Raw genomic sequence first — 43,672 nt, 5'->3', positions numbered from 1 at the left:
CTTTTGAAGGATCACGCGGTGACCACCCTCTATCCGGCTACGACACGCTCAGACATTTGCTGGCGTCCGGTCGTACACCATCCTGCTGGACTCAACCCGCGCCGTGCCACCGGTCCGTGGAACGTCGAAGCGCTGCACACGAAATTCCAAGTGACTCGGGTCGATACCGTCTTCCCCGCGCACTTGTCCCCAGTTGCACGACAGGCTGAGGTCGCCGCCTTCGGGGAGGTGGGCGGCGCTCTGATCTGTGAGTTGTTCGAAATTGTTTGTGCGCGTTTGCGCGAGGACACCGGGATCGAGGCGGCATTGCGTGGGTGCGGGTGTTGTGGTCGCGATGTTCCGCTCGGCGAGTGCACGTGCCGATAGCGAACCGAGAGCACGACAACGACGAAGATGAACAGCAGAACAACCACAATGGCGGCGAGACGGCGCGGAAAGCGTTGTCGTCGAGGATGCTTCGTCGTCGATGCTGTCGCCGAGTCTGCCGCCGTGTCTCCTCGGCTGCTCATGACGGTCGGGGAAGCAGCACGCCGTCGACGTTCTGTGGCACACCCTGCGGATTCCCGTCGGGCCCCGGCATGTCCCCCACGTGTCCGTTCACGAATTGGTCGACCGTGATCCAGCTGGTGCTTCTCCAGGGTTGTAGACCTCCAGCCGGTGGCCGTCGTGTCCGACGATGAGCATCTGATGCCCCTGCTTGCCGCTGGTGGTCTCGAACGGGACGGGCAGGCCCTGATGTGTACTGGATCTGCTCTTGGGGACGTATTTCGCGGGGCAGAACGGTCTATGCCTCCCCAGGCACCGACCCGCGAGATTCGAACGCCGCTACGAATCGCGGGTGTGCCCTGATCCGTACTGATTCGAGATCGGCAATGGGCCGGAACAGCACGAACGTCGTGGAGCGGCGGTAGAGCAGGTATGCGGCGATCAACCCGAACAGCCCCCATCCTGGGAAGACGGCCAGCACAAGCGGTACGGGAAGGTGGTCGGAGGTCGTTGTTTGGGTCGCTGCGAGGATGACGAGAATTGCGGCGAGGCCCAGAAGAACGATCGCATGTCCGGTGTATTGGCAAAACCTGCTCGTGCGTTTGCATTTCGCGCAGATCGGCCACGTCCCCTCGAGGACGGTGGACGGTGGGTTGACCTCGAGCCATCTGAATGTGGCGACGCGGTAGAAGCCTCGCAGCAGGAATCGGACTTCGTACGAAGGGGTTCGCTGTATCCATTGTTGTTCCGTCGAACGCCGGACAGTCTTCGGGCGGAAGTCGAAGTCCTTGTTGCGCTGTTCGATCGCCGTCTTGCCGTGGCGGGTGCATACGTCGGGTAGCTCGTCGGCCAGTTGCAGGACGAAGGTTTCCTGCGGATCGAAATCCGGGTCTTCGGCGAAGTCTTTTCGGAGGCGAATCCACACTGCCACATCGGTTTGCGCGCCCGAGCGGGGGTTCACTCCAGCCATCCTCGGTTGCGTCGCTGTTGGAAGTAGAGATCGTCCTCGTCCGGTTCATCGGGGGTATACAGCTGCTCGCGATTCGGTTTTCTCGTCTGTGGGATCACCGGGCTGCCAGAATCTTTCGCGGGCGTCGAGGGAGTCGGCGGCACATTGCCCGGAGGCGGAGCGGGCGCGGACTCGTGCTGCTCCCCTCGCAGACGTTCGAGTTCTTGTTCGCCTGCCTGGGCCAGAGCCTGACGCTGGTCTTCCGGCATCGTCAGGGCGCGGTTCAGCTGGCCGGCGGGTACGGAGTCCATGATTCCCGCGAACGCGTCGGACGTACCGAAGTCCCGCATGCTGCGGCGGCCGTTCAGTACATCGTCGAGTTGCTTTCGCAGATCGGGGTCGGTTACGGCGGACTTGATCGTTTCCAGGGAACGGCGCAGTTGGCGGGACACCGCGATGTCGCCGTGTGCCACGTCGAAGCTGACTTCGGAGCGATCTTCCATTCGATCAAACCCCCGGGTGGACGTAGGTCGAATTCGGCAGTGCGGGAAGGTTTTCCGGAGTCGTCTGGCTCGATAGTGCGTTCAGCAACCCGATCATCCCGTATATCGCCTTGTACGCGGTGGTGATGAGTTTGATGAGTTCGCCCACCTTCGCCACGATTTGGACCAGGTAGGCGGCGGACACCGCGGCTTGGGCGGCTGCGGCGGGAGCGCCGACCAGACTGGAAGCGAGCACCGCCTCCGCCGCTTGCGACGCGAGCCAGAGCAGGGCCAAATCGGAGATGTCCTGTAGAAAGTCCCCGACTCGGCGGCCCAGTTCCCGCATGCCGGTGCTGATATTCGTCAGCTGCCGTTCGATCTCTTCGAGCGGGCGAACTTGGAACTCGACGCAGGCAGCGAGATGTGTGAAATAGGTCTGAGAGCTGTCGGCGGCGTGACCGTGCCAGGTGGCGCCGGCGGTCTGTTGCCACTGAGTGTTGATCGACTCCGCGTACGCCGAATTGAAGCGGCTCAGGTTGCCCGCGGCTCCGGCGGCCTTCGCGACCGCCTCCCAGTCGCCGTTGACCTTCTCTCCTGCCCAGCCGTAAACGTCGAAGCCGACGAGGGTTTTGATCGTGGTCGAGATGTAGTAGGCGGGGGAGACGAAATTTCCCCCGGCGATGAACGACACCAGGCCCGGCATCGGGTCCTCGGCCTGAGGGTCGACGAGCTTCTCTTCGGGACGGGTCATCGCGCATTCCCCGGATATGTCTCGTCGAGCTGCCGAGCGTGCTCGTAGTCGGTCGTTCGGTAGAGCTGAGCGGCTTTGGCGAGTTCGGTCGCCGAGCCGTCGGTCAGCGTCTGGAGGTGCTTGTAGTTGTCCTCGAGATTTTGCCGGATATGCTCGACGATCCCCTTGACCTCGACGAATATGCCGGTGTGGGCATCCGAGAGGTTGAACCACTTCGTCGCGTGGCTGCCTGCTGCGCCGGCTTGGCCCGCGAGATCACGCATCGCGCCGCTGAACTTGTCCACATCGTCGGGTACGACTTGGAAGTCGGTCATCGCGCTCCTTGCGTGCGGGGTTGAACACTTCTGATCTGTTGGACGGACGATGCCCGCGGTCGGTTCCGGTCGACTTCCACCGGCGCGCTCTCCGCCTAGGGCGGCAGACCTGAACGCCGACGGTCTCGACGAGTCTTCCGCGGTTCGCGAACGTTCGCATCGATCGTCTGCCGCCGAGTGGATTCGGCTGGCTCCGAATGCTCTCCCAGATCTTGCCGCGATGGCCGACGGCGGTGGGTGTCATGAACCCAGGACCGTGTCCTCCTCGCGCGCGTCGTAACTCTCGCGGGCGGATTCGATGGCCGGCATATGGTCGGCTGCCCACGCCAGCAGTACGTCGACCGGGTGGCGCAGGGTTTTGCCGAGGGGAGTGATTCGGTACTCGATCGCGACCGGGCGGGTGGTGACGACTACGCGTTCGATCACGCCGTTGCGCTCGAGTCTGCGCAAGGTCGCGGTGAGCGACTTCTGGGTGACCGCGGGAATGGCGCGGCGTAGTTCGTTGAAGCGGCACGGGCGTTCGCAGAGTTCGTTGAGGACGCTGAGCGACCACTTGTCGAGCACTTGATCGAGTAGGTCACGGTGCGCTGTCTCGATGCGGATTTCACCGTCGGTATCCATGCTGAAACCTGGTTTCGTTGAAGTGTCCTTCGTCAACTAAGTATCTTAGCGATACTTCGAAAACGAAAGGTCCAGAGCATGACTGTCAAGCACTTCACGCCCGAGGGAATGTTGCAGCCGACCCCCTACCATCACGTGGCTGTAGGCACCGGATCGCGGCAGGTGCACGTCAGCGGGCAGGTCGCACATTTCGCGGACGGCACTCCGGTTGTGCCGGGCGATCTCGCCGGCCAGGTCGCCCAGGCGCTGCGCAACACTGCTCGCGGATTGGCCGGTGCGGGTGCGTCTTTCGCGGATGTGCTGCGCCTGACGTTCTACGTCACCAGGTGGAGCCCGGAGCAGATCGACGACTTCATGGCCGGCGTGGAGGCGGTCGCCGCGGAGATCGGACTGCCGATTCCGATGCCGCCGGCGTCGCTGATCGGTGTCGACTACCTTTTCGAGCCGGATGTGCGGGTGGAGGTCGAGGCGACCGCGGTGCTCGACTGATCGGCAGGGATATCCGCAGGCAATTTCGTGATTTCTCAATGCATATCGCCGAGATGAGCGGTTACCCGCCCGCACGATCCGGTTTCACTGCCCTCGCCACGGTGCACGCGGGACTGGGTATCTGCTCCCGCCCCAACTGCCCTGGGTCGGGAGCACCGGCCTGTCGAAGCTGCCGTGAATGATTCGGCTGTCGGCATGCCCCACGGCGGCACCCGCACGGACAGCCTCGTGGGACTTCAGCATCATCGACCGCCCTTTGTTCTGGGGCGTCATCGCCAGCTACCAACGGTGATAACGGTTTCCTGAGGCCCGCCTGGCTCGCCCCGGTGACGCGCTCTCCGACGAGCAGCGACGTGCCGGACGCTGTGCAGCGAGACATACGCGGTCGTACCCCACTTCCGCCGCCACTCGCCGCGTTGCGGGGGTCCCAGCGCCGATCGGGCGATGGCTCGTTGTGGGCCAGGTCGGCGGCGGTGTCCGCAAATGGCCGCACAAGGTATTCGATGACTGCGGAGGTGGCGCTCGCGCACTCGCCGTGGATTCGAGCGGTGGTGGTCGAACTCGTTTACCCAATGCTGTGCCGCCTTCGTGTGTGGGTCGTTGCGCGCGCCGGTAAGTCGACCGGTCGCTCGGTTCGAGGCTTCAGCTGGAATGCCTGCCTGCGGTGACGCTCGATATCACCCCACAGTCCGATGCCATGCCATACCTGGGGGTGAGTTGAAACGAGAAGTCAGCCAATAGCTTCGGTGTATCGACACGTCACCCCGCCCTACCGCGCGATGCACCGGATCCCGGTCGACATCGGCCGGGATTCAGAGCGGGCGAGGTGTCGTCCGCGTCTCAGCTCCCAGGAAGAACCATGACGACACCGGCTTTGGTCCCACTGCCCTCCCCGAGATCATCGCGGCGTACCGACGGTGATTACGCCCGCCTGTTACGTCGAATCTCCGACGCGGGTTTGATGAATCGGCGTCCCGTCTACTACGCCATCCGGCTCGGCCTCGTCGGGATTGCGTTCGTAGCCGGCTGGGTGGCCCTCGTGCTCGTCGGCGACTCGTGGTGGACGCTTCTGGTCGCGGCGTTCATGGCCGTGACCTTCGCTCAGGTCGCGCTCGTCATGCATGACGTCGCCCACCGTCAGGTGTTTCGGCTTCGGCGACCGACCGAGATCATGGGTCGGGCCGTCGGTAATGCCGGGATCGGACTGGCGTACGGGTGGTGGCAGCACAAGCACACGCGGCATCACGCCAATCCGAATCACGAGGAGCTGGATCCTGATGTCGCGCCGGACATTCTGGTGTGGTCGCAGCGGCAGGCGCGGGCCAGCCGTGGGTTGCCTCGGCTGATCGGGCGGGCGCAGGCGTTCCTGTTCTTCCCGCTGCTGATGTTGGAGGGGCTGAATTTGCATGTGGCCGGGGTGCGTGCGCTCCGAAGCCGGGCGGTCAAGCACCGTGTAGTGGAGGGCGTGCTGCTGTTCGGGCATTTCGTAGGCTATCTGGGAGCGCTGTTCGCAATTCTGCCTGCCGACAAGGCTTTTGCGTTTTTCGTCGTGCACCAAGCGTTGTTCGGGCTCTACATGGGGTGCATCTTCGCGCCGAATCACAAGGGTATGCCGACCTTCACGGGAGACGACCGGCCCGACTACTTGCGCCGGCAGGTGTTGACCTCGCGCAATGTGCGCGGCGGCGTGCTGACCGATATCGCTCTCGGTGGGCTGAACTATCAGATCGAGCACCACTTGTTCCCCAGCATGCCGACTCCGAATCTGCGGCATGCCCAAGTGATCGTCCGCGATTATTGTGCCGAGATCGGCGTGCCGTATCACGAGACCGGGCTGGTCGCCTCGTACCGCGAGGCGCTGAGGCACCTGCATGACGTCGGTGTGCCGTTGCGCAGCGGAGGTTCGCACCAGGCGCAGGATGTGCCAATCGAGGAGCCGGCAGCGGGACGCTAGGCCGGCTCGATTCGAACGCCCCGCCCATCTCTCTTCGCGCCCGACCCTCGCGTGACCGCGTTACGCACCCACAGCATCGCGCCTGGCGGCACTGCATCAGGCGCCCGCAGCATCGCCCGCGCAGCTGGTGGCACCGCGCCACGCGCCCGTCACCGCCAGACGCGGCGCCACCGCGTCACGCCCCGCGTCACCGCGCCAGACCGTGCGGCACCGCGCCAGACCGTGCGGCACCGCGCTACACCCGCGGCACCGCGCTTCACCCCGTCACACCCCGCGGCACCGCGCTACGTCAGCGAGGCCGTGCCGCGCACGAAGAAGTGGTCGTGCCCTTAATCCACAGCATCGAGCATCGATCGGCGTGCGGGGATGTGTACTGATCGTGCAAACCTCGCCAGAATTTGCAGTTTTCTCACATTCTCGTCGAGGTTTGCACGAAAACTTCGGCCCAGACGCCGAGCCGACATCGCGCGAGGCGAGTTGCAGCCCAACTTCGTGAAGTCGCCACCATTCGTGCTACTCAGCGGGCGCACAATGGGCCGTGCGAGGATCGGAGCACCCAACCACGGGAGATGCGATGACCACACTGGAACAGGCGGTGGAGCTCGGTCGCGCCGAGAAGGGGCTCGCCGTCGTCTCCACTCTCAGATCCGACGAGACCATCCAATCCACGCTGGTCAATGTCGGGCTGCTGGCTCATCCTTCGACGGGTGAGCCGGTTCTGGGTTTCGTTACCTACGGCAAGGTCAAGCTCGCGAATCTTCGCGCTCGCCCGCAGGTGAGCGCCACGTTCCGGCAGGGCTGGGCATGGGCGACAGTGGAGGGGCGCGCTCAGATCGTGGGTCCCGACGATCCGCAGCCGTGGATCGACGCCGAGGGATTGCGACGGCTTCTGCGTGATGTGTTCACGGCCGCCGGCGGTGAGCACGACGACTGGGACGAGTACGACCGCGTGATGGCGGCGGAGCGCCGTGCGGCGGTCCTGGTGGAACCGACTCGGGTGTACAGCAACGGCGGCTAGTTTCGACGAAAGGGATTGGGCCATGCGGATATTGAGAACGCCCGACGAACGCTTCACGGGGCTGCCCGACTTTCCGTTCGAACCGCATTACGTCGAGGTGCCCGCGGGTGACGGGACCACGCTGCGGATGCACTACCTGGACGAGGGCCCGCCCGACGGTGAGGTCGTGCTGCTGCTGCACGGCGAACCGTCGTGGTCGTACCTGTATCGGCGGATGATCCCCGTGCTGGTGGCGGCCGGGCTGCGCGCGATCGCGATCGACCTCGTCGGCTTCGGCCGCAGCGACAAGCCGGCGGACCGTGCGGACTACACCTATCAAGCACACGTCGACTGGACCTGGGCGGCGATCGAAGCCATCGGCCTCGACCGAATCACGCTCGTATGCCAGGACTGGGGTGGATTGATCGGGCTACGTCTGGTCGGTGAGCATCCCGATCGGTTCGCTCGCGTGGTTGCCGCGAATACATTCCTGCCGACCGGTGATCGCCATCCCGGCGACGCGTTCCTCGCCTGGCAGCGCTTCAGCCAGGACACACCCGACTTCCGAGCGGGGAAGATCGTCAACGGCGCGTGCCTGACCGATCTCTCTCCCGAGGTGATCGCCGCCTACGACGCCCCCTTCCCCGACGACACCTACAAGCAGGGCGCGCGCCAGTTCCCGCTCCTGGTTCCGACCAGTCCGGAGGATCCTGCCGCCCCCGCGAACCGGGCCGCGTGGGCGGTCCTGGAGACGTTCGAGCGGCCGTTCCTGTGTGCCTTCTCGGACTCGGATCCGATCACGCGCGGTGGGGACAAGGTGCTGTCGTCGAAAATCCCTGGCGCCGCGGCGCATTCACCGGTGACCATCACCTCGGCCGGGCATTTCCTCCAGGAGGACAAGGGCGAAGAACTCGCTGCAGTGGTAGTCGACTTCGTCCGCGCGACGCCATTGGATCAGTCGCTCGCTTGAGGCGGCCGGATCGGCGGCGTCCCCGACTCGACCGCTTACCGCTGTCCGCGTGCAACCGAGGGCCGTGGTCGGGCGCTGCCTAAGCGATCCGCAGCGCGGGCTGGGCCAATTCCAGATCCGGGTCGTAGAGCGGATCGATCAACCGGGCCGCGTCCCACCAAATCGGACGGTGTCCGAGCCGGCGTCGCGGTCGTGCGGACCGTGAACGGTCGAGACCGAAAAGGCAAGTTTCCTTGACATCCGATGTCAAACATCCTTAACATTTGTTTCGTGGTCGGCGATCAGCAGGAGCATTCGGTACGCAAGCGACGGCGCGAGTGCCGGATGACCCAGGCGCAATTGGCGACGACCGTCGGCGTCAGCCGGCAGACCGTGATCTCGATCGAACAAGGCGACTACGCGCCGAGTGTTTATCTCGCGCTGCGGATCGCCCGTGCGCTGGGAACGACGGTGGAAGACATTTTCTGGACCGAGGATCTGGAGGGGACATGGCCAAAACCACTGCATTCGAAGACATCTTCCTAGCGCCCGACGAACCGGCGTGGGGTGACGAGCGTGCCCGCGAAGAGTTCTACCGAGGCTCGACCATCGCGCTGTGCGCCACGATCTACGGCTGCTACGCCATCGCCATCGTCGCCGCAGCGTTGGATGCCAAGTGGGTATCGCTGCTGATCTTCGTGCTGCCCAGCCTCACATCGCTTCTGCTTCTGCGCTATTGCGCGCGGCGCGGCATCGATATGCAGACCGTGCTGAAGGGCTTCCCGCCGCGGCGCAAACGGATCGCGTATGCCACGACGTATCCGCTGATCGCCGCGTGGGTGATCGTCTTCCTGTGGCGCACCCTGCCATCGGATTCGTTGCCGCAGAGTCTGTTAGGTGCGGTGGTCGGCGGTGCGGTCGGAGCGGCTGTCGCCGGAACGATCGCAAAGCTCGTTCGGCGCCGCTCCGCAGCGCAGCAACTTCCCGAGGACGACAGCTTCGACTAGCGATACGTGTGAAAGGTGCGGCTTTCAGCGCGGAAGATGATGTGACGCAGCGCGATAACGTCCCGGGGGAGTGCTGTACTCGCGTTTGAATGCCTTGGCGAAGGCGAATTCGGAGGTGTAGCCGACTCGCTGGGCCACAGTGTGCAACGGGGTGTCGTCGGAGCGGAGCAAGCGGCCGGCGAGAGTCATGCGCCACCAGGTGAGATACGCGAGGGGGGAACGGCCGACCGTGGCGGTGAAGCGGCGGGAGAAGGCGGCGCGTGACAGCCCGCCGAGGGCGCCTAGTTCCTCTACGGTCCAGGGCTTTTCGGGGCTGGTATGGATGGCGCGCAGGGCGCTGGCGACGGGGCGATCGGCCAATGCGGCGGCCCAGCCGTTACGCGGGGTCCCGTCGTCCTCGGTGTCCAACCACCAGGCGCGCAGGATATAGAGCAGCAGGGTGTCGAGCAGGGACGTGATGATCGCGTCCGAACCGGGCTGGGACTCCTCGAGTTCGGTGCCGAGTAGTTCGACCGCCGCGCGCAGGGAGCGGTGCGCGCCGACTCGTGGGCGCAGATGGACGACGTCGGGGAGGTCGGTCAGCAGGGGGTGAGCGCGTCGACGGTCGAGTTGGTATGCGCCGCAGAGCAATAACGTACGGGGCGCCTCGGGTTCGTGGTGTTCGGTCGCGGGTGGTGGCCACGATCCGTCGGGCAGCGGGTTCACCACGCGCAACGGTACGGACGGATCGCTGGCCAAGGCGTGGCCGCGGCCGTGCGGCAGGAAGACGATATCGCCGGGGCCGAGCGGAGTGGGTTCGCGATTCTCGACGATCAACCATGCCGAACCCTGCAACACGACATGGAATCCCGTGCCGTCGGAGGCGGGGAAGCGCATCCCCCACGGAGCCGACTTGTGCTGGCGCGAGGAGTGCGGACGGCCGGTTCGCATCGTCGCGACGGCATCGCTGAGTACGTCCAAGCCCATATCCGCATGGTAGCCGCGAACGGGGCAGCGAGACGAACGGACATTTGCGCAAGACTTTCACGCATAGATCATCTTCCCGGCGGTACATACCGTCGATGGCATGACAACCGACGCGATTACCGCACGCACCGTCGTCTTCCACGAACTCGGTGACCCCGAGGTATTGACCATCGAGAATCTCGACCTGCCCGCCCCTGGACCGAGGGAGGTACTCATCCGCATCGAAGCGCTCGGACTCAACCGGGCGGAGGCCTTGTTCCGGGCCGGCACCTACTACTACCTGCCGACGCTTCCGGGATCCCGGCTCGGCTACGAATCCTCCGGGGTGATCGAGGCGGTGGGCGCCGACGTCACCGAATTCGCTGTGGGGGACAAGGTTTCGACTGGCCCGAACATCGAGATGAGCTCGGCGGGGGTCTACGCCGAGCGGGTCGTGCTGCCGGTGGAGTCCGTGGTCCCGCGCCCGGAAGGCCTCGACGCGGTCACCGGCGCGGCCACCTGGCTGACCTACTCCACCGCATACGGTGGACTGATCGAAACCGGTGGGCTGCGTCCCGGTGACCATGTACTGATCACCGCGGCGTCGAGCGGTGTCGGTATCGCCGCGCTGCAAACCGCTGCCCGCATCGGCGCCATCCCCATCGCGGTTACCCGCACCGGCGAGAAGAGCCGGTACCTCCTCGACAACGGGGCGGCGCACGTCATCGCCTCGGGCGATACCGACGTCGTGGCCGAGACCCGCCGCATTACCGACGGCGTCGGCGCGCAGGTGATCTTCGACGCCGTCGGCGGGCCGGGCCTGGCCGAATTGAGCACTGCCGCAGCGCATAACGGCACCGTCGTCGTCTACGGCTGGCTCGACCAGCGCCCGATGGCGATGCCCATGAACTGGCCGCTGCGAATTCTCGGGTACGCGAACATGGAGCTGTCGGTCACCGCCGACGGTCGCCGCCGGATCAACCACTGGATCGCCTCCGGCATCCGCGATGGTGTTTTCCGGCCGCACGTGGGCGCGGTCTTCGACGGTCTCGACAGCATCCGCGACGCCCACCGTCTGATGGAATCCAGCACCCACACCGGCAAGATCGTCGTCAAACTCTGAATGTGGGCCATGACGCGCACGATGGAGCCGTCGCTGGTCGCCGGTGTGGGTGACGTCCGGCTCGCCGCCATCGTCGTGGATGGTCGAGCAGTTCCTGGCGCCGGTTCAGGGCATCCGGAGTGCCGCGCTCGGGGTTTTCCGGCGAAAGCAAGGCGTCGTCGAGCGATGAATCGCGGGAGGATCGGCGGCGTGGCTCGAAGAGCTCCGGACGTAGCTCTGCCCATGCTGCGTCGCGAAACCAACCGCTGTAGCGGTGGATTGGTGAAAGGTGCCGATTGCCGCTGCGGAGTAGCCTCGACGCGGGGTGGCCAGGTGAAAGGCGATATGTATGTCCAGTGGGAACATGTTCAGCGTCTACGGGCGAATGAAGGCCCTGCCCGGGCGGCGTGACGAACTGATCGCTGTGCTCCTCGCCGGATTTCGCGCCGGCGGAGACGACAGCGGCCTGCTCCACTACAGCATCAACATCGCATTCGACGACCCGGACACGATCTGGCTGACGCAGCTGTGGCGAGACAAGGAAGCACACGACGTCACCACCCGTTCCGAGCCGGTGGCGGCGGTTTCTCGCCAGGTTCCGCCGCTCCTGGCCCAGCAGCCCGAAGGCGGTTACGGCCACACCGTCCATGTCGGCGGTCGAATCACCGAAGGATGAGCGGGTCCGTTGCTCGACTGGCCGTCCCGGACCGGCGAGCGGCGGAATAGCCCAGACGACGAAGGCCGGAACAGCACCATAGTCATCGCCCCGCCGATCGAGAAGCGCGGCGATGACAAGACGGAACGGCACCCACGGCGGCTACCTCACGACCGCCATACGGGTGGCGGGGCCGATGGAGCTGACGGAGCCGGGGCGCCCATAGCCTGAACCCGCTTACGCACGGATCGACGTGGTTATCGTGTACCCCTTCGGATCTCGCCACGGCCGGCCCGGGTTGGCTGCGAACCAGCCGCGCAATTCGGATTCCACCTCGGCACGGATCTCGGAGTATTCGGGCGCGGCCGGTGTGACGCCCGAGAACGCGAACAGCGATTCCGCGAACCGAATCGCGGGTTCGGGTTCCTGGATGACCAGTGCGTTGTCGGACGATCGGACTTCGGCGTTGCCGAAGACATCCCGCATCATGGCGGGCACGGTGTCGGAGTTGACGGTGTGGTTCATCATGTCCGGCGGCTCTCGGAACCCGTAGCGGCCGGCGACGGCCGTGACGAGGTCGCGGGTACGTGCGCACGCTCTGGCATGGTTGACGACGACACATACCGTGCCGCCGGGACCGACTACTCGTCGGAACTCCCGGAGAGCGGCGACCGGGTCGTCGAGGTGGTAGAGCATATGCCTGGCCGTCAGGCAATCCCACGCTCCGTCGGGAGCCGGTATCTGCTGTGCTGTCGCGCGGACACCGGCCCCGCCCGGCACCCGGGCCGCCGCAGCCGCGGCCGACGGTGAGGCATCGAGACCGCACAATCGCCCGGCATGGCCGCGCTCGGCCAGGAGGGTAATGAATTCTCCTGTACCGCAACCGATATCGATCAGATTCTCGGATCCCGCGAGTCGCAATGCATCGAACACCGAGGCGTTCACGTCGTCACCGACCTCGGAATAGAGCCGGTGCGTCCGGATGCGGATCCGAAGAGCATCCAGGTTCGCATACTCGGAGGTGAGCGACGGAGTTGTCATCGGTGCCCTTCCGATCGGTGCTTCGACCTGGAAACCACTCTGCCGCAGACGCAGGCGGGGCGCTCGACGTTCGGTGAACAGGAATCCGACAGCGCCGCACCTGTTGCCGATGCCGCGCCCTCGCAGGGTGACCGCGCTCCGGGGGACAGGCCGTGGTGATGAGTGGGCTGAGTTCTGGCGTGACGCACTCCAGGTTGACCTGCCGGCACGTCGACGCTCATCCTCCGTCGCCGATCCGATCCCGAATGCCCCACCACGCCGACCCGACTGAGGAATAATCGTCGAAGTCGTTGCGTGACAAAACATGTGAATGACGGGGGTGGCTGGTGAACGACTATCTGTCTCTGCTTCCATCGACCTTGCAGTGGATTTCCAGGCAACTCGACTCGGTGTCGCCGATACCGTGGCCGCTGTGGATCGGCGGGTTGTTTCCGGTCTACGTGGCTGTCGTGTCTGTGCTGCTCTGGTTTCTGCGTGGTTCGGTGTGGCCGGTTCAATGCGCTTATCCGCGCACGAGCAAGGGGCGACCGTGCCGCAATTGGGTGCCCGGCGAGTGGATGCGCTGTCGCCACCACAATCGCCGTGTCACATATCGGTACGGGCACGAGGTGGTGAAACTGCAACGCTGGCAGACGCTCACCAGGGGCAACAAGATCGTGGACAGGTCGGAGATCGGCGTGGGAGCGCTGAGGCTGCGCCCGGCCAATGCCACCTTGCTGTACGAGAGGGGTTACGCCAGACCGCCTTTAGCTGTGGTGCGGTTGCTGCCGGACAAGGTCGAGGCGGTGCTGCGGCGGGTGAAGGAGGCACGCTTGAGAAATCCGGCGCCGCCCGCGGACGATGCGGACTCCGACCGCACACCCTACGAACCGATCGCGACGGAACGGCGGACCGATATCGCGAAAGGGTTGAACCAGGTTGTCCGAGCGACCCAGTTCGCGACGATCGCCTTCTGCGTCGCCATCGTTTTCACGATCATCGCGATATTGCTCCGCGACACCGCTCAGACCGTCCTCCAGTATGTGGCGACCTTGGGATTCGTATTGGCTTGGGCGGCAACGAGTGCGGGAGTCTACGGGCGCAGCGAAACCTGGCTCAAAGGCGCATGCCTGAAATCACTGAAATGGTGGGCGGGCATTTTCGTGCCGGTGGGTCTGCTCAATCTCGCCTTCACGGTCATGAACAAATCTCCCGCATAACGCCGGATGCTCTCGGTCCGGCCGATCGTGACGAGGTCGGTGAGGGCCTCGGGAACCCGGCGCAACCGCGATCGTTCGCCGACCGAACCTGTCAAGCGCGGTCGTGGAGGGTGATGTGGTAGCCGTCGGGGTCGGCGAAGGTGAAGGTTCGGCCGAAGGGGCCGTCGATCGGTGCGGAGACGATGGGGTAGCCGTCGGTGGCCAGAGCGTCGTGGATGGTTTGGACGTCTGTGGCGTGGAGCCAGATCGCGGTGCCGATGCCGGGTTGGGCCGCGGCCGCGAGATCGGTGCCGGGGACGGTGTCGCGGAGTGCGAACGCGATCGGCTTCGTCTCGAAGACGACGGCGTGCGGTGGGCCGGCCGGTGAGCGGACGAGGCCGAGGTAGTGCTCGTAGAACGCCTGTGAAGCGGCGAGGTCGCGGGTTTGAAGTGAGATGAAGTCGGGGCCGGTGACGGACATGAGGATGCTCCTTAGGTTGTGTCAGTTTCCTGACACACGCAAGGCTATGTCAGAATACTGACATGAGTCAAGACGGTGCCGGCGTCGACCTCGAGACGTCACTGGGCTACCTGTTGAAAGAGGCTTCGAGCGTTCTTCGCGTCGCCATGGAGGAGGTATTGCGGCCGCTCGGGATGAGCGTGACCCACTACTCCTGCCTCGAGCTGCTGGCTCAACGACCCGGCTTGTCGAACTCGGAACTGGCGCGGGGTGCGTTCGTGACACGGCAGTCGATGAACGTGCTGCTCCAAGCCCTGGAACGAGACGGCTACGTGACCAGGCCCGCGGAGGCGCCGGTCGGAAAGGTGCTCCCCACGCGGCTCACGGCTCGCGGACGACGGAGCCTCGAGACGGCGAGCGCGGCGGTCCGGGCCGTCGAAGACAGAATGCTGGCCGGCCTGACCGAGAGCGAGCGGGCGACCGCGTTGCGGATCCTGCGGAGCATGATCCGCTCCCTGCGCGAGGGCAACGAGGACGCATAACTCGTTACCTTCGCTGTAACGCGACTGAAATCGCTCATTCGTGGTAGCCGGAACATATGGCCACGCACGTGAACGAAAGGGAACGGAAGTACCAGTTGCCGATCACGGGTGGGGTGCCGCTCGATGATGTGCCCGGTATGACTCTCGACCCGCTGACCGACGAACAGGTGCTCGACGCTGTTTACCATGACACCGCGGATCTGCGGTTGGCGCACAAGGGAATTACGCTTCGGCGCCGGACCGGTGGGGACGACGCGGGGTGGCATCTGAAATTGCCGCTGGGGGAGGACACCCGCGAGGAAATCCAGGTCCCGCTGGGGCGCGGGGGCAAATCGGCGCCGGAGGAACTGACCGACATGCTGACGGGCATCACCAGGGGCCAACCGCTCGCGCCGGTCGCGCATATCCGGACGAAGCGGCGGAAATGGCGGCTGCTGGACGAGGCGGGCCGAGTCGCCGCCGAGGTTGTCGCGGACAGTGTGTCCGGTCAGACGCTCGGTGAGTCGTCCTCGGTGATGTCGTGGGAGGAGATCGAGGTCGAGCTGGCCGGCGGTGGTCCGGATGTGTTCGACAGCGTCGAGAAGAGATTGGGCAAGCCATCGGATGCGCCGCCGAAGGCGCTGCGCGTCCTCGGTGTCCGTACCGAGCGGCGCCCGCCCGAGCCGGGCGTGCAGGGTTATATGCGCGAGCAGGCGGACAAGATGATCGAGCAGGACGTCCTGATCCGGCGCCGCGCCCCCGACTCGATACATCAGATGCGGGTGGCGGGCCGCCGGTTGCGCAGCATCCTGCAGGCCTTCAAGGGATCGCGAGAGCTGCGCAACGAGCTGAAGTGGCTCTCCGGGGTGCTCGGAGACATGCGGGACCTCGAGGTACTGCACGACCACCTCGTCGCGGAAGTCAGGGCGTTACCGGAGGAACTGGTGATCGGCGAGGTACGCCGGCGGCTGACCGAGTCTTTCGTGCCGCGCCGGTCGGCGGCCCGCGCCGACGTGCTCGAGGCACTGAACAGCGAACGGTATTTCGCGCTGCTGGACTGCGTCGAAACCAGCCACCGACTGCCGCTGAAGCGCACGGAGGCCAAAGCGCTGCGCAAGACGAGCCGCCGTGTCGACCGCGCCTTCGACAACATCGGCCGGCTCGGTACCGATCGCGGTCTGCACGAGGTGCGGAAGGCGGCGAAACGTACCCGCTACGCGGCCGAGGCGACCGGCAAGAAGAAGCTGGCCCGCCGCATGAAGAAGTTGCAGAAATCCCTCGGCGTCCACCAGGACTCGGTCGTCGCCCGCGCCGAGGTACGCACCCTCGGCGTCCAGGCGCATCTGGCGGGGGAGAACGCTTTCACCTACGGCTTGCTGTACGGCAGGGAGGTACAGCGCGCCGAGAAAGTGCGGCAAACGCTGCGGCTCGGAGAGCGATAGGCGAACCTACCCGCCGTCGGGTTGCGCGAAGCGGGCGATGGCCCGGGCGATCGCGTCCCTCATGGCGGGGCTACCGGTGTGGCCGGAGTCGTCGATCACGTGCAGGCGAGCGTCCGGCCAGACCTTCGCGAGTTCCCAGGCGGTTTCGAGCGGCGCGCTGAGGTCGAGGCGGCCGTGGATCAGGTCGCCGGGGATCCCCGCCAATCGCCCCGCCTCGCGGAGCAGCACACCTTCGTCGAGCCACGCCGCGTGCGCGAAGTAGTGCGTGCAGATGCGGACGAAGGTGAGCATCGCGGTCTCCTGCTTGGCGCTGTATTGCCCTGGGCGGCCGAGTGATTCGTGTGCGATCACCGCGTCCTCCCAGCGGCACCACTCGATCGCGGCTTCGTGTCGCACCGCCGGGTCCGGGTGTTCCAGGAGTTGCCGGTAGCCCTCCACCAGGTCGCCGTCGCCGGGCAGGCCGGCCCGGAATCGCTCCCATTCGGCGGGCAGCAGCGGTGCGACACCCCGGTACAGCCAGTCGATTTCGCGGCGGCGGGTCGTGGTGACGCCGACCAGCACGATTCCTGTGACCCGCTCCGGATACCGCTCGGCGTAGGCGAGGATGAGCGTCGAACCCCAGGAGCCGCCGTACATCAGCCAGCGGTCGATGCCGAGATGGGTGCGCAGCCGCTCCATATCCGCGATCAGGTGCTCGGTGGTGTTCACGGCCATGTCGGTGTCCGGGTCGGCGGCGCTCGGAAGGCTTCGGCCGCACCCCCGCTGATCGAACTGGACGATCCGGAAGACGTTCGGGTCGAACGACTTTCGTGGTCCCGGAGTGCTGCCGCTGCCCGGCCCGCCGTGCACCACCAGCACCGGCCGCCCCGTGGGGTTGCCGCTGGTGCACCAGTACACCTGATTTCCCTGACCGACCTCGAGCAGGCCGTCGGCGTACGGGTCGATCGGGGGAAAGGAGGTCGGCACGGTTGCCGAGATTAGCGGAACAGGGGTGACGGCGTCGACGACTCAGTCGGGGATCAGAGCATACACCTGCACGAGGAATTCCTGCGTCGCCCCGTAAGGATCGGCGATGTAGAAACCGCGGCGAGACAACGACTTCCGCTCCATCGGCATGCGGGTTCTGCCGCCGGAGACGATGTTGGAGAGTACGCGCTGGTCGTAGTTGGCTCGGACGTCGACCATCACACTGAACTTGATCACTTCGGTGCCGGGGCCTGTCCGCCAGAGCAGTTCTTCCGCTTCCGGCGGCACGGTCGCGAACGAGAAGTTGTCACTCGATCGCGCCTTCTGATTGCGCCGAGGCTGTGAATCCGACCGGACCTCGGCGACCAAGACCTCTCGCATCGCTGCCCTCCCTGTATGTCTTGCGCCGCTTCGGGGTGTCATCGAATCTTAGCGGTTACGGCTGTCCGATCCCCGGTTCGTGATGTCATCGGTGTCGCGGGACGGCGCGGGGGCGGATGAGCGTCCCGGATTCGTACTCTTCCATCGCGTGGGCCAGCCAGCCGGCCGTTCGCGCGACGGCGAAGACGATTTCGCCCGCGCCGGGAATCATGTCGAACACCGTGGCGAGAACGCCGAGTCCGAAATCGCTGTTGATCGCGGGCAAGCGACGGTGCCGCAGTTCCGCCGAAATCGCCTCGGCCACAAGGAGAGCCGGGTGATCCGGTGCGATCGTGCGGATCGCATCCACCAGGTAGGTGCCGCGCGCGTCGCCGGATCGGTAGACCGCGTGGCCGGCGCCGGGAATGCGTTCACCGCGGCGCAGACGCTCGTCCAGCGCCTTGGGTACGGCGCCGGGATCGGTGATCTCGGCGAGCATCCGCTCCACCGCCAGCGAGGCGCCGCCGTGCATCGGACCGCCGAGAACTCCCAGGCCGCAGCCGACCACGGCGTAGGGGTCGGCATGCGCCGAGGCCGCGATACGGGCCGCGAACGTGGAGGACGCCAGCTCGTGATCGGCCAGCAGAACCATTGCGGCGCAAAGTATGTGCAGTCGGCCGTCGCCGGCAGGCGCGGTGGCGGACAGTCGTGACCACAGCATCGCGGCGGCGGATCGTCCGACCGGGATGGACAGCTGGGGAAGGGCCTCGATCAGGCCGGCGATCATGGCGCGCGCGATGGTGACGACCGTCGCGCGGTCGCGGTGGAAGCGCAGGGGGTCGCCGACGGCCAAGGTGGTGACGATGAGTTGCAGCCGGTCGATCGGCAGCAGGCCCTCGGGCAGGCCGGCCTGGGTGGCGCGGGCTGCCGCCACCGCCTTGTCGGAGAATTCCCAGGGCCCGCTGTCGGTGAGGTCGCCGTCCCACAACCATTCGGCGACGGCCTCGAAGGTGTGCGAGGCGGCCAGGTCGACGGCGTCGCGACCGCGGAAATACGGCCGGTCTACGCCCAGGGTGGTGATGAGGGAGGCGATGTCGATCTCGGTCGGCGCAGGCTTGCGGCGCGGTTTGCCTCGCCGGGCCAGTTCCTCGATCTCGGCCGGATCGAACAGGCTGCGCCGCCGGACCGGATCGTAGCGGCGTTTCAGCACGCCACGGCTGACGTAGGCGTAGAGGGTCGCGGGCTTCACCCCGAGCCGTTCGGTGGCGTCGGCGGTGTCTATCCACTCCATGGGTTGACCATAATCAATATTGATTACGGTGGTGCAGGGGCGCACAGTTCACTCATGCACCTGGTATCGCAATTCGAGCTGCAGGCCAAGGCTTGCGACAAGCTCGGTTCACCCCTGTACGGCTCGCTGCTGCGCGATATCGCGCGCGATATTGGCGATCGTGGACCCTGCGCCGCGGTTCTGGAGGGCTACGAGACCATCGACTTCGATTCCGCGGTGCCGCTGCGCTTGCTGGCCGGCGTGCACGCACTGGTATTGTCCGGCGCCGCAGCCGATCTCGCGCCCTTCTATCCCAGTTCGGGTGCGTCGGTGCGGGCCCACGATCCCGCCGGCGCGTGGGCGCCGTTCCGGCAGGTCGTGGCGGAGCGGGCCGAGTGGATTCGGGACTGGCTGACTCGTCCGCCGCAGACCAACGAGGTCGGCCGGGCCGTTCCTTTGCTGGCCGGGTTGCTCGCGGCGGTCGATGCGACTCCGCTGCCGATCCGGTTGTTCGAATTGGGCGCCAGCGGCGGCCTCAACCTGCGCGCCGACCACTTCCGTTGGGACAGCGGCGATATCGGCTGGGGGCCGGAGGATTCACCGGTCACGATCGCGGACGCGTGGCGAGGACCGGTCCCGCAGTGGCTGGCCGGCGCCGTGCGACGCCATCCGCGGCTCGAGGTCGTCGAGCGGCGCGGATGCGATCCGACGCCGCTGGATCCCTTGTCGCCGCGCGACGCACTCGCGTTGCGCGCGTATGTGTGGCCGGACCAGCAGGCCCGTGCGGCCCGCCTCGACGGAGCGTTGCGACTGGCGGAGAAGATCCCCGTCGATATCGCCGTGACCGGCGCCCGCGACTTTCTCGCCGGCATCGAAGTGGAGCCCGGCACGCTGACCGTCGTCTGGCATTCGGTGATGCGCCAATACGTGCGCAAGGACGAATGGCAGGCGGTGACCGCCGAGCTGGACCGGCTGGCCGCGGCCTCGCGGGCCGACGCCGGATTCGCCTGGGTCGCTTTCGAACCCCAGAACAACTCCGACGATCGCAACGGGTTCCGGCTCACGGTCCGGATCGGCGGAAACGAGCCGGTGATATTCGCCCGTGCGATGCCGCACGGCGTTCCGGCGTTCACCTATCCGCTCGACGAGCCCGGCAACACCTAGCCGTCTGCCCGCTTCCCGGCTGCACCCCTCCGGCAGCCGGGCCGGCGGAACCTCTGACGCCAGTATCTCAGTCCCCGAACTGATTTCGCACGGAATGGTTGGCGTGGATCAGGTCCGCCGGATCCCAGCGATCCTTCGCGGCGACCAGCCGCGGCAGGTCGGCGCCGAACAGGCGTTCCGGCGCCGCTGCGCTTTCGGTGAAACTGCTGATGTCACGGTCGAGGCGCGCGGGGGCGACGGCGGCCGTCAATGCTCGGAAGCCGGTCGCGGCCGCTTCGGCCGCAGCCGGGGCGGGGACCACGGCGACAGCGAACAACAGTGCTGCGGATCCGAGGGTGGGGCTCGCCTCGGTGCGGTCGAGGGCGCCGCCGAGGTGGCGCAGTTCGACCGAGGTGAGAGTGTCGGCGGGGCCGTCGGTGACCGCGGTGACGACGGCGTCCACCACGTCTGCGGGAAGTGTGCAGACGAGCGCGCTGCAGCCGAGGGCCGGGACGGGAGTCGGCGGATCCATATGCAGTCCGGCGAGCGCCGACGGCGCGACCACGTCGAAAGTGTCGATGAGAGGCGATAATTCACGCAGCGGAGCGAGCAGGTCGTGTGCCGTCGCCGCGTCGGCTTGCATCACGGCCTCGATGATCGCGAAAGTCCGTCCGGCGAACATCGGTGGCACCTCGGGTGCGTCGGGGAAGCGGAGGACCCGTGCCACGGAGGTCACCGTCTTCGGTGCGGTCGCGATCCATGCCGTCCAGGCGTGGAAGATGTCGCGGGTCGATTCGACCGGCCAGAACAGGGCGCCGGCGACCACATCACCGATGGCGTGCAGGCGCAGCGTGAGGGCGGTGATCACGGCGATATCGGCGCCGGCGAGGACCGATTCGAACAGGTCGTCGCCTGCTCGGACGCGGCGGATCACGCCGTCTGCGGTGACGAGTTCGAGCTCGAGAACCGAGGCGCGGGAGGGTCCGTGCGAGCGGGCGAACCAGCCCAGGCCGCCGCCCAGCACGAGGCCGACCACGCCGACGTCGGCCGAGAAACCGCCGATGGGTACGAGTCCGGCCGCTGCCGCGGCAGCCGTGAGGTCGGCGCAGCAAACCCCGGCCTCGACATGCGCGATACGTGCATCGGCGTCGATCTCGACCCGGTCGAGTGCTCCGGTGCGCAGCAGGATCGTGCGTGCGAGGTCACCCAGCGGAGTGGCGTTGTGACCGGTGGATTGCGGTGCGACGCGCAGTCCGAGTGCGGCGGCGGCGCGGACGGTGAGTGCCACGTCGTCGGTGGTCGCCGCGGTCACCACGGCGATCGGTCGTTGATCGGCCAGCAGTTGCCAGGCGGCGCGGGCCTGATCCCAGCCGGCGTCAGCTGGTCGAATGAGGGCGCCGGTCAGTGCCGTCGCCAGGTCGTCGAGATCGCCGAAGATGTTCGGCAACTCGAAGTTTCGATCGTCGAGAACATCGGGTCTGTTCTTCGCGTGGGTTTCGTGCGGCAGAGTCATGATTCTCCTTGTTGCGTTGGCTGCGCCCATTACGGGTATGACGGATCGTCCGGCCTGCTGGAAGGCAGGTCGGATGGAGTGAGAGATGCTGTGGCCGAGCGGAATCGACCGCGAGAGGCGGCGCGAGGCGCCTTGCGATGAGCGGTTGTCGCAGGGGCCGGTGGCGCAGATCATCGGCCGGCGTGGTCCTCGGCGAACGGATCGTTCAACACCGGACGCTGGTCGGCTCGACAGAACTCCGGAAGTGGGAGAACTCGGCTGGGACAGTGGGTGAGGTGCCGAGAAGCTGGGGTGCCCGGGATCGGAGGCAGGCGCCGGTTCGGCAGGAGTGGAAGGCGCGCGAACTGTTTTGCGATGCACCGACACCGGACAGCTGGGCGTCGACTGACCCGATCAGGCGTGGGGCCTGATCACGGCCCAGCACCGATCACCCGGACGGGCCGAGCGTCGGTAGCTCTACGCCCGCTGCTGAGTGGCGGATCGCACTGCCTCGGTGATGATCTCGTGCACGGCCCCGGGACCGGGGGATCGGCGGATCGCGTCGCCGATCGCCTCGGCACGCAGGCGATAACGCTCGTCGGTCAGCACGGTGCGGACCGCGGTGGCGACCTTGTCCGGCGCAGGATTGTCGGTGCGCAGGTCGATGCCCACTCCGGACCACGCCACCCGCGCGCTGACCTCGGTCTTGTCCTCGGTGCGGCCGGCGACCACGATCGGCACTCCGTGTTCGAGCGCATAGTGCACGCCGCCGTAGCCGCCGTTGGTGACGAAGACGTCGGTATGCGGCAGCAATCGGTCGTAGGGAAGGAATTCCGCGACACGTACATTGGCGGGCAGGTTGTCCGGCAGTGTGTCGACCGGGCGTCCGCCGGTGCTGACGACGACGATGACGTCGTCGCCGGCGAGTGCGCGCACCGTGGGCTCGATCAGAGTCCATTCACCGGTGGCGACCGTGCCCTGTGTCACGTGCACGACGCGGCGGCCCGCGAGATCGTCCCACCACTCCGGCACCGGGATGGCCGATGGCCGCGACCGCGCCACCGGCCCGACGAAATGCACGGTGTCGGGCAGGCCGCGGCGTGGATATTCGAATTCGGGGACGGTGAACTGCAGGAGGTGGTCGGCTCCGGCCGGCCAGTCGAGGAAGAACCGCGGGAGGGCACGCCCGGTCTCGGCGCGCGCGATCTCGTTCGCGAAGCGCTGCACGGGAGCGAACACGACCTTCTCGGCGCCGATGGTGAGGACCGCGTTGCGCAGACGTCCCAGCGGCCCGCGCATCGGCGCGATCCCGAGACCGAAGGGTGCGACATCCGGATCCTTCAGCGCGAGGGGCAGGATCCCGAGGTTGACCAGCAGTGGTCGTTCCGCGCGCGGAATACCGCTCAGGACCGCGGCGGCGGCGAACATCGACTCGGCCAGAACGGCATCCGTGGACTCGGCGGCGATGGCCTCCCGGACCGCCCGCAACTGGGCGGGGACCGGGCGGAGGAAGATCTCGATCATGTCGTATCGAATGCCCGCGGGGCCCGACAGTCCGCGACGGCCGGGGAAGGCGGCATCGATATCGCGATCGTCGTAGTCGGCCTCCGGCGGGAGCGGCAGGAAATCGGCGCCGGTGGCGAGGACGTCGTCGCGGAAGCGGGTACCGGTGAGGAACCGCACCCGGTCGCCGGCTGCGACGAGCGCCTCCGCGATGGACAGCAGGGGCGTGACGTGGCTGCGCACGGGTGTGGCGGTCAGGAGAACGGAGATCATGGGCAGGTCTTCCGACGGGTGAAGCGAAGTAAGATTGGTGACACCGATGAAGTATTCACTACCTCGCCGGGGTAGTCAATTAGGAATTGAGATGAGTGACAAGACCGCCACCCGGACCTACCGATCCGCCCTGCGCAGTGAACAGGCCGCGGCGACCCGCCGCCGTGTGCTCGACGCCGCGGCGGCCTGCTTCGTGGAGCGCGGCTACAGCGGCACGTCGCTGGCCGATGTCGGCTCGCGCGCCGGAGTCTCGACCGAAACCGTGAAGGCCAACGGCCCCAAGCGCAATCTGCTGCTGGGCGCCTTCGAGCAGGCGTTCGCGGGCGAGGAGGGGGAGGCACCCGTCTCCGACAGCGATGCCGCGGTCGAGGTCAACGCCATCGCCGACCACGACGCCTTTCTGCGGGCGGCCGCGAGCTTCGTTGCCGCGGCGAACGCTCGCACCAGCGTGCTGTGGACGGAGTTCCTGAGCGCCGCCAACGCCGATGCCGCCGTCGCCGAGGCGCTGGCCGGACTGCTGACGCGCCGCAAGCAGGACTACCGCACCGTGGTCGGCATGTTGCTCGAACGCGGAATCGCCCGGGCCGACATCGATTCCGAGACCGCGGCCGACGAGCTGTCCTTCCTCTGGTCGCCCGAAAGTCATCAGCAGCTCGTCCTGCAGGGCGGATGGAGTATGGAACGCTACGAGGAGTGGCTCGTCGCCGCGGTCCGGCGTCAATTCGGCTGAGATCCGAAAGCCGTTGCTTCGCAGTGCTCTTCGACATCACATCCCCGGTTGCGGTTCGATAACGTCTGCGGCCGCAGCGGAGACCGGCGATGAATTCCGGTCACCGGATTCGTCTATCTCTTCGAGGCCATACGTCTCGTGGAGATAGGAGGGCGCGATGTCGTCAACTGATCGGGAGCCGACCGAGGCAGGGCGCTACGCGGAGCATCCGACCGTGAAAAACCTTGCCACACAGGCGAGAAAGGCGCCGGATCCGGTGCTGAGCGCTGAGCGGCTGCGGGAGATCTGCCTCGCTGCCGGAGCCGACGATGTGGGCTTCGTGTCCGTCGACGAACCGAGGGTGGCGGAGGAGCGCGAGCACGCGCGCGGCATCCTGCCCTCGGCCCGCACCTTCGTGGCCTTCTGTCTCCGGATGAACCGCGACAATCTGCGCAGTCCGATGCGCAGCCTCGCCAACGCCGAGTTCAACCATGCAGACGACGAGACGAACGTGGTGTCGCGGCGCATCACCCGGGCCCTCGAGGAGGCCGGCTACCGCGCGGTCTATCCGGCGCCCGGATATCCGATGGAGGTCGAACAGTTTCCGGGGCGGGTATGGGTGCTCGCGCACAAGGTGGTGGCCGAGGCGGCGGGCCTGGGAGTCATGGGGATTCACCGCAACGTCATTCATCCGAAGTTCGGCAATTTCATCCTGCTCGGCACCGTGGTGACCGACGCGGTGGTCGACGAGCCGAGTGCGGCGCTGGACTTCAATCCGTGCCTCGAATGCAAGTTGTGCGTCTCCGCGTGCCCGGTCGGCGCGATCACCAACGACGGTGGTTTCGATTTCCAGGCCTGCTACACCCACAACTATCGCGAGTTCATGGGCGGCTTCACCGACTGGGCCGAAACCGTCGCCGACAGCGCAGACCGCGACGACTACCGCGAGCGGGTCACCAGGGGTGAATCGTTCTCGATGTGGCAGAGCCTGTCGTTCAAACCCAACTACAAGGCCGGCTACTGCATGGCCGTATGCCCGGCCGGCGAAGATGTGATCGGCGCCTTCCTCGACGACCGGAAAACGCATCTCGACGAGGTGGTGCGCCCGTTGCAGAACAAAGCGGAAACCGTTTACGTATTGCCGGGATCCGCGGCCGAGGAACACGTCACGCGCCGGTTCCCCAACAAGACGCCGAAGCCGGTCGGCAACGGGTTCGGCGACGAGGTCAACGATCTGCTCGATCAGATCGGGCCGCGCCCGCGCCGGGGCGCTACGCCGGAGTGACCTCGGCTACGAGCGTTTGCGCAGCTGCCCGAGCAGCGGCAACAGCGACACCACGACGATGACCGCGACTGCGGGCAGCAGATACTTGTCGACGTTCGGCACCGACGCCCCGAGCCAGTAACCCAGCAGGACCAAACTCTGCGACCATACGATCGCGCCGACGATCTGCCACAGCGTGAACGTGCGCGTGGGCACGTCGAGCACCCCGGCCACCGGGCTGATGACCGTCCGGACCATCGGCACGAATCGGCCGATCACGATCGCCCGGCGCGCGCCGTACCGGTCGAGCCAGCGTTCGCCGCGGGCCACCACGGTGTGCACTCGGGAGTTCGATGTGCGGTGCAGGACGGCGCGGCCGCCGTGTTTGCCGAAGACGTATCCGGCCTGCGCGCCGGCGATCGAACCCACTGCGGCGCAGAGCAATACCTGCCACAGGATGAGGTGGGGGCCGGAATGGGTCCCGCCCGCGCACAGGATGCCGGCGGGGAAGATCAAGGTGTCGCCCGGAAGGAAGAACCCGACCACCAGTAGCCCCGACTCGGCGAAGGTTCCGGCCAGTACGGCAAGCGCCCCGAAGTTGGCCAGCAGCGCAGACCCACTCGTCGGGTTGAGTGCGGTCCACGTGCCGGTCACGGGACAACCGTAACGGTTTGCCGGATTCGGGGCCGGAAACGGCGTCCGCTCTAGGGAGCGTTCCCCTACCGCCTGCGCTCGACCGTCTGACCCGGTCGTAGCACCGTTCCGCAGTCACCGGTCTTCTGGTAGTCCGACAACAGGTGCGGAAGGACCTCGGCCGAGTACCGGCGCAGTTGCCCGAGTTGCTTGTCGCCGCGCACCACATCCTTGCGAACCCAGTCCTCGTCCGGACTGGCGAGGTTCTGAGACTGCTGAATCCGGTAGTAGTCGCGGTCCATGCGCGGATCGACGGTCAATCCGTTCTGCATCCAGACGCCGTGAGTGTGGACGAACGTCGGCTTCAGATCCTCGAATACGTAGTCGGCCAATCCGATATCGGCCTTGCCCGCGTAGATGTCCGCGATCCGGGCATCGGCGAGGCCTGCCATATCGATCAGCCGCAGTCGAGAGGTCAGCGCGCTTCCGCCCATATCGGGGGCGAGCAAGGTGCCCTGCTGCAGGTCGAGGATGTCGGCGTAGCCGTTGAAGTAGCGGCCGAAGCGAAAGGCTATCCAGCACAATGGGATATCGGAATCGGCACGGTACGAGTCGGCGGCGTCCGCCAGGGCGGCACCGGAGGGGATCATGGCGGCGACCAGCGTCAGCGCGACGAGGGCCCGGCCCCGGGTGCGCAGCCGGGCCAGAACCTCGGTCGCCGAGAGCACGACGACGAGCGCGGCGAGCGCCCACACCGGAGTGGCGAACCGGAACTGCCCCATCCAATCCGGTTGCAGCACGCAGTAGCCGGTGATCGCCAGCGTCAGCGGAACCAGCAGGGCGACAAGGCCGTTACGAATTCTGCTCGGGCCGGCCAGGGCGAGCCCGACCACGCCGACGGCCGCGACCACGGCGGGCGCGCCCGCGTACTGCACCAGATCGCCTGCCCTGGTGAGGTCGTGCACGGTCGGCATCGCCTGATTCTTGGCGACCGCCGTATTCGCGACGAGCCGGCCGAACTCGCTGACCCGCCACACCAGATACGCCCCGAACGGAATCGCGAACGCCGCACCGGAATACAGCACATGACGAAGTGCGACGGGCCAGGTGGCACGGCGAACCAGGATCACCGAGACCAGGGGGTACGCCGCGAGGTAGATCAGGCCGTCGGGCCGGGTCAGCGCCGCGAACGCCGCTATCGCACCGGCCGTGACGGCCACCGCGGGTGTCCACAGCCGCTCGTCCAGCACCGCCAGGAACAGGCGGACGGCGAGAGCGCATACCGCCAGCGCGAACAGCGAGTTCTCCAGGCCGGAGAAACACCAGATCACGAAGGACGGAATCGCGGCGAGCACGGCGCCGGTCGCGAACGTCACCACCGCGGGCCATCGCGACACCCGCCGCGCGGCGAGGTAGCAGCAGAGGAGGATTCCGGCGCAGCACAGTGCCGCGATCGCCTTGGGGTAGAAGACGAAGTCCGGGATGCCGAACAGGGCGCCGGAGTCGAACAAGCCGCACCATTTGCCCAGCACCAGCACCGCGAGCCAGGTGGGATCGGAGAATCCCTCGACCGGTTGCGCGCCGGGTTGCAGTACCGGCCCGGCACCCTCGGCGACACTGCGCGCATACGCGAACGTGATTCCGGCGTCGTCGACCAGCCAGATGCCGTACTGCGCCGCCTGCCACACCAGTAACAGCACGCCGCTCGTCACCGCGGCCGCCGCGCCCCACCATGATCGCCCGCGTCGCTGCCGCAGGTTCTCCCGCTGCCCGCCGGAGGTTTCCGGCCGCGCTGTTACTACCTCAACCATTCACCAGAACCCATACTCGAAAGATTCGCCAAGGGGCACAACAGCTTTTGCGCCCCTCGCGAGTACATCTACAGACGTCGGTCGATCTTGAATCCGCATGTGGACAGCTGTCAATCCGGCGGGACCGGCCAGGGGTGGGGAAGGGCGCGTGCCGGGGCTCGCCATCGCGCGTCGTCATCGAAACGAGAAGTTCACGCACGACCAATGATCCGGTAACACCCGGAACCGTAGATTCTGTCCAGAAAATATTTCATCTGAAAGCAATGGGAGGTGGGTCCATGCCGCTGTATCAGTTCAGCTGTCGCGGATGCGGGCTGTTCGACCGGTCCTACCGCATGGCCGAGGTGCCCGCGCACGTGGCGTGCCCGCGGTGTGCGCAGGCCGCGGTGCGGCGCCCCGGGGGTGGGTTGGTGCGGCGTTCGGCCGCCGTCCGGATGCTCGACGCGACCGCGCGCACCGCGTCCGAGCCGGCCGTCGTCGACGCCGTACCGCAGCGCCGGACCTCTCGCCCGACGACCGCCGACCCCCGCCATCGTCGCCTGCCGCGTCCCTGACCGAAAGCAGAACCGCCATGCCCGAGCTGATTTTTCCCCTCGACTCCAGCAAGAAGTTCACCGAGCAAACGCTGGTCGGCCACAACCGGTGGCACCCCGACATCCCGGCGGTCGCGACCGTCAGGCCGGGCGACGAATTCCGCGTCCACGTCCGCGAATGGTTCGACGGCGCCATCGTCAACGACGACTCCGCCGCCGACATCCTCGACGCCCCGCTCAGTACCGTGCACTGCCTGTCCGGTCCGTTCGCGATCGAGGGGGCACAGCCGGGCGACCTGCTGATCGTCGACATCCTCGACATCGGGCCCATTCCGCAGGAGGACTCCGGGCCGCTGGCCGGGCAGGGCTGGGGATACACCGGGATCTTCGCCACCGACAACGGCGGCGGCTTCCTCACCGAGCAGTTTCCCGATGCCTACAAGGCCATCTGGGATTTCAGCGGCCACACGGCCACCTCCCGGCACATCCCGGGCGTCAGCTTCACCGGCATTCAGCATCCCGGCCTGATGGGCACCGCGCCGTCGGCGGCATTGCTCTCGTCGTGGAATGCTCGCGAGGCCGCGCTGATCGCCACCGACCCCGAGCGGGTGCCGCCCCTGGCGCTGCCGCCATTGCCGCGCGATGCCGTCCTCGGTTCGCTGACCGGCGCCGACTTCGACCGGGTCGCCGCCGAGGCCGCGCGCACCGCGCCGCCGCGCGAGAACGGCGGTAACCAGGACATCAAGAATTTCACCCGGGGCAGCCGGGTGTTCTATCCGGTGTTCGTCGAAGGCGCGAACCTGTCGGTGGGCGACCTGCACTTCTCCCAGGGCGACGGTGAGATCACCTTCTGCGGGGCGATCGAGATGGGCGGCTACATCGATCTGCGGGTGGACCTGATCAAGGACGGGATGAGCCGTTACGGCGTCACCGAGAACGCGATCTTCCTGCCCGGCAACGAGGGGCCGGTCTACTCGGAATACCTGGCCTTCTCCGGCACGTCGGTGACCCTCGACGGTGAGCAGCGGTATCTGGATTCGCAATTGGCGTTCCAGCGTGCCTGTCTGCACGCGATCGACTATCTCAGCTCGTTCGGCTACAGCCGCGAGCAGGCGTATCTGATCCTCGGGGCCGCGCCGATCGAGGGCCGGTTCTCCGGAGTGGTCGACATCCCGAATGCCTGTGCGACGGTGTATATCCCGACCGCGATCTTCGATTTCCCGGTCACCCCCACGGCGTCCGGGCCGGTCGCTGTCGACCCCGGCCCCGGCGTGCCGCATGCCGCACGCTGACGGCCGGTGAACGACAGGCGAGGTCGATCAGCCGGTGGGCCGGGACGCCCCGATGGCTGCCTCCGGGTGCTCGGCCCGCAGGAACTCCAGCAATGTCGTGAGCTCGCCGATCAGCCGTGGCCGGGCGCCGGGGATCGTCTCGAGGGCGGTGTCCTCGAGGCTCCGCCGCATCTTCTGGTAGGCGAGAGTTCCACGGCGCGTGCGAGATACGAGCACGCGGCGGCGATCGAGCGGATCCACCTTGCGTTGCACCAGATTGTCCGACACCATCGCGTCGATCAGCCGGGTGAGGCTGGCGCCGGCCAGCGGGGTGAGTTCGGACAGCTCCGACATCGACAGGCCGGACCCGTCGTACAGCGCCGCCAGCACGTGCCAGCGGGCGACGGTCGGCTCACCGAGCCGTGCCGTGATCGCCTCGTCGAGCTGCTGTGATGCGCGTCGTAACAGGCGCGCGAATTCTTCCAGTGCGTCCCCTGCGCTGCTACCGTCCATTGGGGACGAGTATACAGCGCCGTATGGGTAATTTTCAGATGAAAATATACGGTGGTGGTTGCGATGTCGTACGGGCAATCGGCACGTGCTCGCCGGCCGACCGTGGACATCGCCCTCGTGGTGCCACTCAGTGGTCCGGCGGGCATGTTCGGGCCGTCGTGTGAAGCGTGCGCCGCCCTCGCCGCCGCCGATCTCGATGCCGCGGGCGGGATTCTGGACCGGCCGGTGCGGCTGCATGCCGTCGACGCCGGTGCTCCGCCGCCGGTGCTGGCCGCTCGCGTGCGGCGCTTGGTGAGTTCCGGTGCGGTCGACGCGGTTGTCGGCTGGCATCTCTCGGATGCCCGGCGCGCGATCACCCCGCATACGGCGGGACGGGTCCCCTATATCTACACGACGTTCTACGAGGGTGGGGAGGATGCGGCCGGGGTGTACATGGTCGGGGAGACGCCCGATCGGCAGCTGTTCCCCGCACTGCGGTGGTTGCGCGCCGAATCCGGCATCCGGCGCTGGTGCATCGTCGGCAACGACTACGTCTGGCCGCGTGAGACAGCGCGCGTGACAAAGGATTTCGCGTCCGTACTCGGAATCGAGGTGGTCGGCTCGGCATTCGTGCCCCTCGGTGGGCGGGAGTTTCGTGGTGTTCTCGACACGATCCGGACCTCGTCCGCAGAGGGGGTGCTCATGCTCATGGTGGGCGCCGACGCCGCGGCGTTCAATCGCGCCTACGCCCGTGCCGGCCTGGATCGCGACCGCATCCGGCTCGCCATGATGATCGGCGAGGATGTGCTGTACGCCAGCGGTGCGGCAGGTACGCGCGGCCTGTTCACGGCGTGCGGATATCTCGAGGGTGTCGCGTCGGCGCCGTCGATGGAGTTCGGCGCGCGATATGAACGGCTGTTCGGCGCGGAGGCGCCGACCTTGAACAACATCGGCGAATCCTGTTACGAGGGAATGCTTCTGCTGGCCGCGCTGGCCGAACGGGCGGGCAGCCTCGAGGTGGGCGCCATCGAGCGTGCCGCCGCCCGGGTCAGCTATCAGGGCCCGCGCGGCGAGGTACGGGTTCGCGGTGCGCACACGACGCAGCCGGTGTATCTCGCCGACGTGGATGCGCTCGACTTCGGGCTGCTGGCGGACCTGACACCGCGAGGCCGGTAGTCCGGACGCCGGGGATCGAGGCTCGACAGCCTCGGTCCCCGGCGTTTCCGACCACACGCGGACGTTCCCTATTCCTCTGTCGCTGCGGGGATTACAGCGCCGGTGTGGATTGCCGCAAGCCGAGGTCGGCGGAGGTGGCCACCGGATCCTGATGGGTGGCCGACTGGCACTGCTCATGGCAGCCCTTGGTGAGCGTGCACGTCAGCGAGGACACCGTGCCGCCGTGGAAGGGGCAGTCGTGCACCATGTCGGGGAGTTCGTAGCGCTTGCCGTCGACGATGTCGAGCAGCGTCTGCCCGGCCCACAGCGGTTCGCGCTCGATCTCCTCGCGCAGCGGATTCTTGCGTGCCAGATAGTATTTGCCCTTGGTGGCGACCGCGATGACCGGGGCGAGCACCATCGCGACCGCCAGCGCGAGGTACGGCGACCAGGCCTGGCAGAACTCGCCGAACGCGCCGAAGAACGCGGCGATCGAGACCGCCGAGGCCACCAGCATCGAGACGAAGCCCACCGGATTGATCGCGTACAGATAGGCCCGCTTGAACTCCACGTACGGCGGGCTGATCTTCAGCAGTCCCTTGTTGATCACCAGATCCGCGACGATAGCGCCGATCCAGGCGATGGCCACATTCGAGTAGAAGCCGAGGATGGTGTTGAGCAGCGAGAACATATTGCACAGCATCAGTGTCAGCGCGATCGCGATGTGCAGCGCCAGCCACACCACCCGGCCCGGATGGATGTGCAGGGCCCGGCTGAAGAAGTTCGACCACGACAGCGAACCCGAATAGGCGTTGGTGACGTTGATCTTCACCTGCGACAGCAGCACCATCACCGTCGCGACGCCCAGCGCGACGCCGTGGTTGTGCAGGACCGCACCGTAACCGCCCAGGAACTGCTCGATCGGTTCGGTCGCGCGGGTGAACCCGACCTGGCCGACCACGTAGAAGGCCAGGAAGGCGCCCGAAATCTGTTTGGCCGCACCGAGAATCACCCATCCCGGGCCTGCCAGCAGCACCGCCGACCACCATTTCAGTGGCGGGGTCTCCGACTTCTCCGGCATGAACCGCAGATAGTCCACCTGTTCACCGATCTGCGCGATCAGCGACAGCGCGACGCCGGCTCCCGCACCGACGGCGATCGCGCCGACCCGTTGGCTGCCGCCGTCGCCGGTCCAGGACAGGAAGCCGTCGGCCCCGTGCGGATCGGCGATCAGAATCATCGCGATCGGCGCGACGAACAGCACCAGCCACAGCGGCTGGGTCCACACCTGGAACTTCGCCAGCGCCGACATCCCGTACAGCACAAGGGGAATGATGAGGACCGAGCCCAGGATGTAGCCGATCGGCAAGGGTATGTGGAAGGTCAGCTTCATCGCCTGCGCCATGATGGCGCCCTCGAGCGCGAAGAAGATGAAACAGAAGCTGGCGTAGATCAGGCTGGTGAGCGTGGATCCGAAGTAGCCGAAACCCGCGCCGCGGGTCAGCAGGTCCATGTCCACGTTGTATTTCGCGGCGTAGTACGCGATCGGTATGCCGGTGAGGAAGATCGTGGCCGCCGCGACCAGAATCGCGACGATCGCGCTGGCGCTGCCGTGGCTGACCGCGATGGACGCGCCGATGGAATAGTCGGCGAGATAAGCGATTCCGCCGAGGGCGGCGACCCCGCACGCCATCGGCGTCCAGCGGCGGAAGGTGCGCGGGGCGTAACGCAGCGAATAGTCCTCGATGTTGTCCTTGGCGGCCCACGTCTGGAAGCGGTTCCACCGCGTCGGTGGAACGCCGGAGGCCGGCGGTGTCGGGGAAGTGTTCATCGTCAGATCTCCTTGCAACGAACGCTGCGACGCTTCGGAACTCTGTCGACCGCACTGTCCTACGTCATCCGATCAGCAGCAAAACTCAAGGTAGGAGAGCTGATTCCGTTTGACAACATTCAAATGAATATTTTTCGAACGGGCAATCTATTGGTTACAAGCGGGCCCGGCACCGTCCTTGCGCACACTGTCGCTCGATCCTGCCGCGCGACAGCGTCTGCGCCAGGCCGATCAGCCAGCAGGTGGGGCAGCCGCGCAGCGCGACCACACCGGCGGGCAGCAGGAGCAGGACGACCGGCCCTGCGGCGGGGATCAGCGCGATCGATGCGGCGATCAGGCCGAAACCGAGCAGCCCGCGTGCCAGGTGGACCGGGATCGAGCGGCTGGCGAACGTCTTCTGCTGTCCGGCAACGTCCTTCACGGCCGCAGCCCCCGATCCGGCATCCCGAGTTGCGCGCGAACAGTAGCCCGGGCTCGGTGCAGCCTGGATTTCATTGCCGCCGTGCTCAATCCGAGCGTGCGGGCCACCATGCCGCCCGGCAGGCCTTGGACATCGCGCATGATCAGGACTCGGCGCTGATCGGCGGGCAGCGCGGCGATCGCCGCGGCGATTCGCTCGATTTCGAGCCGGGCCAGCACATCGTCCTCCGCCGAGGCCGCCGCGATCTCCGCGTCCGGTTCCCGGTGCACGGCTGTGCGTAGCCGCCGCAAGCATTCGTTGCGCACGATGCGAAACATCCACGAGGCCAGTGCGCCCGCCGCCCGCAGCGTGCCGATTTTGCGGAACAGGACCAGCATCGCCTCCTGCGCGGCGTCCTCGGCGTCCTGACTGCTCGCGCACAGGGAATGGGCGAAGCGCTGGACGTGCGGATAGGAGCCGGAAACCAGGGCGGCGACGGCGGACTCGTCGCCGTCGCGGGCCGCCGCGACCAGATGTTCCTCCGGCCAGGCCGATCTCGTGCACTCAGCCACGGGTACGCCTCCGCCGCAGAACCAGCATGCAGCTGCACAGTAATACGGCCGCGACCACCACGGCGATGACGGCGACAACCATGTCGACTCCTTCGGTCACGCGGGCCCGGTTGCCCGCACGGTGATGAGAGCGATCGAGGGCGGAAAAGGATTCAGGGCGGGTTCGAGTGGGTGCACGCCGTCGGCCGGGCACCACGAGGCCGCCGGTTCCCGGTCGATTCGCTGACCGGCGGGTACCGTGCCGATAGCGGATGCGGCGGATATCGCGGAAGGAACGGGGTCGATGGCGGCAGTGTCGGATACCGTCCCCGAATTGCTGCGCGCCCTCGATCTGACCGGTGTGTTCGCCAACGCGATGCTCGGCGGGGCGGTGGCGCGCACGTTCCGGTTCGACCCGATCGGATTCGCCGTGCTCGCTACCGCTTCGGGGCTGGGTGGCGGCATCATCCGGGACACGCTGCTGCAGCGCGGGACGCCGGTGGCGCTGGTCGACTACACCTACCTGCTGACCGCACTGTTCGGGGCGTCGATCGCCTTCATGTTCCGGTTCGAGGGCCGATTGTGGGACCGGCTGTTCCCCTGGGTGGATGCCCTGGCACTGGGCTGCTGGGCGGCGGTCGGTGCGCAGAAGACGCTCGAAGTCGGGCTCGGGTGGCTGCCCGCGGTGTTGCTGGGAACGACGACAGCGGTCGGGGGTGGGGTGGTACGCGATATCGCGGTGGGTCGGGTGCCGACGATCTTCGGGGGTAACACGCTGTATGCCACCGGTGCGCTGCTGGCCAGTGCCACACTGGTGATCATCTGGTATTCCGGCCATGCGACGGCGGGTTCGATCGCGGCGACGGTGGTCGGCGCGGGATTGTGCCTGCTGGCGCGGTGGCGTGGATGGATGCTTCCCGAGCAGGTGAGTTGGCCCGAACGATTGCGTTACGGTCGGCGAAAGGAGAGGTGATGACCTCGACCACGCGGGATACCTCGGTACTGGCGGGTCTGGACGGCATCCGTGGGTGGCAGGAGGAGTTCTACCGCGACTTGCACGCCCAACCGGAGCTGTCGCATCGAGAACATCGCACGGCCGGACGGATCGCGGAGAAGTTGCGGTCGCTGGGTTACGACGTGCACGAAGGGATCGGCGGAACGGGAGTCGTCGGAATTCTGCGCAACGGTGACGGGCCGGGGGTGCTGCTGCGCGCCGACATCGACGCGCTGCCGGTGCGTGAGGCGACCGGATTGCCTTATGCCAGTGCGGTTTCCGCTGTCGACAACGATGGCAAGGAGGTGCCGGTGATGCACGCGTGCGGCCACGACGTGCACGTCACCTGCCTGCTGGGCGCCGCGCAGCTGATGGCCGAGCAGACCGGCCACTGGCACGGGACGCTGGTGGCGCTGTTCCAGCCGGCCGAAGAGGTCGGCGACGGGGCGCGCGGGATGGTCGACGACGGACTGGCGAAGGTACTGCCGCGGCTGGATGTCGCGCTCGGCCAGCATGTGCTGCCCACGCCGGCCGGTTCCGTCGCCACTCGCAGCGGGCCGACGATGGCCGCGGCCGACAGTATGCGCATCACGGTGTACGGGCGAGGCGGGCACGGGTCGATGCCGCAGGCCACCATCGACCCGGTCGTGCTGGCATCGATGATCGTGCTCCGGCTGCAGATGGTCGTCTCGCGCGAGGTGGCGCCGACCGAGACGGCGGTGCTGACCGTCGGCAGCATCAACGCGGGTACCAAGAGCAATGTGATCTCCGATCACGCTGTGCTGCAACTGAATGTGCGCACCTACCACGAGTCCACCCGCACCACGATCCTCGACGCGATCCGCCGGATAGTCACCGCGGAGTGCCAGGCCTCGGGCTCGCCACGCGACCCGGAATTCGAACTGTTCGACCGATTCCCGTTGACCGACAACGACCCCGGCGCCACCGCCCGCGTGGCCGAGGCCTTCGCGGCCTATTTCGGCGACCACGCCACGGAAATGCCGATGGCCAGCGCCAGTGAGGATTTCAGCGACATCCCGAACGCCCTCGGCGTGCCGTACACCTACTGGGGCGCGGGCGGAACCGACCCGGAGAAGTTCCAAGCCGCACTGCAGGCCGGCCGCGTCATGCAGGATATCCCGGTCAACCACTCGCCGAATTTCGCGCCGGTGATCGAGCCGACGCTGCGAACCGGGACGGAAGCACTGGTCGTGGCCGCGTTGGCGTGGTTGGGACGGTAGGTCACCGCCGGACGACGACCTTAGTTGTCCGCGTGTGGTTCTCGGCGCTCGTACCGGCTGCGGGCGATGCGGTGGGCGCAGCGCAGGAGGTCGGCGACGGCGGTGGCGGTTCGCGGGCCCGGGTTCACGACGGCGAGCCAGGCCTGTGCGCCGTAGACGGGGTGGGGGAACAGGGTGTCGGCGAGGCTCGGGTCGGCCGGGCTCGTTGCGTGGTCGCGCGGGGTGTGGCCGGTTCGTTCGATGAAGGCCTCTTTGCCCGCGAAGATGTTGAGGCGGAACGTGTTCGGGCGGTCCAGGCGCGATGATCCGTCGTCCGGATAATCCTTGGTGACGATGGTGGCGAAGGGCTGGGCGCGGGGAACCACGCCGTCGGGGGCGTAATAGAAGAAGGTATCGCCCCAGCTGATTTCGGGGGTGCCGTCGCCGGGCCGGGGACTCAGCGTCAGGACGCCGCCGAGGTTTTCGACGAATTCGATGATCTCGTTGATCTCCATTGCTCTAGCGTTTCATTGAAGTGCTTGTGGAGACTCCGTCCATCGGAATGGCAGGTCGTGTGATGACAAGTCGCAAATCCACTGGTCTGCGAACCGTGGATGTGGCGCGGCGGGCGGGCTGTTCCGTGCAGCAGATTCGCAACCTCGAACGCGACGGTGTGCTGCCCCCGGTCGAGCGTGGTCCGTCCGGGTATCGCACCTACCGTCGGGTGCATGTGCTGTCGGCCCACGCGTATCGGCTGCTGGCGGCGGCCGTCGGGCCCTCCGAGGCGAGAGATGTTCTGCGCGCGACACATTCCGGGCAACCATTGCCCGCGCTGCTGGATGCCGCGCACGCGCGCCTCGACGCACAGCGCCGGGAACTGCGGCTGGCGAAGCGAGCGGCCGCGGCGATCGTGGACGAACCGATCGGGGATGCGACGTCCGCCGACTCGATGACGGTGTCCGAACTGGCGGGCGCGCTCGGTGTGCGGCCGTCGACATTGCGGCACTGGGATGCGGAAGGGCTGGTCGTGCCCGGCAGGGCCGGGGCGCGCGGTGCGCGGCTGTACGCGCCGGAGGATGTGCGCGACGCGCGGATCGCGCATCAGCTCCGGCTCGCCGGATATCGCATACCGGCGCTGCGCGATCTGCTGTCTGCCCTCCGGGCTTTTCGAGGTGGTGACGTGTCGGCCGCACTCGCGGCGCGGGAGGTCGAAATCGACACGCGCTCGTGGGCGTTGTTCGAGGCGGCCGCCCTGTTGTTCCGGATCGTTTCCCCGTCCGGCGACGACTCCTTCGAGGCCGGATGAACGGTCGCCGGCAATGTGTTTCGTTTTGCCCGGTCGGGTCGTCTGCCGGAGACGGCCCGGTCGGGATGTCGTTCGGCCGCCGTCGATCCTGTGCGCGGGGCAGGAGCGGGCGGCGGCCGACCCGGTGCGGTCACCCGCGAGCGCAGCTCACGACACGGGTGCGTCGGAGGCGATCTCCGGCGCCAAAGGTGCGATGGCGCCGATGATTTCGCCGACGGTCGGCTCCGGAACGCCGGCGTCCGTCAGGGCGTCGGTGAGGTGGCCGGCGACGAGGTTGAAGTGGTGCATGGTGATGCCGCGGCCCTGGTGGACCTGCTTCATCGGGGCGCCGGTGTACGGTTCGGGGCCGCCGAGAGCGGCGGCGAAGAACTCCACCTGGCGCCCCTTCAGCCTCGACATGTTGGTGCCGGTGAAGAAGCCGGCGAGATCCTCGTCGGCGAGGACGCGTACGTAGAAGTCCTCGACGACGGTTTCCAATGCTTCGTGCCCGCCGATCTGCTCGTAGATCGACGGGGCGGGCGCGGACGGGGCTGCGGACGATTTCGAGAAAAGTGACGAGATTCGCATGAAAACAGGAAATCAGCGGCGTGTTTCACCTCCGTTAGTTGTGTGTCGCCGACGGGTTGCCCTGTGTAGAAAGGCGGTTGCTCCGATCTCACCTCCGCCGCGGCCGGGCTGCGAGGTTTCTCTCGCTCCGATGACGAGCACGCGAGCCGCGGCTCATCGAACTACGGGGTGGGCATGGCCGGCACCGCCCGGCTGGGGTCCACGCCGGAGAAGGCCAGCGCGATGACGAAACCGGCGGCCTCCTCCAGCTGACGTGCGCGGTCCAGACCGCCCAGCACCACCGGTACGGCGCCGACGTCGCGTACCAGGTGTTCGGTGGTGCGCAGGGCGGCCGGGGCGTCGCCGCAGATCGTGACCGACGGCGGTCGGTGAGTCGATCCGGTATCGGCGGTCGCGTCGGCTTCGGGTGCGGCCCACTGTTCGCTGGGGAACAGGTGGAACGCCTTGACCACGTGGGCTCCCGGCGCGAGTTCGGCCACGCGCTGCGCATGCGAGGTGCCGGGCGGCAGGCGCAGCACGCCGACCCCGTGATCGATCGCATTGGTCGCATCGATGACGGTGAGACCCGACAGCGCACCACCGGGCGCGCCCACCGCGCGCAGAACCTCCTCGACTCCGGTGTAGGCCACCGCCAGCAATACCGCGTCCGCAGTTCTTCTCGCCCCCGCCCCTACGGCGTCTGCGCCGCCCGCGACTGTCGCTGGGTAAGCCGGAGCGTGCGGGACCACCTTTCCGCCGGCCCCGATCTCCGTCAGCGGCACGGCCCGCACGTCGGCATCGAGCCGCCGCGCGAGCGCCTCGGCCTTGTCCATCGAACGCCCGGCCACCGTGATCTCGTGTCCGGCGCGGGCCCATCGGCGGCCCAGCGCCTCGGCCAAGGTGCCGGTGCCGAGAATCGTGATTCGCATCGTGTGCTCCTTCGAGTTGTCGATCCGGCGCTACGGTAGGACGGCCGATACGCACCGATCGGTGCGCGACGGATGGGTGATCATCACGGGATGAGCGGTTACGACGAGCATGCGGGCGAACTGGTCGCCGATTGCCGATTGCGCGCGGCCACAGATCTTTTCGCACACACCTGGGATCCGGTGGTGCTGGTCGGACTGCTCGGCGGAGCGCGCCGGCGCAGCGAATTGCGGGCCGAGATCGGCGGCATCAGCGACAAGGCGCTCACCGAGGCCCTGCGCCGGCTGCTCGGCCACGGCCTGATCGAGCGTCACCGCTACGCACAAGCGCCGCCGCGGGTCGAATACGCGTTGACCCCGCTCGGGCTGAGCCTCGTCGAGGGCCCGATGCGCGCGCTCGGCGAGTGGGTGGAGGAGCACGGGGACGCACTGCTGGAGGCGGACCCGCTCGCCGAGTTCGACACGCACGAGCACGGCTGACCCGCCACCACCCCGCGCCGCACAGTGACCGACCCGACACAGCCGCCCGGGCGCGGACCGCGAGCCGCCGGCGCTCGATAAGCTCGCCGGGTGACCGACGAGACGCTGCAGCAGGGCCCCATCCACGCCGTCCACACGGAGCTGGGCGCGACCTTCGCCCCGTTCGGGGGGTGGGAGATGCCGGTGCAGTACGCGGGTACCGTCGCCGAGCACACCTCCGTGCGGACCACCGTCGGGGTTTTCGATGTGAGCCACCTCGGCAAGGCGACCGTGCGCGGCGCGGGCGCGGCGGCGTTCGTGAACGCGGCGCTGACCAACGATCTCGGCCGCGTCGGGCCCGGGAAGGCGCAGTACACGCTGTGCTGCACCGAGCAGGGCGGGGTGATCGACGATCTGATCGCCTACTACGTCTCCGACGACGAGATCTTCCTGGTGCCGAATGCGGCCAATACCGCCGCGGTGGTGGCGGAGTTGCGCAAGGCCGCGCCGGAGGGCATCACGATCACCGACGAGCACCGCGAGTACGCGGTCTTCGCGGTGCAGGGCCCGAAATCGGCGGAAGTGCTTGCCGCGCTGGGCCTTCCGACCGATATGGAGTACATGGCATTCGCCGATGCCGAGTGGGACGGCCGTCCGGTGCGCGTCTGCCGCACCGGATACACCGGTGAACACGGCTATGAACTGCTGCCGCGCTGGGCCGACGCGGAGGCGGTTTTCCGCGCGCTGGTGGCCCGGGTCGACGCGGCGGGTGGGCAGCCGGCCGGACTGGGTGCGCGCGACACACTGCGCACCGAGATGGGCTATCCGCTGCACGGCCACGAGCTGTCGCCGGAGATTTCGCCGGTGCAGGCCCGCGCGGGCTGGGCGGTCGGCTGGAAGAAGCCGGAGTTCTGGGGCAAAGCGGCTCTGACACAGGAGAAGTCGGCGGGTCCACGGCGAATCCTGCTGGGGCTCAAGGCGCTCGATCGCGGTGTGCTGCGTCAGGGTCAGACGGTGCTTCGTGGTGAGGAGGCCGTCGGTGAGACCACCTCGGGCACCTTCTCGCCGAGCCTCAAGGTCGGCATCGCCTTGGCACTGTTGGACACCGAGGCCGGACTGGAGCCGGGCGACGAGGTCGAGGTCGATGTGCGCGGCCGCCGGTTGCGCGCCGAGGTGGTGCGCCCGCCGTTCGTGACGCCGCATACTTCCTGAACGGCGGTCGCGGACCCTCTGCGTGTGGCGGAAATCATGACGTTTCCGGAGTGGAGGGTCCGGTGGCCGTGAGTGTGCTGCGCGAAGGGGGGGACGCGGCTCTCTCCGGAGGGGCCGTTGCGGGACGAATACCTCGCATCGGACGCCGTCGACGGGGGATTATGTCCTGATTGTCGGGATTCTCGATGGCTGCTCGGCCGGTCTCCACGCAGGTCCGAGCATCGGCGTCGACGACCGCAGTTCTAGTATCGAGGTCATGACAGTCGCTGCACAGTTCACTCGTACCCCGCATCCCGCCCCAGTTCCGGCGGATCGGCGCACGGAGATTCTGGCGGCGCCCGGGTTCGGTCGCTACTTCACCGACCACATGGTGTCGATCGACTATCTCGACGGGCAGTGGACCAATGCGCGGGTCGAACCGTACGGGCCGCTGTCGATGGATCCGGCGACGATGGTGTTCCACTACGGTCAGGCCATCTTCGAGGGTCTCAAGGCGTATCGGCAGGCCGACGGCAGTATCGCCACCTTCCGCATCGATGCCAACGCGGCGCGGTTCCAGCGGTCGGCGCGACGACTGGCGATGGCGGAGCTACCCGAGGAGTTGTTCATCGAATCGGTGCGCCAGCTGCTCGAGGTCGACGCGGACTGGGTGCCCGCGGCCGGTGGTGAGGAGTCGCTGTATCTGCGGCCGTTCATGTTCGCCACCGAGGCGGGACTCGGCGTGAAGCCCGCCTCCGGCTACAAGTACCTGCTGCTCGGTTCGCCTGCGGGAGCGTATTTTCCGCGTGGCGTGAAGCCGGTGCGGGTGTGGTTGTCCACCGAATACGTGCGCGCCGCCCCCGGCGGCACCGGTGAGGCCAAGGTCGCCGGCAACTACGCGTCCTCGCTGCTGGCGCAGCAGCAGGCCACCGACAAGGGCTGCGACCAGGTCGTGTGGCTCGACGCCTGCGAGCGCAAGTACGTCGAGGAGATGGGCACCAACAACCTGTTCTTCGTCTACGGTTCCGGTTCCGAGGCCCGGTTGGTCACCCCGGAGCTGTCGGGGTCGCTGCTACCGGGCATCACCCGCGACAGTCTGCTGACCCTCGCCGCCGACTCCGGTTATCCGGTCGAGGAACGCAAGGTGTCGGTCGAGGAATGGCGCAACGGCGCCGAATCCGGCGAGATCACCGAGGTTTTCGCGTGCGGTACTGCCGCGGTCATCACCCCGGTCGGCTGGGTGCAGTCCGCCGAGGGCGAATTCGAGATCGGCGGCGGTGAGCCCGGCGAGGTCACGATGGCGCTGCGCGACACGCTGACCGGAATTCAGCGCGGCACGTTCGCCGACAATCACGGCTGGTTGCGCACCCTGGCGTGAAAGCCGGTGCCCCGGGGTCGGCCCGGGGCACCGCGGCAGGAATCGTCAGGTAGAACGGTTTGCCGGGGTGGGTCTGGCGCTGATCCTGCAGGAACGAGATGGCCTTGTCCGCAAGGTCTTTCGACAGGTGGTAGCCCTCTTCGGGCTGATACGGCTGGTCGATGAAGTGGTTGTCCTCGGCCAGATCCGGATACCACTGGTTGGTCTCACCGCCGACGAATCCGTAGAAGCGGTCGAAGCCCTGTCCCAGCGGCCACCGCTCCCGCGACGAGCCGGCGGTTCACTCGTCGACGGGGATGTTGTGGTTCTTGCCGACCCAGTAGGTGCCCCAGCCGGCCTTCCGCAATACGGTGGCAATCGAGGCGTTCTCCGGCGGGATGTGAGAGCTGTAGCCGGGAAATCCCGACGAGGTCTCCGAGATCGAGGCGAATCCGTTGAGGTGATGGTTGCGGCCGGTGAGGAAGGTGGGGCGGGTCGGCGAGCACAGCGCCGTGGTGTGCCATTGGCTGTAGGTCAGTCCCTCGCACGCCAGCCGGTCCATGGTCGGCATCGTGCGAGTGCACCACCGGCCGGCGGCAAGCCCCATCCGCCCGGGGTGAATCCGGGTTTCGCCGCCGCGGCCGCGCACGCAGTTGCCGATACCGCCCACGACCGGGCGAATCGGGCGGTACGGTCGGGTCAGCGTACGGTCGGCTACCGCTGCCGGCGTTGACGTTTCGGACAGTGAGGGAGAGGAAGTCATGCCACACCGCACCGACTCCGGCACCCACCACGCCTGCTGCGCGCCGGCAGCGGGAAAGAGCGCCGATTCGACCGGTCACGATGCCGATGCCGGTCGGCCGGGCGAGGCGGATCGCCGCGCGGAGTTCGAGGCCGCGCTGGTCGCCCTTCCCGGCGGCGCCTTCATCATGGGAGACGAGAGCAGCTGGGCCTATCCCGGCGACGGCGAGGGGCCGTGCCACCGGGTGACTGTCGACGCCTTCGCCATCGGCCGGTACGCGGTGACCAATGCCGACTTCGCCGCATTCGTCGCCGACACCGGCTACCGCACCGATGCCGAGAAATACGGCTGGTCGTTCGTCTTCGCCGGCTTGCTGCCGCCGGATATGCCGCCCACCCGCGCGGTGGTCAACGCTCCGTGGTGGCGGCAGGTGGAGGGCGCGGACTGGGCTCATCCGTTCGGGCCCGACTCGGATGTCGGCACCCTGGCCGACCATCCTGTCGTCCACGTCTCCTGGGAGGACGCCCGGGCCTTCTGCACGTGGTCGGGCACGCGGCTGCCCACCGAGGCCGAATGGGAGTACGCCGCCCGTGCCGGATCCACCGGCCCGTTTCCCTGGGGCGAGGACTTCGAGCCGGACGGGCAGCGGCACATGAATGTCTTCACCGGCGAATTCCCCCGCACGGCCGCCGGCGCGCATCTCGGCGCGATGCCCGTGAATGCCTACGCGCCCAACGGTTTCGGACTCTACAACACCACCGGGAATGTGTGGGAGTGGTGTTCGGACTACTTCTCGCCGGACTACTACCGGCACAGTCCCGAAGCGAATCCCACCGGACCCGATCTCGGCCGCGACCGGGTGATGCGGGGTGGATCGTATCTGTGCCACCTGTCCTACTGCCGTCGTTACCGGGTCTCGGCGCGGCAGGGC

At 67.1% G+C, this 43,672-nt stretch carries 46 protein-coding genes and 1 pseudogene (1 of these 47 running past the window's edge); 24 read left to right on the top strand and 23 right to left on the bottom strand.

Annotation, left to right across the window (positions count from 1 at the left end; genetic code table 11):
- Nucleotides 1–784: 784 nt before the first annotated feature.
- The 5 genes from IG65_RS0111335 to IG65_RS0111315 form a co-directional block, all read right to left on the bottom strand.
- A complete protein-coding gene (locus IG65_RS0111335) occupies nt 785–1,447 on the bottom strand; it encodes a hypothetical protein (RefSeq protein ID WP_156055555.1) in 663 nt (220 codons plus the stop codon).
- Nucleotides 1,444–1,938: a hypothetical protein gene (locus tag IG65_RS0111330; protein WP_051755740.1), complete on the bottom strand. Its 495-nt coding sequence runs from the start codon at nt 1,936–1,938 to the stop codon at nt 1,444–1,446. The genes IG65_RS0111335 and IG65_RS0111330 overlap by 4 nt, the downstream gene beginning before the upstream one ends.
- A 4-nt stretch (nt 1,939–1,942) precedes the next feature.
- On the bottom strand, nt 1,943–2,668 hold the full coding sequence (locus tag IG65_RS0111325; RefSeq protein ID WP_030514839.1) for a hypothetical protein: 726 nt from the start codon (nt 2,666–2,668) through the stop codon (nt 1,943–1,945).
- Complete coding sequence (locus IG65_RS0111320) at nt 2,665–2,982, bottom strand: type VII secretion target (protein ID WP_030514838.1); 318 nt, start codon at nt 2,980–2,982, stop codon at nt 2,665–2,667. The genes IG65_RS0111325 and IG65_RS0111320 overlap by 4 nt, the downstream gene beginning before the upstream one ends.
- A gap of 240 nt (nt 2,983–3,222) precedes the next feature.
- On the bottom strand, nt 3,223–3,603 hold the full coding sequence (locus tag IG65_RS0111315; RefSeq protein WP_030514837.1) for a helix-turn-helix domain-containing protein: 381 nt from the start codon (nt 3,601–3,603) through the stop codon (nt 3,223–3,225).
- A gap of 78 nt (nt 3,604–3,681) precedes the next feature.
- On the opposite strand from IG65_RS0111315, the gene IG65_RS0111310 reads away from it, so the two are divergent.
- From IG65_RS0111310 to IG65_RS0111285, 6 genes are all read left to right on the top strand, one after another.
- Nucleotides 3,682–4,092, top strand: coding sequence for a RidA family protein (locus IG65_RS0111310; RefSeq protein WP_030514836.1), 411 nt, complete (start codon nt 3,682–3,684; stop codon nt 4,090–4,092).
- Nucleotides 4,093–4,951: 859 nt separating this feature from the next.
- Entirely contained in the window at nt 4,952–6,046 is a 1,095-nt protein-coding gene (locus IG65_RS0111305; protein WP_030514835.1) for an acyl-CoA desaturase, read from the top strand.
- Between the two features lie 574 nt (nt 6,047–6,620).
- Nucleotides 6,621–7,064: a TIGR03618 family F420-dependent PPOX class oxidoreductase gene (locus tag IG65_RS0111300; RefSeq protein WP_030514834.1), complete on the top strand. Its 444-nt coding sequence runs from the start codon at nt 6,621–6,623 to the stop codon at nt 7,062–7,064.
- Nucleotides 7,065–7,086: 22 nt separating this feature from the next.
- The gene (locus IG65_RS0111295) at nt 7,087–8,013 is read left to right on the top strand and encodes a haloalkane dehalogenase (protein WP_030514833.1); all 927 of its coding nucleotides are present in this window, start codon (nt 7,087–7,089) and stop codon (nt 8,011–8,013) included.
- A 243-nt stretch (nt 8,014–8,256) separates the two neighbouring features.
- The gene (locus IG65_RS0111290) at nt 8,257–8,538 is read left to right on the top strand and encodes a helix-turn-helix transcriptional regulator (protein WP_051755738.1); all 282 of its coding nucleotides are present in this window, start codon (nt 8,257–8,259) and stop codon (nt 8,536–8,538) included.
- Nucleotides 8,502–8,999, top strand: a complete 498-nt coding sequence (locus IG65_RS0111285; RefSeq protein ID WP_030514831.1) for a hypothetical protein — start codon at nt 8,502–8,504, stop codon at nt 8,997–8,999. The genes IG65_RS0111290 and IG65_RS0111285 overlap by 37 nt, the downstream gene beginning before the upstream one ends.
- Before the next feature lie 24 nt (nt 9,000–9,023).
- On the opposite strand, the gene IG65_RS0111280 is transcribed toward IG65_RS0111285, so the two are convergent.
- The gene (locus IG65_RS0111280) at nt 9,024–9,965 is read right to left on the bottom strand and encodes an AraC family transcriptional regulator (RefSeq protein WP_231509138.1); all 942 of its coding nucleotides are present in this window, start codon (nt 9,963–9,965) and stop codon (nt 9,024–9,026) included.
- Between the two features lie 100 nt (nt 9,966–10,065).
- On the opposite strand from IG65_RS0111280, the gene IG65_RS0111275 reads away from it, so the two are divergent.
- On the top strand, nt 10,066–11,067 hold the full coding sequence (locus IG65_RS0111275; RefSeq protein WP_030514829.1) for a zinc-dependent alcohol dehydrogenase family protein: 1,002 nt from the start codon (nt 10,066–10,068) through the stop codon (nt 11,065–11,067).
- Between the two features lie 328 nt (nt 11,068–11,395).
- A complete protein-coding gene (locus IG65_RS35790) occupies nt 11,396–11,722 on the top strand; it encodes a putative quinol monooxygenase (RefSeq protein ID WP_030514828.1) in 327 nt (108 codons plus the stop codon).
- A 216-nt stretch (nt 11,723–11,938) separates the two neighbouring features.
- Here IG65_RS35790 and IG65_RS0111260 read toward each other — a convergent pair whose 3' ends face one another.
- Nucleotides 11,939–12,742: a class I SAM-dependent methyltransferase gene (locus tag IG65_RS0111260; protein WP_030514827.1), complete on the bottom strand. Its 804-nt coding sequence runs from the start codon at nt 12,740–12,742 to the stop codon at nt 11,939–11,941.
- 326 nt (nt 12,743–13,068) lie between these two features.
- On the opposite strand from IG65_RS0111260, the gene IG65_RS0111255 reads away from it, so the two are divergent.
- A complete protein-coding gene (locus IG65_RS0111255) occupies nt 13,069–13,941 on the top strand; it encodes a hypothetical protein (protein ID WP_030514826.1) in 873 nt (290 codons plus the stop codon).
- A gap of 91 nt (nt 13,942–14,032) precedes the next feature.
- On the opposite strand, the gene IG65_RS0111250 is transcribed toward IG65_RS0111255, so the two are convergent.
- Nucleotides 14,033–14,401 (bottom strand): VOC family protein, encoded by a 369-nt coding sequence (locus IG65_RS0111250; protein WP_030514825.1) that lies wholly within the window; start codon nt 14,399–14,401, stop codon nt 14,033–14,035.
- Nucleotides 14,402–14,463: 62 nt separating this feature from the next.
- Between IG65_RS0111250 and IG65_RS0111245 the strand changes: the two genes are divergently transcribed.
- Both IG65_RS0111245 and IG65_RS0111240 read left to right on the top strand, forming a co-directional pair.
- The gene (locus tag IG65_RS0111245; protein ID WP_030514824.1) at nt 14,464–14,922 is read left to right on the top strand and encodes a MarR family winged helix-turn-helix transcriptional regulator; all 459 of its coding nucleotides are present in this window, start codon (nt 14,464–14,466) and stop codon (nt 14,920–14,922) included.
- Nucleotides 14,923–14,978: 56 nt separating this feature from the next.
- Nucleotides 14,979–16,343: a CYTH and CHAD domain-containing protein gene (locus IG65_RS0111240; RefSeq protein ID WP_030514823.1), complete on the top strand. Its 1,365-nt coding sequence runs from the start codon at nt 14,979–14,981 to the stop codon at nt 16,341–16,343.
- 6 nt (nt 16,344–16,349) lie between these two features.
- Here IG65_RS0111240 and pip read toward each other — a convergent pair whose 3' ends face one another.
- The 3 genes from pip to IG65_RS0111225 form a co-directional block, all read right to left on the bottom strand.
- A complete protein-coding gene (pip, locus tag IG65_RS0111235) occupies nt 16,350–17,309 on the bottom strand; it encodes a prolyl aminopeptidase (RefSeq protein ID WP_030514822.1) in 960 nt (319 codons plus the stop codon).
- Nucleotides 17,310–17,351: 42 nt separating this feature from the next.
- Nucleotides 17,352–17,690 carry a hypothetical protein gene (locus IG65_RS0111230; protein WP_030514821.1) on the bottom strand — a complete coding sequence of 113 codons (339 nt, stop codon included), beginning with the start codon at nt 17,688–17,690 and terminating at the stop codon, nt 17,352–17,354.
- 85 nt (nt 17,691–17,775) lie between these two features.
- Nucleotides 17,776–18,960 (bottom strand): citrate synthase, encoded by a 1,185-nt coding sequence (locus tag IG65_RS0111225; RefSeq protein ID WP_030514820.1) that lies wholly within the window; start codon nt 18,958–18,960, stop codon nt 17,776–17,778.
- 54 nt (nt 18,961–19,014) lie between these two features.
- On the opposite strand from IG65_RS0111225, the gene IG65_RS0111220 reads away from it, so the two are divergent.
- Nucleotides 19,015–20,103: a DUF2332 domain-containing protein gene (locus IG65_RS0111220; protein ID WP_030514819.1), complete on the top strand. Its 1,089-nt coding sequence runs from the start codon at nt 19,015–19,017 to the stop codon at nt 20,101–20,103.
- 67 nt (nt 20,104–20,170) lie between these two features.
- Here the strand turns inward: IG65_RS0111220 and IG65_RS0111215 are convergent, their stop codons facing one another.
- Both IG65_RS0111215 and IG65_RS0111210 read right to left on the bottom strand, forming a co-directional pair.
- Nucleotides 20,171–21,595 (bottom strand): FAD-dependent oxidoreductase, encoded by a 1,425-nt coding sequence (locus IG65_RS0111215; protein WP_051755736.1) that lies wholly within the window; start codon nt 21,593–21,595, stop codon nt 20,171–20,173.
- A 456-nt stretch (nt 21,596–22,051) separates the two neighbouring features.
- Complete coding sequence (locus IG65_RS0111210) at nt 22,052–23,350, bottom strand: glycosyltransferase (protein ID WP_030514817.1); 1,299 nt, start codon at nt 23,348–23,350, stop codon at nt 22,052–22,054.
- Between the two features lie 91 nt (nt 23,351–23,441).
- On the opposite strand from IG65_RS0111210, the gene IG65_RS0111205 reads away from it, so the two are divergent.
- Nucleotides 23,442–24,080 carry a TetR/AcrR family transcriptional regulator gene (locus tag IG65_RS0111205; protein WP_030514816.1) on the top strand — a complete coding sequence of 213 codons (639 nt, stop codon included), beginning with the start codon at nt 23,442–23,444 and terminating at the stop codon, nt 24,078–24,080.
- Between the two features lie 157 nt (nt 24,081–24,237).
- The gene (locus tag IG65_RS0111200) at nt 24,238–25,344 is read left to right on the top strand and encodes an epoxyqueuosine reductase (RefSeq protein WP_063833570.1); all 1,107 of its coding nucleotides are present in this window, start codon (nt 24,238–24,240) and stop codon (nt 25,342–25,344) included.
- A 6-nt stretch (nt 25,345–25,350) separates the two neighbouring features.
- On the opposite strand, the gene IG65_RS0111195 is transcribed toward IG65_RS0111200, so the two are convergent.
- Together IG65_RS0111195 and IG65_RS0111190 are read right to left on the bottom strand one after the other, a co-directional pair.
- The gene (locus tag IG65_RS0111195) at nt 25,351–25,977 is read right to left on the bottom strand and encodes a DedA family protein (protein ID WP_030514814.1); all 627 of its coding nucleotides are present in this window, start codon (nt 25,975–25,977) and stop codon (nt 25,351–25,353) included.
- Between the two features lie 65 nt (nt 25,978–26,042).
- Nucleotides 26,043–27,767, bottom strand: a complete 1,725-nt coding sequence (locus tag IG65_RS0111190) for a hypothetical protein (RefSeq protein WP_231509137.1) — start codon at nt 27,765–27,767, stop codon at nt 26,043–26,045.
- 278 nt (nt 27,768–28,045) lie between these two features.
- Here IG65_RS0111190 and IG65_RS0111185 point away from each other — a divergent pair, with 278 nt between their 5' ends.
- Together IG65_RS0111185 and fmdA are read left to right on the top strand one after the other, a co-directional pair.
- Nucleotides 28,046–28,321, top strand: a complete 276-nt coding sequence (locus IG65_RS0111185) for an FmdB family zinc ribbon protein (protein WP_030514812.1) — start codon at nt 28,046–28,048, stop codon at nt 28,319–28,321.
- A 17-nt stretch (nt 28,322–28,338) separates the two neighbouring features.
- The gene (fmdA, locus tag IG65_RS0111180; protein WP_030514811.1) at nt 28,339–29,592 is read left to right on the top strand and encodes a formamidase; all 1,254 of its coding nucleotides are present in this window, start codon (nt 28,339–28,341) and stop codon (nt 29,590–29,592) included.
- Between the two features lie 27 nt (nt 29,593–29,619).
- On the opposite strand, the gene IG65_RS35785 is transcribed toward fmdA, so the two are convergent.
- Nucleotides 29,620–30,084, bottom strand: coding sequence for a MarR family winged helix-turn-helix transcriptional regulator (locus IG65_RS35785; protein ID WP_051755734.1), 465 nt, complete (start codon nt 30,082–30,084; stop codon nt 29,620–29,622).
- A gap of 63 nt (nt 30,085–30,147) precedes the next feature.
- Here IG65_RS35785 and IG65_RS0111170 point away from each other — a divergent pair, with 63 nt between their 5' ends.
- Entirely contained in the window at nt 30,148–31,239 is a 1,092-nt protein-coding gene (locus IG65_RS0111170) for a substrate-binding domain-containing protein (RefSeq protein WP_030514809.1), read from the top strand.
- Nucleotides 31,240–31,330: 91 nt separating this feature from the next.
- On the opposite strand, the gene IG65_RS0111165 is transcribed toward IG65_RS0111170, so the two are convergent.
- The 3 genes from IG65_RS0111165 to IG65_RS0111155 form a co-directional block, all read right to left on the bottom strand.
- Nucleotides 31,331–33,049 carry a cytosine permease gene (locus tag IG65_RS0111165; RefSeq protein ID WP_051755732.1) on the bottom strand — a complete coding sequence of 573 codons (1,719 nt, stop codon included), beginning with the start codon at nt 33,047–33,049 and terminating at the stop codon, nt 31,331–31,333.
- A 154-nt stretch (nt 33,050–33,203) separates the two neighbouring features.
- Entirely contained in the window at nt 33,204–33,470 is a 267-nt protein-coding gene (locus IG65_RS0111160) for a hypothetical protein (RefSeq protein ID WP_030514807.1), read from the bottom strand.
- A complete protein-coding gene (locus IG65_RS0111155) occupies nt 33,467–34,021 on the bottom strand; it encodes an RNA polymerase sigma factor (protein ID WP_036524005.1) in 555 nt (184 codons plus the stop codon). Before IG65_RS0111155 ends, IG65_RS0111160 begins: the two co-directional genes overlap by 4 nt.
- A gap of 283 nt (nt 34,022–34,304) precedes the next feature.
- Here IG65_RS0111155 and IG65_RS0111150 point away from each other — a divergent pair, with 283 nt between their 5' ends.
- The gene (locus tag IG65_RS0111150) at nt 34,305–34,973 is read left to right on the top strand and encodes a trimeric intracellular cation channel family protein (protein ID WP_030514805.1); all 669 of its coding nucleotides are present in this window, start codon (nt 34,305–34,307) and stop codon (nt 34,971–34,973) included.
- Nucleotides 34,973–36,235 (top strand): amidohydrolase, encoded by a 1,263-nt coding sequence (locus IG65_RS0111145; RefSeq protein WP_030514804.1) that lies wholly within the window; start codon nt 34,973–34,975, stop codon nt 36,233–36,235. The genes IG65_RS0111150 and IG65_RS0111145 overlap by 1 nt, the downstream gene beginning before the upstream one ends.
- Before the next feature lie 20 nt (nt 36,236–36,255).
- Here IG65_RS0111145 and IG65_RS0111140 read toward each other — a convergent pair whose 3' ends face one another.
- Nucleotides 36,256–36,729: a DUF6194 family protein gene (locus tag IG65_RS0111140; protein ID WP_030514803.1), complete on the bottom strand. Its 474-nt coding sequence runs from the start codon at nt 36,727–36,729 to the stop codon at nt 36,256–36,258.
- Nucleotides 36,730–36,791: 62 nt separating this feature from the next.
- Here IG65_RS0111140 and IG65_RS0111135 point away from each other — a divergent pair, with 62 nt between their 5' ends.
- Complete coding sequence (locus IG65_RS0111135) at nt 36,792–37,520, top strand: MerR family transcriptional regulator (protein ID WP_030514802.1); 729 nt, start codon at nt 36,792–36,794, stop codon at nt 37,518–37,520.
- 147 nt (nt 37,521–37,667) lie between these two features.
- On the opposite strand, the gene IG65_RS0111130 is transcribed toward IG65_RS0111135, so the two are convergent.
- Together IG65_RS0111130 and IG65_RS0111125 are read right to left on the bottom strand one after the other, a co-directional pair.
- Nucleotides 37,668–38,087, bottom strand: a complete 420-nt coding sequence (locus IG65_RS0111130) for a group 1 truncated hemoglobin (protein ID WP_030514801.1) — start codon at nt 38,085–38,087, stop codon at nt 37,668–37,670.
- A gap of 161 nt (nt 38,088–38,248) precedes the next feature.
- A complete protein-coding gene (locus IG65_RS0111125; RefSeq protein WP_030514800.1) occupies nt 38,249–38,995 on the bottom strand; it encodes an NADPH-dependent F420 reductase in 747 nt (248 codons plus the stop codon).
- Between the two features lie 90 nt (nt 38,996–39,085).
- Here IG65_RS0111125 and IG65_RS0111120 point away from each other — a divergent pair, with 90 nt between their 5' ends.
- From IG65_RS0111120 to IG65_RS0111110, 3 genes are all read left to right on the top strand, one after another.
- Complete coding sequence (locus tag IG65_RS0111120; RefSeq protein ID WP_030514799.1) at nt 39,086–39,472, top strand: helix-turn-helix domain-containing protein; 387 nt, start codon at nt 39,086–39,088, stop codon at nt 39,470–39,472.
- 90 nt (nt 39,473–39,562) lie between these two features.
- Nucleotides 39,563–40,663, top strand: a complete 1,101-nt coding sequence (gcvT, locus tag IG65_RS0111115) for a glycine cleavage system aminomethyltransferase GcvT (RefSeq protein ID WP_030514798.1) — start codon at nt 39,563–39,565, stop codon at nt 40,661–40,663.
- 256 nt (nt 40,664–40,919) lie between these two features.
- Nucleotides 40,920–42,020, top strand: a complete 1,101-nt coding sequence (locus IG65_RS0111110) for a branched-chain amino acid aminotransferase (RefSeq protein ID WP_030514797.1) — start codon at nt 40,920–40,922, stop codon at nt 42,018–42,020.
- Here the strand turns inward: IG65_RS0111110 and IG65_RS39055 are convergent.
- Nucleotides 41,935–42,570: pseudogene (locus IG65_RS39055) on the bottom strand (sulfatase-like hydrolase/transferase). The gene IG65_RS0111110 and the pseudogene IG65_RS39055 overlap by 86 nt on opposite strands.
- Nucleotides 42,571–42,760: 190 nt before the next feature.
- On the opposite strand from IG65_RS39055, the gene IG65_RS0111100 reads away from it, so the two are divergent.
- A protein-coding gene (locus IG65_RS0111100; protein WP_030514795.1) for a formylglycine-generating enzyme family protein crosses the window boundary here: on the top strand, nt 42,761–43,672 show its 5' portion. Its footprint extends 66 nt past the window's final position; only the first 912 of its 978 coding nucleotides appear in the window; the start codon lies at nt 42,761–42,763; its stop codon lies beyond the right edge, outside the window.

This window comes from Nocardia sp. NRRL WC-3656 (assembly GCF_000720265.1).
GTDB classification, from domain to species: domain Bacteria; phylum Actinomycetota; class Actinomycetes; order Mycobacteriales; family Mycobacteriaceae; genus Nocardia; species Nocardia nova.
Note: the sequence above shows the minus strand (reverse complement) of the source record. Positions and strands in the feature narration are given on the sequence as shown.

Coding starts and splice junctions, on each gene's coding strand:
- IG65_RS0111330 (WP_051755740.1), bottom strand. CDS start 1,938: ATGGAAGATCGCTCCGAAGTCAGCTTCGACGTGGCACACGGCGACATC.
- IG65_RS0111325 (WP_030514839.1), bottom strand. CDS start 2,668: ATGACCCGTCCCGAAGAGAAGCTCGTCGACCCTCAGGCCGAGGACCCG.
- IG65_RS0111320 (WP_030514838.1), bottom strand. CDS start 2,982: ATGACCGACTTCCAAGTCGTACCCGACGATGTGGACAAGTTCAGCGGC.
- IG65_RS0111315 (WP_030514837.1), bottom strand. CDS start 3,603: ATGGATACCGACGGTGAAATCCGCATCGAGACAGCGCACCGTGACCTA.
- IG65_RS0111310 (WP_030514836.1), top strand. CDS start 3,682: ATGACTGTCAAGCACTTCACGCCCGAGGGAATGTTGCAGCCGACCCCC.
- IG65_RS0111305 (WP_030514835.1), top strand. CDS start 4,952: ATGACGACACCGGCTTTGGTCCCACTGCCCTCCCCGAGATCATCGCGG.
- IG65_RS0111300 (WP_030514834.1), top strand. CDS start 6,621: ATGACCACACTGGAACAGGCGGTGGAGCTCGGTCGCGCCGAGAAGGGG.
- IG65_RS0111295 (WP_030514833.1), top strand. CDS start 7,087: ATGCGGATATTGAGAACGCCCGACGAACGCTTCACGGGGCTGCCCGAC.
- IG65_RS0111290 (WP_051755738.1), top strand. CDS start 8,257: ATGTCAAACATCCTTAACATTTGTTTCGTGGTCGGCGATCAGCAGGAG.
- IG65_RS0111285 (WP_030514831.1), top strand. CDS start 8,502: ATGGCCAAAACCACTGCATTCGAAGACATCTTCCTAGCGCCCGACGAA.
- IG65_RS0111280 (WP_231509138.1), bottom strand. CDS start 9,965: ATGGGCTTGGACGTACTCAGCGATGCCGTCGCGACGATGCGAACCGGC.
- IG65_RS0111275 (WP_030514829.1), top strand. CDS start 10,066: ATGACAACCGACGCGATTACCGCACGCACCGTCGTCTTCCACGAACTC.
- IG65_RS35790 (WP_030514828.1), top strand. CDS start 11,396: ATGTCCAGTGGGAACATGTTCAGCGTCTACGGGCGAATGAAGGCCCTG.
- IG65_RS0111260 (WP_030514827.1), bottom strand. CDS start 12,742: ATGACAACTCCGTCGCTCACCTCCGAGTATGCGAACCTGGATGCTCTT.
- IG65_RS0111250 (WP_030514825.1), bottom strand. CDS start 14,401: ATGTCCGTCACCGGCCCCGACTTCATCTCACTTCAAACCCGCGACCTC.
- IG65_RS0111245 (WP_030514824.1), top strand. CDS start 14,464: ATGAGTCAAGACGGTGCCGGCGTCGACCTCGAGACGTCACTGGGCTAC.
- IG65_RS0111240 (WP_030514823.1), top strand. CDS start 14,979: ATGGCCACGCACGTGAACGAAAGGGAACGGAAGTACCAGTTGCCGATC.
- IG65_RS0111230 (WP_030514821.1), bottom strand. CDS start 17,690: ATGCGAGAGGTCTTGGTCGCCGAGGTCCGGTCGGATTCACAGCCTCGG.
- IG65_RS0111225 (WP_030514820.1), bottom strand. CDS start 18,960: ATGGAGTGGATAGACACCGCCGACGCCACCGAACGGCTCGGGGTGAAG.
- IG65_RS0111220 (WP_030514819.1), top strand. CDS start 19,015: ATGCACCTGGTATCGCAATTCGAGCTGCAGGCCAAGGCTTGCGACAAG.
- IG65_RS0111215 (WP_051755736.1), bottom strand. CDS start 21,595: ATGACTCTGCCGCACGAAACCCACGCGAAGAACAGACCCGATGTTCTC.
- IG65_RS0111210 (WP_030514817.1), bottom strand. CDS start 23,350: ATGATCTCCGTTCTCCTGACCGCCACACCCGTGCGCAGCCACGTCACG.
- IG65_RS0111205 (WP_030514816.1), top strand. CDS start 23,442: ATGAGTGACAAGACCGCCACCCGGACCTACCGATCCGCCCTGCGCAGT.
- IG65_RS0111200 (WP_063833570.1), top strand. CDS start 24,238: ATGTCGTCAACTGATCGGGAGCCGACCGAGGCAGGGCGCTACGCGGAG.
- IG65_RS0111190 (WP_231509137.1), bottom strand. CDS start 27,767: ATGGTTGAGGTAGTAACAGCGCGGCCGGAAACCTCCGGCGGGCAGCGG.
- IG65_RS0111185 (WP_030514812.1), top strand. CDS start 28,046: ATGCCGCTGTATCAGTTCAGCTGTCGCGGATGCGGGCTGTTCGACCGG.
- fmdA (WP_030514811.1), top strand. CDS start 28,339: ATGCCCGAGCTGATTTTTCCCCTCGACTCCAGCAAGAAGTTCACCGAG.
- IG65_RS35785 (WP_051755734.1), bottom strand. CDS start 30,084: ATGGACGGTAGCAGCGCAGGGGACGCACTGGAAGAATTCGCGCGCCTG.
- IG65_RS0111170 (WP_030514809.1), top strand. CDS start 30,148: ATGTCGTACGGGCAATCGGCACGTGCTCGCCGGCCGACCGTGGACATC.
- IG65_RS0111165 (WP_051755732.1), bottom strand. CDS start 33,049: ATGAACACTTCCCCGACACCGCCGGCCTCCGGCGTTCCACCGACGCGG.
- IG65_RS0111150 (WP_030514805.1), top strand. CDS start 34,305: ATGGCGGCAGTGTCGGATACCGTCCCCGAATTGCTGCGCGCCCTCGAT.
- IG65_RS0111145 (WP_030514804.1), top strand. CDS start 34,973: ATGACCTCGACCACGCGGGATACCTCGGTACTGGCGGGTCTGGACGGC.
- IG65_RS0111140 (WP_030514803.1), bottom strand. CDS start 36,729: ATGGAGATCAACGAGATCATCGAATTCGTCGAAAACCTCGGCGGCGTC.
- IG65_RS0111135 (WP_030514802.1), top strand. CDS start 36,792: ATGACAAGTCGCAAATCCACTGGTCTGCGAACCGTGGATGTGGCGCGG.
- IG65_RS0111130 (WP_030514801.1), bottom strand. CDS start 38,087: ATGCGAATCTCGTCACTTTTCTCGAAATCGTCCGCAGCCCCGTCCGCG.
- IG65_RS0111125 (WP_030514800.1), bottom strand. CDS start 38,995: ATGCGAATCACGATTCTCGGCACCGGCACCTTGGCCGAGGCGCTGGGC.
- IG65_RS0111120 (WP_030514799.1), top strand. CDS start 39,086: ATGAGCGGTTACGACGAGCATGCGGGCGAACTGGTCGCCGATTGCCGA.
- IG65_RS0111110 (WP_030514797.1), top strand. CDS start 40,920: ATGACAGTCGCTGCACAGTTCACTCGTACCCCGCATCCCGCCCCAGTT.